The sequence below is a fragment of the Pirellulales bacterium genome (genome assembly GCA_036267355.1).
GTDB lineage: Bacteria > Planctomycetota > Planctomycetia > Pirellulales > DATAWG01 > DATAWG01.
The window spans coordinates 1-57,671 of record DATAWG010000125.1; the positions used below are offsets into that span (position 1 = coordinate 1).

Annotated in this window: 39 protein-coding genes (1 of these 39 running past the window's edge); 27 read left to right on the forward strand and 12 right to left on the reverse strand. The window is 61.2% G+C overall.

The genetic code is table 11. From position 1 onward, the window contains the following. Positions 1-188 (forward strand): hypothetical protein (locus tag VHX65_19525; protein ID HEX4000748.1); only part of this gene is annotated, 188 nt, incomplete at its 5' end. A 334-nt stretch (positions 189-522) separates the two neighbouring features. Here the strand turns inward: VHX65_19525 and VHX65_19530 are convergent. Further along, positions 523-906: a carbon storage regulator gene (locus VHX65_19530; protein HEX4000749.1), complete on the reverse strand. Its 384-nt coding sequence runs from the start codon at positions 904-906 to the stop codon at positions 523-525. A 357-nt stretch (positions 907-1,263) separates the two neighbouring features. After that, the gene (locus VHX65_19535) at positions 1,264-2,007 is read right to left on the reverse strand and encodes a UvrB/UvrC motif-containing protein (protein ID HEX4000750.1); all 744 of its coding nucleotides are present in this window, start codon (positions 2,005-2,007) and stop codon (positions 1,264-1,266) included. A 383-nt stretch (positions 2,008-2,390) separates the two neighbouring features. Between VHX65_19535 and rpsU the strand changes: the two genes are divergently transcribed. After that, positions 2,391-2,585 carry a 30S ribosomal protein S21 gene (gene rpsU / locus VHX65_19540; GenBank protein ID HEX4000751.1) on the forward strand — a complete coding sequence of 65 codons (195 nt, stop codon included), beginning with the start codon at positions 2,391-2,393 and terminating at the stop codon, positions 2,583-2,585. A gap of 234 nt (positions 2,586-2,819) precedes the next feature. Here rpsU and VHX65_19545 read toward each other — a convergent pair whose 3' ends face one another. Then, a complete protein-coding gene (locus VHX65_19545; GenBank protein ID HEX4000752.1) occupies positions 2,820-3,269 on the reverse strand; it encodes a response regulator in 450 nt (149 codons plus the stop codon). Positions 3,270-3,523: 254 nt separating this feature from the next. Between VHX65_19545 and VHX65_19550 the strand changes: the two genes are divergently transcribed. The 4 genes from VHX65_19550 (at position 3,524) to VHX65_19565 (ending at position 10,558) form a co-directional block, all read left to right on the forward strand. Further along, entirely contained in the window at positions 3,524-4,264 is a 741-nt protein-coding gene (locus VHX65_19550) for a Crp/Fnr family transcriptional regulator (GenBank protein ID HEX4000753.1), read from the forward strand. Positions 4,265-4,734: 470 nt separating this feature from the next. Further along, positions 4,735-6,282, forward strand: a complete 1,548-nt coding sequence (locus tag VHX65_19555; protein HEX4000754.1) for an AAA family ATPase — start codon at positions 4,735-4,737, stop codon at positions 6,280-6,282. Positions 6,283-6,483: 201 nt separating this feature from the next. Further along, positions 6,484-9,324, forward strand: coding sequence for a PVC-type heme-binding CxxCH protein (locus VHX65_19560; protein HEX4000755.1), 2,841 nt, complete (start codon positions 6,484-6,486; stop codon positions 9,322-9,324). 112 nt (positions 9,325-9,436) lie between these two features. Next, positions 9,437-10,558 (forward strand): hypothetical protein, encoded by a 1,122-nt coding sequence (locus tag VHX65_19565; protein ID HEX4000756.1) that lies wholly within the window; start codon positions 9,437-9,439, stop codon positions 10,556-10,558. A gap of 30 nt (positions 10,559-10,588) precedes the next feature. Here VHX65_19565 and VHX65_19570 read toward each other — a convergent pair whose 3' ends face one another. Together VHX65_19570 and VHX65_19575 are read right to left on the reverse strand one after the other, a co-directional pair. Next, positions 10,589-16,645 (reverse strand): hypothetical protein, encoded by a 6,057-nt coding sequence (locus tag VHX65_19570; protein ID HEX4000757.1) that lies wholly within the window; start codon positions 16,643-16,645, stop codon positions 10,589-10,591. A gap of 172 nt (positions 16,646-16,817) precedes the next feature. After that, positions 16,818-19,292: a phosphoketolase family protein gene (locus VHX65_19575; protein HEX4000758.1), complete on the reverse strand. Its 2,475-nt coding sequence runs from the start codon at positions 19,290-19,292 to the stop codon at positions 16,818-16,820. Between the two features lie 427 nt (positions 19,293-19,719). On the opposite strand from VHX65_19575, the gene VHX65_19580 reads away from it, so the two are divergent. After that, entirely contained in the window at positions 19,720-22,398 is a 2,679-nt protein-coding gene (locus VHX65_19580) for an oligopeptide transporter, OPT family (protein HEX4000759.1), read from the forward strand. A 218-nt stretch (positions 22,399-22,616) separates the two neighbouring features. On the opposite strand, the gene VHX65_19585 is transcribed toward VHX65_19580, so the two are convergent. Beyond that, positions 22,617-23,078 carry a hypothetical protein gene (locus VHX65_19585; protein ID HEX4000760.1) on the reverse strand — a complete coding sequence of 154 codons (462 nt, stop codon included), beginning with the start codon at positions 23,076-23,078 and terminating at the stop codon, positions 22,617-22,619. A gap of 45 nt (positions 23,079-23,123) precedes the next feature. On the opposite strand from VHX65_19585, the gene VHX65_19590 reads away from it, so the two are divergent. After that, positions 23,124-24,365 (forward strand): MFS transporter, encoded by a 1,242-nt coding sequence (locus VHX65_19590; protein ID HEX4000761.1) that lies wholly within the window; start codon positions 23,124-23,126, stop codon positions 24,363-24,365. A gap of 170 nt (positions 24,366-24,535) precedes the next feature. Here VHX65_19590 and VHX65_19595 read toward each other — a convergent pair whose 3' ends face one another. Further along, positions 24,536-25,660: an ABC transporter permease gene (locus VHX65_19595; GenBank protein ID HEX4000762.1), complete on the reverse strand. Its 1,125-nt coding sequence runs from the start codon at positions 25,658-25,660 to the stop codon at positions 24,536-24,538. Between the two features lie 148 nt (positions 25,661-25,808). After that, on the reverse strand, positions 25,809-27,095 hold the full coding sequence (gene purD / locus VHX65_19600; GenBank protein HEX4000763.1) for a phosphoribosylamine--glycine ligase: 1,287 nt from the start codon (positions 27,093-27,095) through the stop codon (positions 25,809-25,811). Positions 27,096-27,895: 800 nt separating this feature from the next. Here purD and VHX65_19605 point away from each other — a divergent pair. The 19 genes from VHX65_19605 to VHX65_19695 all read left to right on the forward strand — a co-directional run bounded on the left by VHX65_19605 (position 27,896) and on the right by VHX65_19695 (position 51,488). Continuing rightward, positions 27,896-28,900: a ubiquinol-cytochrome c reductase iron-sulfur subunit gene (locus VHX65_19605; GenBank protein HEX4000764.1), complete on the forward strand. Its 1,005-nt coding sequence runs from the start codon at positions 27,896-27,898 to the stop codon at positions 28,898-28,900. A gap of 164 nt (positions 28,901-29,064) precedes the next feature. Beyond that, the gene (locus tag VHX65_19610; GenBank protein HEX4000765.1) at positions 29,065-29,838 is read left to right on the forward strand and encodes a cytochrome b N-terminal domain-containing protein; all 774 of its coding nucleotides are present in this window, start codon (positions 29,065-29,067) and stop codon (positions 29,836-29,838) included. A gap of 139 nt (positions 29,839-29,977) precedes the next feature. Then, positions 29,978-31,324, forward strand: coding sequence for a hypothetical protein (locus VHX65_19615; protein HEX4000766.1), 1,347 nt, complete (start codon positions 29,978-29,980; stop codon positions 31,322-31,324). A gap of 101 nt (positions 31,325-31,425) precedes the next feature. Beyond that, a complete protein-coding gene (locus tag VHX65_19620; GenBank protein ID HEX4000767.1) occupies positions 31,426-36,387 on the forward strand; it encodes a hypothetical protein in 4,962 nt (1,653 codons plus the stop codon). Positions 36,388-36,583: 196 nt separating this feature from the next. After that, on the forward strand, positions 36,584-37,366 hold the full coding sequence (locus VHX65_19625; GenBank protein HEX4000768.1) for a hypothetical protein: 783 nt from the start codon (positions 36,584-36,586) through the stop codon (positions 37,364-37,366). A 50-nt stretch (positions 37,367-37,416) separates the two neighbouring features. Then, complete coding sequence (locus VHX65_19630) at positions 37,417-38,247, forward strand: hypothetical protein (GenBank protein HEX4000769.1); 831 nt, start codon at positions 37,417-37,419, stop codon at positions 38,245-38,247. 23 nt (positions 38,248-38,270) lie between these two features. Next, positions 38,271-39,179, forward strand: a complete 909-nt coding sequence (locus VHX65_19635) for a hypothetical protein (protein ID HEX4000770.1) — start codon at positions 38,271-38,273, stop codon at positions 39,177-39,179. Between the two features lie 115 nt (positions 39,180-39,294). Then, positions 39,295-40,782, forward strand: coding sequence for a cytochrome c (locus VHX65_19640; protein HEX4000771.1), 1,488 nt, complete (start codon positions 39,295-39,297; stop codon positions 40,780-40,782). 156 nt (positions 40,783-40,938) lie between these two features. Next, positions 40,939-41,742: a cytochrome c oxidase subunit II gene (gene coxB / locus VHX65_19645; protein ID HEX4000772.1), complete on the forward strand. Its 804-nt coding sequence runs from the start codon at positions 40,939-40,941 to the stop codon at positions 41,740-41,742. Next, positions 41,739-43,562, forward strand: a complete 1,824-nt coding sequence (locus VHX65_19650) for a cbb3-type cytochrome c oxidase subunit I (protein ID HEX4000773.1) — start codon at positions 41,739-41,741, stop codon at positions 43,560-43,562. The genes coxB and VHX65_19650 overlap by 4 nt, the downstream gene beginning before the upstream one ends. Positions 43,563-43,749: 187 nt before the next feature. Next, positions 43,750-44,787 carry a COX15/CtaA family protein gene (locus VHX65_19655; GenBank protein HEX4000774.1) on the forward strand — a complete coding sequence of 346 codons (1,038 nt, stop codon included), beginning with the start codon at positions 43,750-43,752 and terminating at the stop codon, positions 44,785-44,787. Next, positions 44,784-45,821 (forward strand): heme o synthase, encoded by a 1,038-nt coding sequence (cyoE, locus tag VHX65_19660; protein HEX4000775.1) that lies wholly within the window; start codon positions 44,784-44,786, stop codon positions 45,819-45,821. Before VHX65_19655 ends, cyoE begins: the two co-directional genes overlap by 4 nt. Before the next feature lie 220 nt (positions 45,822-46,041). After that, on the forward strand, positions 46,042-47,031 hold the full coding sequence (locus VHX65_19665) for a heme-copper oxidase subunit III (protein ID HEX4000776.1): 990 nt from the start codon (positions 46,042-46,044) through the stop codon (positions 47,029-47,031). A 113-nt stretch (positions 47,032-47,144) separates the two neighbouring features. Continuing rightward, positions 47,145-47,663: a cytochrome C oxidase subunit IV family protein gene (locus VHX65_19670; protein ID HEX4000777.1), complete on the forward strand. Its 519-nt coding sequence runs from the start codon at positions 47,145-47,147 to the stop codon at positions 47,661-47,663. Between the two features lie 233 nt (positions 47,664-47,896). Continuing rightward, positions 47,897-48,847 (forward strand): ATP-binding cassette domain-containing protein, encoded by a 951-nt coding sequence (locus VHX65_19675; GenBank protein HEX4000778.1) that lies wholly within the window; start codon positions 47,897-47,899, stop codon positions 48,845-48,847. Then, positions 48,840-49,724, forward strand: a complete 885-nt coding sequence (locus VHX65_19680; GenBank protein ID HEX4000779.1) for an ABC transporter permease — start codon at positions 48,840-48,842, stop codon at positions 49,722-49,724. Before VHX65_19675 ends, VHX65_19680 begins: the two co-directional genes overlap by 8 nt. Next, a complete protein-coding gene (locus VHX65_19685; protein HEX4000780.1) occupies positions 49,721-50,383 on the forward strand; it encodes an SCO family protein in 663 nt (220 codons plus the stop codon). The genes VHX65_19680 and VHX65_19685 overlap by 4 nt, the downstream gene beginning before the upstream one ends. A gap of 100 nt (positions 50,384-50,483) precedes the next feature. Further along, positions 50,484-50,918: a DUF420 domain-containing protein gene (locus VHX65_19690; GenBank protein ID HEX4000781.1), complete on the forward strand. Its 435-nt coding sequence runs from the start codon at positions 50,484-50,486 to the stop codon at positions 50,916-50,918. A 165-nt stretch (positions 50,919-51,083) separates the two neighbouring features. Then, positions 51,084-51,488, forward strand: a complete 405-nt coding sequence (locus VHX65_19695) for a hypothetical protein (protein HEX4000782.1) — start codon at positions 51,084-51,086, stop codon at positions 51,486-51,488. Between the two features lie 20 nt (positions 51,489-51,508). On the opposite strand, the gene VHX65_19700 is transcribed toward VHX65_19695, so the two are convergent. The 4 genes from VHX65_19700 to VHX65_19715 all read right to left on the reverse strand — a co-directional run. Next, on the reverse strand, positions 51,509-53,299 hold the full coding sequence (locus tag VHX65_19700; GenBank protein ID HEX4000783.1) for a hypothetical protein: 1,791 nt from the start codon (positions 53,297-53,299) through the stop codon (positions 51,509-51,511). A gap of 8 nt (positions 53,300-53,307) precedes the next feature. Next, positions 53,308-54,330 carry a 2-oxoacid:ferredoxin oxidoreductase subunit beta gene (locus VHX65_19705; GenBank protein ID HEX4000784.1) on the reverse strand — a complete coding sequence of 341 codons (1,023 nt, stop codon included), beginning with the start codon at positions 54,328-54,330 and terminating at the stop codon, positions 53,308-53,310. A gap of 272 nt (positions 54,331-54,602) precedes the next feature. After that, positions 54,603-56,522, reverse strand: a complete 1,920-nt coding sequence (locus VHX65_19710) for a 2-oxoacid:acceptor oxidoreductase subunit alpha (GenBank protein ID HEX4000785.1) — start codon at positions 56,520-56,522, stop codon at positions 54,603-54,605. Positions 56,523-57,562: 1,040 nt separating this feature from the next. Continuing rightward, positions 57,563-57,671 carry the end of a hypothetical protein gene (locus VHX65_19715; GenBank protein HEX4000786.1) on the reverse strand. The gene runs 197 nt beyond the window's last position, so 109 of the gene's 306 nt are visible here — the last part of the coding sequence; the start codon falls outside the window, past its right edge; the stop codon is at positions 57,563-57,565.

Consider the following 57,671-nt stretch of genomic DNA (forward strand, 5'->3'; position numbering starts at 1 on the left):
TAGGGCCTGAGGAACATGCCCCCATGTTAGCGGCCATTCGCCAGGACTTTTTCCACTACACGCCCTTGCGAACCAAATATCTCGACAGTTCTCGCCCCATCGCCACCGTGCAACGACTTACGGCGAAAAAACTTGGAAAACTTGCCGCCAACGGGAATTTTGTTCGACGGCTGGGGAAGTTGGACTAGCCCGAAGCGTTAGCGAGGAACGAACCGCAACGGCGGCATCGTCTCGCTACCTGGCTGCAACGCACATTGCATTAGCGACGGGCGAACCCGATATGGAGCGCGTCCTCGCTAACGCTTCGGGCTTGTGTTGCTGAAGCGTATGCCACTGGCTTTGCCAGCGTTTGCAGCGGAGATGGCGTCAACTCGCGGGGCATCCTCGCTAACGCTTCGGGTTTGTGTGCTGAACCGTGTGCACAGTGGCTTTGCCAGCGTTTGCAGCGGAGATGGCGTCAACTCGCGGGGCATCCTCGCTAACGCTTCGGGTTTGTGGTTTGAGACCGATCGTAACCACGGCTCAGGCCACCGCGACCGGCGATTCTCGCAGGGCACGGCGGGCGTGAAGCTTTTCGGCCAGCGGTTGGCGAGCCGAGGAAAAGGCCCGCTCGCCGGGATTCGCCGCGCCCGCCCGGCGAACCGTCCGGCGTTTTGCGGTCGCAGATTTTTTCGGGTGCGCGGCCTCGACGGCGGCCTCGACGGCGGCCTTTGCAAATAACCCGGCCACGGTGAGCGATCCGTCGATTTGCTCGTCTTCGTCGGGCAACTCGGCCCGTTTCACACGCACCTGTCGCGGCGCCTCGACGCCGACCCGCACTTGCTTGCCGCGCACATGAAGGATCGTGATGAAGATGTCTCGGCCGATTTGAATCCGTTGGTCAACCTTCCGTGTCAGTGCCAGCATGGCAGGCTCCTTTGCCGAATTTCTAGTGTCAAACGAATGTTTGCCGGGGATAAGATCAGTTGAACGAGACCGGGCCTAATGCAGCCCGCGTGCCAGAGCGAGGCAAAAATCGCGCAATTCATCCCAACCGGCAGGCGGTGTTCGTGTTAGAGAAATTCAGCGAATTATCTGACGCCCGCGTTCACCGATCCAAAGATTACAATTCGCCTGCTTGGAAATGTCGATGCCGAGTGCGGTTGGCTTCATCGCTGCTACGTGTGCCACTGGCTTTGCCAATGCCTTCGTGTGCCACAGCGCTTCGTGCAGCGGCGCCGAACGGCACTGCGCACTGACAGAGCCCGATCCGCATACTTCACCTCACCCCGCGGGGGCGTCGCGGCGGGCTAGTTGGTCGCGGAGTTTGGCGGCTAGCTCGTATTGCTCGGCGGCGACGGCGTCGGCCAGTTGCTCGTTGAGCGTTCGGCCGACTTGATAGTGGGCCCGAACCGATTCTTTCAGTTCCACCAGCCGGGCCACGAGTTCGTCCGACTCGAATTGTTCGAGCAATTCGTATTGGGCGAACAGCTCGCGAAATTTGGCCAGCCCGCGGTTGATCTCTTCGATCGCGGCCTCGGGGCCGTGCTCTTCCAATTCTGCCAGCGACCCGGATTGCACCCGGTGGAACAGCACGAACGGCCGGTATTGCTCGTGCGACATCGTCCATTCTTCGTCAGGTGAATAATGCTGGACGAAATCCATGAACGCCAGGCTATGATCGGCATCGGTCGCGGCCCGGCGAAATTCGCGCAGCGCCAGCCAGCAAATTCGCCGGTGATAGTATTGAAAGAATTCGCGATCCGCCTCGGCACATTGCTCGGCCGAGAGCTCGAATCCGTCCCCTTCCCGAATCGACTCGGCGACGAGAAAGTCGAAATAGGTTTCATTGCCGCCGGGGCGCTCCCCGTCGGGCCGGCCGTCGACCTCGAGCTGCAGCACTCCGAGATCGATCCGCATTTGGATCAATTGCCGGCCATCGCCCCCCTTCACCAAGCGCGCAAGCACCTCACCCGGCCGGAACGGCCAGCCTTGAAGAACGCGGTCGATATCGAACCGTCGAGGCATGGGTTGGGTAATCGGGAAACGATCAATCACGCCGGCATGCTGGCGGCGCTCTGCCACCCTGCGTCTGCCACCGTGCGGTTGTGGAATTATAACCAGAAGGCTATTCGGCGAACTACCTCCGCTCGATGCCAGACTTGCCGTTGGATCGCCAATTATCGGCTCGTGCAATCGTGGAGCATGTAGAGTTCCCACGCTACGTGGTTCGGGTACCGCGTCTGTTTGCATTCACGGACCAGCTTGGCTTGAAGTTCGCTGGCCGATTCTCCCGATTCGGATAGACAGCACCCCTAGGCGGGCGTAAACTATCGGGTTCCCAGTGCCCGTGGGTGTGGACTCGCGCCCGCTGGCTTGTATGGCAAGCAAACCCTTTCAAAGGAGGATCCGTGGTTAAGTTGAACGTACGGGATCGCGAGTCGATCCAAGAGGCAGTTCGCCGCTTTCGAAAGCTAGTCGAAAGGAGCGGAATCAAAAAGGAAATGCGGCGTCGAGAGTATTACGAAAAGCCGAGCGAGACACGCCGGCGAGCCCGATTGCGAGCCGAGCGCCGTGCCCGTCGGGCTCGACAGTTCGGGATCTGAGCAACATTTTCATGTTCGGCGCGGCGCGGCCGGACGTCGGTCGGCGCGTTGAGTATTGGGTAAGGTCGAGCGGACGATTATCTCGGCGCTTGTCTCATAATGGCTGCCATGCCCACGGCTTTGCCTGGGCATGTAAACCGAAAAAACATGCCCACGCCAAGCCGTGGGCATGGCACCCGACTGTCGAAGTTGTATTCTCGGCTATCCAAACCCGCAACGGCCGAGTTGGGCCACTTAGGGAGCGGTCGGCTCTGAATCGATCTCCGATTGAAAACCGCGCAGAATCGATTCGAGTTGCGTCGGGTTGACCGGCTTGAGTAGATGCAGGTCGATCCCCGCTTCTGCGCTGCGGCGGCGATCCGATTCCCGTCCAAAACCGGTTACGGCGATCAGCAGTGGGAGCGGCCTCTGGCGATCGCCGCTTTTCCGCCTGCTTTGGCTGATTTGCCGCGCAACCTCGTGGCCGTCCATGCCGGGCAGCCCAATGTCGAGCAGCAAGACATCAGGCTTTTCCTTCCGCGCCGCTTCGATTCCAGCCGGACCGTCGGTTGAGATGCTCACCTGATGGCCGTATAGGCGCAGCAGGATTGCCATGGTTTGCGCGCTGTCGGCGCCGTCTTCGATGATGAGAATCCGCAGCCCCCCGCGGCGATCGCCGGTTGGATTGTTGTTAGACGAGGACATTCAGCTCGGATCGCCTTCCTTGGTGCATCCGGTCCGGCGTGTTTTCCACCGCCCTGCGATGCAGGTTGTTCGCCTTTAATGTATGCCTGATCGTGCCATCGGATCAGTCCGGAAACGTACTCCTGGCGCCGGCAGTTGGGGCAGTCAAAGGCCGCGCCGGGCTCTCGCGGTCGAGCGCGGCGCCCGAATGACGAAAGCTTCGATTGAATGCATGACTCCGCCGACTTATGCTAGAAGGTTCAGGATTTTTCTAGGTGTTTTTTCCCGACAGCATCAAGCCGATGGTTAACGACCAGCCATTTTGTCCGCCGATTCGGAATCGATTGCTTGCCAGTTTGCAACCCCAAGAATTGCAACGCTTGTGGGGCCTGCTCGAACCACTGCACCTGGAAATACGCACGCCGATTTACCTGGCCGGCGAGCCAATCGAGTGCGTGTATTTCCCCTTGAATTGCGTCGTCTCCGCAATGACCGTCATGGAAAACGGCAGCGCCATTGAAGTGGCCACGATCGGCAATGAAGGCTTGGCCGGCTTGACATCGTTCTTTGGCGGCGAAATTTCTCCCTACGCGGCGATGGTGCAACTACCGGGCGATGCCCTGCGAATGCAAACCTCCCAGCTCCGCGAATTCGCAGCCGAACATCCTTCGTTGCGCAAGGCGCTGATTCACTACAACACGGCGTTTGCCACGCAGGTCGCCTACGCCGTGGCGTGCAATGGATTGCATACGATCGAAAAACGCTGTTGCCGCTGGCTGCTGATGACGCGCGACCGCATCGGCGCCGATTTGCTGCCGCTGACCCACGAATTCCTGGCGATCATGCTCGGCGTGCGGCGAGCGAGCGTCACCGAAGTTTTGCAGCCTCTGCAAGCCGGCGGCATGATTCGTTGCGGCCGGGGAGCAATTGAAATCGTCGACCGCACCGGCCTCGAGGCGATCGCGTGCGAATGCTATCGAAGCGTCAAAAAAGCATTTGCATACTTGATGGGCTGACTCGCTCGCCGCCCGGCATGGCGTCTTTTTATCGCCGCGTCGAACTCTGGCTCGGGCTCGGCCGAAAAATAACTTCAGTTTCTGAACCCCTCGCCCTGCCCTCTCCCGCAAGGGGAGAGAGGACGGTGGAGAAGCTATTTTTCGGCCGAGCCTCACTCGCTCCTCGTTGCTCGGCTGCCCTTCCGTCGCCAACGGAATATCCTGCAAAACCGTGCCGGATAAAATCCCTCCCGGCGACCCGGCGAGTTTGACGTTCCACCGCATCAGACCTAGGTTTGCTTTAGACCGGATGATGCGCGCGGGCGAGCGAAACGGCAGGCGGAGTTTCACTCGGCTCGGGCGAGCAAGGGGCGGATCGCGCGTCGACCGATGAGACAACCATGAGTTCTACTGCCGACCACTCCGTCCCTTGCTCCCCCGGGCCGGGTGTTCCGCCCATTGCCGACAGTTCCAGAGCTACGGCGGCGCCGATGACCGACGCCGCCGTCGAGAATCTGCTCGCTCGGCTGGCCGGCCGTGGAACGCCTTGCGATGGCTCGCCCGAGGCAGACCCGTATCGAGCCATCGCGGCAACACAGCCCGAGCCGGCCCTCGCAAAGCCGAACCAAGGCGATGCGCTCGAGAAACAACGCCGCGAAAAGCTCGACGAACTGCTCGGCCGGATCGCTCACCTCACCGCCGGAGCGACCAGCCCGGCCGCCGCAGCCGCGGGCGGGGCTGCGCCCACGGGCGTTCATTCCCACGGATCGCGGGCGAAAAACGAGTTCTTTCCCGAGGAGCCGACCTCGCTGCAGGCGGCCAAGCTCACCGAGAGCGAAGTCGAAGGCCTCGTGCTGAAGTATCTGCTCTCCTGCGGCAATGCCAGTGGCCGCGACACCGCCGAGCAGGTCAAGCTGCCGTTCGGCGTCCTGGAAGAAATGCTGCGGCAAATGAAGAACGACCAATGGGTCGTGTACCGCTCGGCCGCGGCGATGAACGACTATCAATATCAGTTGACCGACAAAGGCCGGGAGCGGGCCCGCCGTCTCTCCGAACATTGCACCTACTTCGGCTCGACGCCGGTGTCGTTGACAGAATACATCGCCAGCGTCGCGGCCCAATCGATGACCACGCAGCATCCCACGGCCGACGATCTGCGCCGCGCGTTTTCGGATTTGCTCATCAATTCGGCCATGCTCGCGCGGCTGGGGCCGGCGATCAATTCCGGCCGCGGGCTGTTTCTGTATGGCGCCGCCGGCAACGGAAAAACGAGCATCGCCGAGCGAGTCACGCGGGCCTTCGGCGAATTCATCTGGATCCCGCGGGCGATCGGCGTCGACGGCGAGATTATCCGCCTCTTCGATCCCAGCAACCACGACGAAGCGCCGATCGAAAGCACGGGCGGCTTGCTCGACAATCGCAAGATCGACAAACGGTGGGTGCGGATTCGGCGGCCCACGATCGTCGTCGGCGGCGAATTGACGATGGATAATCTCGAGGTGACACGCAACACGTCGACCGGTATCTGCGAAGCGCCGATGCAATTGAAAAGCAATTGTGGCACGCTCGTGATCGACGACTTCGGCCGGCAGCGAATGAGCACCGACGAACTGTTGAACCGCTGGATCGTGCCGCTGGAAAAACGCTTCGACTTCTTGAACTTGCCCAACGGCAAGAAAATCCAAGTTCCCTTCGATCAACTGATCATCTTCTCGACGAATTTGCAGCCGAGAGACTTGGTCGACGAAGCCTTCTTGCGGCGGATTCCTTACAAGATCGACGTTGTCGATCCGTCGGAAGAAGAATTCCGCGAGTTGCTGAAGCTCATGGCCCCGAAAGTCGGCTTCGAGTACCGGCAGGAACCGATCGACTATCTGATCGAGAAGCACTACAAGCAAGGCGGCCGGCCGTTTCGCAATTGCCAACCGCGCGATCTGCTGATGCAGGTGCGGAATTTCTGTTTCTTCCAAGGCCGCCCCCTCGAACTCACGTCCGAATACTTCGACCGCGCCGTGGAGAACTATTTCGCGGTCATTTAGGGCCCGCTGATGTAGGTCAAGTGAGCCGACGGGGCGGTGTTCACCTTGCTTCAGGTTGAATGCGGGAGGACATAATACTCTCACGCTCTGCCGCGTGCATCTTGCTGCGCCGCTCGGCCGCAGAATAGCATGGGTTCTTTAGATCGCTGCCCGGCGTCGCGGGGGATGCGTCGTTCGTTCGTTTCCAATCGGAGAATTCTTGTGCGCTACGCATTGCGCTTTGCCCTGTTGCCGCTGTTAATCACGGGAACAGGTTTCGCGGGGCGCGGGGCACGCGCCGCGCAACCGCGGGTCGCCGATCCGCGGTTGGCCATCGATCTGTTCGCCGAATCGCCGCAGATCGTGACGCCGATCGGACTGACCGTGGATGCAAAAGGCCGCGTGTTGGCGGTCGAAAGCAACACGCATTTTCGCCCGCCGAATTACAAGGGCCCGGCCACCGACCGCATCCGGATGTTCGAAGACACGAAATCGACCGGCCGGGCGGATCGCGTCAGTACATGGTTCGAGGGGACCAGTTCAACGATGAATCTGGCCGTCTACCGCGACGGCTCGGTGTATGTTGCCACGCGGAACGAAATCTTCCGGCTGCGCGACTCGAAGCAATCGGGCGTTGCCGACGAACGAACCCCGATCGCCCATTTGGAAACCAAGGGCAACTATCCGCACAACGGGCTGTCGGGTTTCGCGTTCGACTTTCATGGCGACGTGTATTTCGGCATTGGCGAGAATCTCGGCGCCGCCTACAAGCTGGTTGGCAGCGACGCCAGCAGCATCAGCGGCGGAGGCGAGGGGGGCAACATATTTCGCTGCCGCCCGGATGGCAGCCATCTCGAACGTGTCGCCACGGGGTTCTGGAACCCGTTTCATCTTTGCTTTACGGCATTCGGCCGCCTGATGGCTGTCGACAACGATCCGGATTCTCGGCCGCCATGCCGGCTGCTCGAGGTCGTGCCCGGCGGCGATTACGGCTTCCGCTTTCGCTACGGCCGATCGGGATTGCATCCGTTTGTCGCGTGGAACGGCGAATTGCCGGGAACATTGCCGATGGCGTCGGCCACCGGGGAAGCGCCGGCCGGCATCGTGGCCTATGAATCGGACGGTCTTCCGGCAGATTATCGCGGCGAATTGTTCGCGACTTCGTGGGGCGACCATCGGATCGATCGCTTTACGCTGACCGCGCATGGGGCGACCGTTTGGGCCAAGATGACGCCGCTTGTGACGGGCGGCGACGACTTTCGCCCCGTTTCAATCGCCGTCGCGCCGGATGGTTCGCTGTTTGTCAGCGATTGGGTCGATAAATCGTATTCCGTGCATGGAAAGGGGCGGATTTGGCATATCCACGCGGTGAATCCGCCAAGCCAGCCGGCACACGGCATTGATTCGGAACCGCGCGAAGTGCGCGAAGCCGCCGCCCGCCGGATGGCCGCCAATCTGACGCCGAGCAAGCAAACGCCGAGGCTCCTTTCCGTCCACGAACCCGACGATCGAGTGCGCGCCGCCGCCATCGAGGCTTTGGCCGATGCGAACGATGCAAATACCGATTACATGGCGGTTGCATTCGACGATCGTTCGACCGAGGTGCGAGCGTTGGCCGTGCGTTGCATGCCGATCACTGCGTTGAAGCCGCACTTGGCGGCGTTGATCAAGCCGTCGCAGCCAGCGGCCGTTCGCGCTGAGGCCTTGCGGCGCGACTCCGATCCGGCCACCCGCGATGCGGCGCTGGCCACTCTCGACGATCCCGATCCGTTCTTGCAACAAGCGGCGCGGCAAGCGCTCGGGCAAATGCCCGACGCGATCGAGGGCATCGATCCCGCGAAGCTGCCGACGGCCGCCCAGCGGCTCGGCTGGATGCTCGTGATGCGCCGCGTGGACGAGCCAGCCGGGCGGAAATTCTTGCCGCAATTCTTGGACGATCCGGACACCGCGATTCGCTTCGCCGCGATTGAATGGGCCGGCGAAGAACGGATCAAGGACGTAAGGCCGAAGATCGTCGAAATGCTCAGCGCTCGGGCCGATACTCGGGAGCTGTTCGAGGCCTGCGTCGCGGCGCTCGAATTGCTCGACGGCACGCAACGGCCCGACGAATTTCACGGCGAAGAATATGTCGTCCGTGTGCTGAACGACGCGCATGCCTCGAATACCATGCGGCAATTGGCGCTGCGGATGCTGCGGCCCGATCATCCCGCGCTAACGATGACGCTCATCAAAGGCTTTTTGGCATCGGCCGACGAGGGGCTGCGAGCCGAAGCGATCCGCAGCTTGCGCGATTCGCTTGTCGGCGGTCGAATCGATTTGTTGGCCGAGGAGGCGGGCGATGCGCACAGTCCGGCGTCGCTGCGGGCCGAGGCGATCGTCGGGCTATCGGACGCTCCGCAGCAGCGCGATTTTTTATTGTCGCTCGCCGCCGCCGATGAACCAGCGGTTCGTAACGAAGCGCTGCGTTCGCTGCGCGGCGCTCCGCTGAGTGCGACGCAGCGCGAGCGTTTGGTCGCGTTGAGCCACAAAGATTCCGCAGCCGCCGATTTGGTCACGATGATCCTCAACCCGCCGGCGGCTGCGAATCCGCCGCGGCACGATGTCGATGCGTGGCTCAAGCAGCTCGATGGCCCTGCCGATCCGCAGGCCGGCGAACGAATCTTCTTTCATCCGCGGGCTGCCGGCTGCTTTCGTTGTCATCAGATTCATGGCCGCGGCGGCCATGTCGGGCCGGACTTATCGACCGATGCCCGGCTGTTGGGGCGGCGAAAACTCGTGGAATCGATCGTCGACCCGAGCAAGGAGATCGCCCCGCGGTTCATACCCTGGCGGCTTGTGACCAAGGATGGCCGTTCGCTGACAGGGCTGTTGGTGACGGAAGGCCCCGGCGATCTGGAAACCTACAGCGATTCGGCCGGCAAGCTGTTTGTTCTCGATCCAGCCAAGATCGCCGAGCGTCATCCGCTCACAACGTCGATCATGCCCGAGGGCTTGGCCAACCTGCTGACCCGGCAGGAATTTCGCGACCTGCTGGCGTTCTTGTTGCAGGAAGAACATAAGTGATCGTCTTTCTCGCGTTCCGCCAAATCTCGACGGGGGTTTTCGCGGCGAGTAGCATTCAAGTTGGCGCCGGTACGCTGCCAAGCGCCGCTAGAGAATTTCGGGGAGCCCCACGATGCAATCGATACGTGACCGATCGGCCAACGGCGATTGCCGATCTGCGGGCTTTGGAATCGCATTGAGCGCGGTCTTTCTGCTTTGCCCGACATCGCATTCCGCCTCGGCCGCCGATGCTTCTCTGGCGAGCAACAAGCCCTCCGACGCGACGGAGCTTTACAAAGTGCAAATCGTGCGGCCGGCCAAGGTCGGCGAGCGATTCCACATGCATCGCGAGATCGAACGATCCCTCAGCGAATCGAGTGCGGCGAACGGCAAACCGCGGACAAACGAATCGGCCAGCATGGAGATCAACTTTTCCGGCACGCTCGAAGTGATGGCGGTCGACAAGAAGCACGAACCGGTGAAGTGGAAGATTTCCGCCGGCACGGCCACCATTCGGCAAGCCGGCAGCACTGGCCATGAGTCGCTGGTCAAGCCGGGCACGGAGTTCACGCTGTCGTTCGGCGCCGGCAAGGCGACCGTCGCCGATTACGAAACCCAGCATCCGTTGTCGGAAGCCGCCAAGAAATTCTTGCCGATCGTTTTCGAAGCGACCGGGGGAAAGGGGGATGCAAGCCTGGGCGACATGCTCGACAATCCCAACGCTTCGCGCACCGCGAGTTGGAATATCGACACCACGGCGGCTGTCGCTGCGTTGCACTCGTTCGACCCGAAGCTCAAGCCGTCGGAGGTTTCCGGAACCGCTCGGATCAAATCGGTCGCCGGCGACGGCCCGAAGAAAACGCTCATCGTGCAATACGAATTCAAGGCCGACAGCAAGAAACCGGCCAATCCGCCGTCGGGCATGACGCCGGTCAGCGCGACGCTGAACGAATCGGGCACGGTCTCGCTTCCCGCAGATGGTTCGACCGGCTACTTCAGCGCCAAAGCGCTGATCCACACCAGCGGCACCTTCAAAAAAACCGCCAACAAGAAAGAATCGTCGCGAGTGGGCAACCGGACGGTCACCAAGACCGTGAAAGTGAACGAACAAACGGTGATCGACGAAGACGAGAAAGTGAACACGCTGATCACCTACGAGGAATCCGGTTTCGGCGAGAAAAGCGAGCCCTCCACTTCACCCTCAAAGAGCCCGTCGCGATCGTCTTCCGCCGCGGACGCGGCAAGCGAAAAATAAACGTCAGCCAGCGGTTGGCGTCGGGCGAGTTTAGCGTTTCGGCAGATCGGCTTCGGTCCGACCGAGCACGATCTGGTCGAAGGCTGCTCCGCCACCCTTTGCGGCAAGACACAGGCTGCGCACTTGCCAGGGCTTTTTCGCCGATGCCCAAAGGTCGACGCGCACGGTTTGCCACTTTGCCGGCGGAGCGCCAGCTTGCTCGATCAGGGTCGCGCCATCCATTGCAGTCGCTTCGCCGACCGCGAACGAGATGCCGCCGTAATTGCTCGGGCTGAGGCGGAGCGTCATGCCTCGCGTTTGCGGCGAGAGCGATTTCCAGGCGAATTGCAGATAACGGTATTGCCCGGGCTCCGGATGTTGGGCGATCCGGAAATCCCAGTTGCGGATCGTTTCGCCAAATTGCTGGCGGAACGGCGGCGATGCTTGGAGCATTCCGCCGGAGGGTGGAATCACCGTCAAACATCGTCCGCCGCTATAGGCCCCTTCGAGTGCGAACGACACATTCGTCAGATCGTTCTTGATGTCTTCTTGTTCGTCGAACAAGACTGCCAGCGGCCGCCGAGCCACGACATCCGGATGCGAGCAACCGAGCACTTCACCGTGAAAGATGATCTGCGCAAGCCGCAAATTTCCGCAGGCGCCCCAAGGGAGCTTGAGGCGGAACCGAGCCGCCTCGATCGGGCGCGCGAAAAGGTGCGTGTGCACCGGGGCGTTCGACAGCAGCGGTTGAACCGGCACCCAGCGCTCGTCGGCGGCATTCCAGTATGCGATTGACGAATCGCGAAGCCAGCTTTCCGGATGGGCCGGATCCTCGATAAATGTCACGCCGGCAACTTTCATCCGCGTGCGAAATGCGTCCACGATGAGATAGTTGACGGGCGAGGTTTCGGCGAACGAGCCGACCGTTTCCCACGGAATCCAGGCTCGCCGCGGCGGCGACGGTTTGCCGTCGAAGAGCAGCGACGTTTTCTGGTCGACCGTTTCGACCAGCGGCATTTGGCCATTGCTGCCAACGAGCGAAACGAGCGGCGTGGTCTTGCTCAACAAATTAGCGGCGATATCGGCAGGCGTCGCGCGGGGGGGTTCCGCGGCATTGCCCCAGCCAGCGATTCGGGTTGTCGGAACACCGTCGTCGGCAAGCAGTTTGCCGCGCATGTCGGCGGGCTCGGGCTGGAGGTGCGTCCGCCATTTTTCGGAATAGGTTTTGTCCAATCGGCAAACACGTCCTTCCCAATTCGCCAGCACGAGGCTTCCATCGGCGAGCCATGCCGGAACCGCGAGCGCGCCGGCGTCTCGTTCCAGCAACGTTCGGCCGGTGAGGTCGGTCACATACAGCGTGCCCAGCCCGCTCGTGGCGGCCAATCGGCCGTCGGCGGAGAACCGCGGAAAGTGCATCAAGTCGTCGCCGTTGAAGATCCATTGCAATCCGTCGGCCACCGAATAGAGCTTGAGCGCATTCTCGCTGACGACGGCAATCCGCGAACCGTCGGGCGAAAACGAAAAATCTTCGACGGGCGTGGAAATCTCGCGAAGCAGTTTTCCATCGCGGATGATCGAAAGCCGGCCGCCGTCGGCCGTGTTGAACAGCCCGAGCGTTTTGCCGTCGGCAGTCGCGCGGGCGATGCGGATTTTGCCGCTCCGGCCGAGCGACAGGCGCCATTTTTCTGCGCCGTCTTTCGAGGCCATCGCCGTGGCAGTGGTCCCTTCGATGAGCAGCAGCGATTGGGCATCGATGGTGAGAAGCTTGCCGCTGTGCCGGTCGTGATTGAACCAATCGCGCCGCCAGAGAAGCTTGCCGTCGTTCGACCAAGCAGCCGCGCCCAAGTCGCCGGCGGTGGCGATCCAGCGGCCGTCGTCGCCCACCGCGAAACTGTTGATGTGGTCGCGCACGAGGCCGGGGACGAACCGATGCGGCAGGCGCGTGGGAAGGCCGTAGAGCGCGAATCGCCGCTTCAGTCTTCCATCGTCGCCGACCAGATAGAGATGATAGCCCTCGGCGCTTTTGAGATCGAAGCCTTGCACCGCGGCGCCATGCGCCAGCGCGATCGGCTCGAATGCGAAATAATGTCCGACGCGCCGCCGCCAGCGGACCTTGCCTGTATCGAGATCGATGGCGTAGAGATTGTTGTCCCAATTCATCGCGTTCATGATCGCCAGCTCGCCGTCGTCGGTGACGACAAGGTGGCGAATATGCGGGCCAAACGAATCGTCGGCCGGAGAGAAGTCGGGATCGCAACGATCGGCGACCGCGGTCATGTCCGCCGCCGTCGTGTCGCCGGTTCGCTGGCCCTTCGGATTCGCCGCGGGCTTAGGATCGGCCGAACCCCTCACCCTGCCCTCTCTCGCAAGAGGAGAGGGAGCTACGGCTCCCTCGGCGGTGAGTTGCAATGGGGCGATGGTGGCCGCCGGAGCGGCGACCTTCAATGTCGCGCTTTCGCCGGTCAACAGTTCGGTCGCTTCGACCGACATCGTCCCTGAAGGTGCATTGATGGGCACGATGAATCCACCGACTACTCCGCCCAACGACGAGGATACGTAGCGCTCCTCGAGCAAGCTGCCGTCGCCGGCCGTGAGGCGGATTCGCAGCGGAACCGCCGCGGCAATCGCTTTTCCCGATTTATTTTGCACCTCCGCGTGCCATTGCAGCGCGCCGTCGTCGCCCGGTTGCCGCGATGCGTTGAGTTGCACGCGGGCAATCGCATCGGGAAGAATCGCATAGATTCTCGCCGGCGAATTGCGACAGTCGGCGTGGATTGCGCCGTCGGCTTCCACGATCGCGCGGCGACCCGCGAACACGTCGTACACGGCTTCGCCCGGCTTCACGTCGATGCCGAGCGGCACGACTTGAGGAACGATGCTTGCCGTTGCAAGCGTCACGCGCCACAGATTGCCCGGGTCGAGCTCGCTCGGGATCGTGTCGTTCACGACGAACAGATAACGCCCCTGGTCGGATCGTCGCTCGGAGATGAACACTTCTGGATTCGACAGGCGAGCGGCTGGCTTAATGGCCGAGAGCGCTGCCGCGAGCCGCGTGGCGTCGGCCTGTGCATACGCGGCGAATCGCCAATAGGCATGGTCGTCGGATGCCGGGCTGGGGTCTTTTTCGAATTTGTCGAACGCGATCCCGAGCGGCGTGAATTCGGCCACCAGCTCGGGCCGGCACGTGCGGTCGGCAAAGATCGACACGCCCGCCCGCTTGGCTTCTTGCAAGGCCCCGGCGAGCGCCGGCTCCATTTCGATGGTTTGACCGACCACGAGCACGGCGCGATATTGCCGCAGCGTGTCGGGCCGCAGGTCTTCGGCAAACACGATGCTCGCCGGTCTGTGGGCATAGAGACACGCGGCGTAGGCTTCCATTACGCGGGCGAAATGCCGCCCCATGACATTCGTCCAGTCGTCGATCTTGAACATCCGGCCGCTCGCCACGATCGCCACCGAATCGGAATTGTGCATCGCCGCGAGCCACGGTCCGTAGCGCTTCAGCACGCCGTTGAGGCTTCGACAGACGCTCTCCAGACCGTTCCAAGAGAGCCGCGCGTCGTCGGTGTTTCCTTTGGTGGCGAAATACCATTGCGGCACGGAGCCGGAGCAACCGGCGCCGTCGGCCCCGCGCATGATCATCTGCCACAGCACGGGGAGAATTTGCTCGCCCGTGCCTGCGTCGTTCCACACCTCGGGATGCCCCCACGCGATCTTCCCAGGCCGTTTGTAAAAATCGACGTTCATGGGGCCATGCAGCGGCAGCGAGATTTGCTCCCATTGGGCCTGCAGATCCGTTTCATCGACATTGGCGAGCGTGGTCGGCGGATAGCTTTCGACATTGCGAAATGGGCATGCGGCGGCGGTCGCTTCATGGGGCGCCAATTCGCGCAACTTGTCGGCGAAGAGCTTTTCGGCATCGGCAGCGTAGGCGAGCCGGCGATCGGCGACGCGGTCCAGCACGGCATCCCAATGGCCGGTTGCCTGTGCTCGCTTGATCGCCTGGTCGTAGGCGATTCGTTCGTCGCTCGACGCGGCTGCCGCCGAGCCGCGTGTGTCGAACACCCACCAGTTCGACGCCCAACTCCAACCGCGGAATGCCGGAAAATCCTTCATTGCACGAGTGACCGTTGTCAGGTCGTCGAGCAATTGCGGAGCCTTTCGGCCGTCGAAGCCCGTGCCGAGCGGCAGGCCGGCATCGTTGTTCATCAAGATCGCCATCTGCTGCATGCCCGAGGCGCCGTAGGCCGCGACGGTTTGAACGGCCGCGGGGAGCGAAAGCAATTTGGCAGCGGGAACGCCATCCTTTTCCGCCGCGAGCGCCTGGGATTCGGCTTCAATTTTCGCGCGCTCGCCCTTGCCGACGACGGCATCCAACTGGCCTCCCAACCGATCGACCATCAGATTGAAGCCAAGCCGCCGGTTGCGTTCGACCGTCGCGGCGACGAGATTGGGGGCGTCCCACGGGTTGGCTTCGGGATACGTCGGGGCGTAGTCGCCGTATTGGATCGTAAAAAATTTGGCATCGTCGAGCGCGGGCCCGATCACGAGCGGTTGGTTCATGCAGGTCGCATCTTTTGCCGTGACGCGCAGCAGATATTTGCCGGGCCGCAATCGTCTGGTGAGTGAGTTGGGAACGACGAAGCTGCGCTCGGAGCGATTGGCGCCGGCCGAGGGGACGCTTGCTTCGGCGAAGATTTCGCGGCCTATCGTTTTGCCGTCTTCGGGAACAAGCGATACGGAAATTTCGCCGGGCCGACTCGCCGTCGCAGGATTGGTTAGAATCGAGAAGGGAATCGCCTCGCCGCGGCCAAACCAAAGTCGATTGCTCGGCGTCGCCACCGCGACGCTTGAGACGGCGCGGGCGGCCCGGACTTCGATCAATCGTTCGCCTTTGTATTCACTCGCCACGTTGCCGGTTTGCCGCGGCGTCGTTTCGGGCGTGACCTTGATTCGATACAGCCCGGCGAAATCCTCCGGCACGTGGATCGCGCCGCCGACGATCTTCAATTCGCGGTCGTCGAGCGATCCGACCGCTCGGGCCCACACGCGCCACGCCGGCCGAATGCGGCGGCCACTCGCGTCGAAGTCGATCCTGAAGTCGACCGTGCTGCCGGCAATCCACGGACCGCTGGGCATGGCGACCGTGAGCCGTTCGTGATCGGTTTCGACCGAACGCTTAAACTTTCCCGACGCGAGGTCGTACACCTCGAACAGTTCGCTTGGGCTGTGGAATCGCAACAGCAAGTCGCCCTGCCAAACGCGCATTCCGCGAATGGGAACGCCGGCTTCCCGCTGGGCCGGTTTTTGCAATTGAATCTCGCCGGCCGGCTTGCCGCCACTATCGAATTTGCGGATTCGCGCGTCGCCGGAACGGATGACGTAGATCGTGCCGTTTTCGTCGACATCGAAACCGCCGTCGTCGCCCCACGGAGTGCTGACTCCGGCATTGATCGCGCCGCTGCGCCAGCGCACCTTCGAATCGAAGCCGATGCACAGCATGTCGGGAGCGCTGCGCACGGCGACGAAAATCGCTTTCAGCTTTTCGCAAACGCGGAACCCGGCGGCCGGATATTTGCCGTCGGTCGGCAGCGGATACGATTGGATCAACTTCCCTTGACCGCTCATGCGCACGATGCGGTTGCGATGCTGATCGAGGGCGTAGAAATCGCCGCTCGGGCCGGCTTCGACGCCGGCGGGCGCGTCCCACCCAACCTGATCGCTGACCAAAAAGTCGGTCGCCGCGCCGGTCTTCTGAAACAGCTTATCGTAGAACGCCACTTGATGGGAAAAATGGCCGTTCGCGCTGGCAATCTGTCCGTCGTGGTCGGCCGTGGCGTTGTTGATGGCCGGCACCGCCTGGCCGCCGAGCTTGTCGTGCCCGTCGCGGCCGACGCGGAGAATGTAGCCGCTGTCGTGCCCTGCGGAGGTGAGATAGACCATCCCATCCTGCCCGATCGTCATATCGGCAACCGCGCAATTGAAGCTCGGGTCTTCGCGCGAAATGATTTGCTCGACCGTGGCAATCGCCGGTTTATCCGCGGCCATCGAGGTCGCCGCGAGCGAAGCCGAAAATACCAACCCCAGAACAGCAGCATGCCGTTTCATGCGCACCTCCCGCCGAGTCGATGGCAAGCCAGAAGCCGTTTAGCGTAAGCAAGACGGTGCCTCGACACAACGCGCTGCCGGACAAGGCAGCAGCGGCACCTAACGCGAATAGAATAAGCCGCCAGCAGAGCTTCGACGCGGGTTGTCAGGCTGAAAAGCCCGACCTACGTGTCTACCCGTTATCGCCTTCGGTCGATGTTCGGCGCGTGTCGCTCGATGCGCTGGCGGCATTCCATTTCCAGCCGCGGATCGAGGGGAGATCGTCGCCGTGCTTGGCGATGTAGGCTTTGTGGTCGATCAGCTTTTCGTGCATCGCCTGTTTGAAATAGGCGGCTCGCGCTCCTAATTGCGGCAAGCGATCGATTACGTCTTCGACCAAGTGAAAGCGATCGAGATCGTTGAGCACGACCATGTCGAACGGCGTCGTGGTCGTGCCTTCTTCCTTGTAGCCGCGGACGTGCATGTTCTTGTGATTCGTGCGGCGATAGGTGAGCCGATGGATCAGCCACGGATAACCATGGAAGGCAAAAATGATCGGCTTGTCTTTGGTGAACAGGGCGTCGAAATCGCGATCGGTCAGGCCGTTGGGATGCTCGCTGGCGGGCTGCAGCTTCATCAGGTTGACGACGTTGACCACCCGCACCCGCAACTCCGGCAAATGATGGCGGAGCAATTCGACGGCGGCCAAGGTTTCCAGCGTCGGCACGTCGCCGCAGCAGGCCATGACGACATCGGGCTCGGCGTCGTGATCGCTGCTCGCCCACGGCCAGATGCCCAATCCTTCGGTGCAATGCTTGACGGCCTGATCCATCGTCAGCCATTGCGGCGCGGGCTGCTTGCCCGCCACGACCACGTTGACATAGTTGCGGCTGCGCAAGCAATGGTCGGTCACGGAGAGGAGCGTATTGGCATCGGGCGGTAGAAAGACACGAATCACTTCCGCTTTCTTATTCACCACGTGGTCGATGAACCCGGGATCTTGGTGGCTGAACCCGTTGTGGTCTTGCCGCCAGACGTGTGAACTGAGCAGATAGTTGAACGAGGCGATCGGCCGGCGCCAGCGGATTTGGTTGCACACCTTGAGCCACTTGGCGTGCTGATTGAACATCGAATCGATGATGTGGATAAACGCTTCGTAGCAGGAAAGGAATCCATGCCGGCCGGTGAGCAAATATCCTTCGAGCCAGCCTTGGCATTGATGCTCGCTGAGCACCTCCATCACGCGGCCATCCGGCGAGAGGTGGTCGTCTTCGGGATAGATCTCGGCCATGTAGCAGCGGTTGGTCACATCCAACACGTCTTGCCAGCGGTTGGAATTGTTTTCGTCGGGGCTGAACAGGCGGAAATTCTCGCACTCCAGATTCAGCTTCATCACGTCGCGCAAAAACTTCCCCATCACCGCCGTCGCCTCGACATTCGTCGCCCCCGGGCTGGGCACATCGACAGCGTAGTCTTGGAAATCGGGCAGCTTCAGATCACGCAGCAGCAAGCCGCCATTGGCATGCGGATTGTCGCTCATGCGGCGCGTGCCGCACGGGGCGAGTTCGGCTAGCTCCGGATCAAAACGGCCAAGGGCGTCGAACAACTCTTCCGGCCCGTACGATTTCATCCATCGTTCGAGAATGGTGAGATGCTCGGGCTTGCTCATGTCGGACATGGGCACCTGGTGCGAACGCCAGTAGTCTTCGCACTTCTTGCCGTCGATTTCCGCAGGGCAGGTCCAACCCTTGGGCGTGCGGAGGACGATCATCGGCCACTGCGGTCGTTTGAGATTGCCGTTGTCGCGGGCATCGGCCCAAATGCTTTGGATCTCGGCGACGACCGAGTCCATCGCCGCGGCAAGCTGCTGATGCACAAGCTGCGGATCGTGGCCTTCGACGAAATAGGGTTTGTAGCCCATCCCTTCGAAGAATTTCTGCAATTCTTCGCGCGGGATTCGTGCCAGAAAACAGGGATTGGCGATCTTGTAGCCGTTGAGGTGCAAGATCGGCAGCACGGCGCCGTCGCGGGCCGGGTTGAGGAACTTGTTGCTGTGCCAGCCGGTGGCCAGGGCGCCGGTTTCGGCTTCGCCATCGCCGACCACGCAGGCCACGATCAGATTGGGATTGTCGAACGCGGCGCCGAAGGCATGGCTCAAGGCATAGCCCAACTCGCCTCCTTCGTGGATGCTGCCGGGCGTTTCCGGGGCAACGTGGCTTGGAATGCCGCCGGGAAAGCTGAACTGCTTGAACAGCCGTTGCATTCCGCCGAGGTCTTGGCTGATGTTCGGATAATATTCGCTATAGGTCCCTTCGAGGTAGGCATTCGCCACGATCGCCGGGCCGCCGTGGCCTGGCCCGATGATATAGATCATCTCCAGATCGTCGCGCTTGATGACTCGGTTGAGATGGACATAGAGCATATTCAGCCCCGGCGTGGTTCCCCAATGGCCAAGCAGCCGTGGCTTGATGTGCTCCAATCGCAATGGCTCGCGCAACAGCGGATTGTCGAGCAAATAGATTTGCCCGACGGAAAGATAATTGGCCGCCCGCCAGTAGCGATGCATCTTCAAGAGCACGTCAGCCGACAAGGGGGCGTTCGTAGCGCCGGCGGGGCTGGCGGTATTGCCTTTGGTTGCTTGTGTTGCCGGCTTGAGGAGGGTGGCCATTGCTCGATACTCCATTTCGGGATGGTGGGCAGCCGGCGCCAGCCGGGTGAGCGATTGAGACGACGCCAAGAGACGATGTTCCGTTCGGTCCAGATCACGCGCGTCTGCCGCGACGCACCAGAGGCCAGTTTACGCGTCCCGTGCCGGTCGGCAAAGGACCTTCCTGGCCGGTGAGTGTTTGGAATTCAGCAACGCGCGAAAACGGGTGATACACGGTGCGCCGGTTGCCAGTGCTGCCTGGTCCAGCAGTGGCAACCACTTCAGGGCGAGCGAGCAGGGATACCCAAGACAGGCGCGGCGAATTGTGCCGGTTCGCTGGTTGACATCGGTTCGACCATGCGATCATATTTTGGAGCCCGCTAAACTCGTCGCATTGCGCGGCATTTGCCCCTGCTGCCGCGGAATCGATCTTCGGGAACCGCTTGCAATGGAAGGACCACGAACGGTTGAATCGCAACAACCGGCCCCTCCGACCGCCGGTATAGTGGCGAACGCGGCGGCAAACGCCACGCCCAATTCCGCTGCCGACGAGCATCATCCCTATGTTCCCGACGAAGCGCGACTTCCCGAATTCACTTGGGGCGCGGTCGTCGCGGGGGCACTGCTGGGCATTGTCTTTGGAGCCTCGTCGCTATATTTGGTGCTCAAAGTCGGGCTGACTGTTTCGGCATCGATCCCCGTGGCGGTGCTCTCGATCACGCTCTTTCGCGTGCTCGCAAAAGTGTTCGGCCTGCGCAGCGCGACGATCTTGGAAAACAACATCGTGCAAACCGCCGGCTCGGCAGGCGAATCGATCGCTTTCGGCGTCGGCGTGACGATGCCGGCCCTGATGATCCTGGGCTTCGAAATGGATGTCGGACGGGTGATGGTCGTGGCGGTGCTTGGCGGACTGCTGGGAATCTTCATGATGATCCCGCTGCGGCGAACCTACATCGTTCGCCAGCATCGAACGCTCAAATATCCCGAAGGCACCGCCTGCGCCGACGTGCTGATCGTCGGAGAGCAAGGCGGGGCGACGGCAAAGACCGTGTTTGCCGGATTCGGCGTGGCGGCCGTTTACCAATTTCTTTTGCTGGGGATGAACCTTTGGAAAGAAACCCCGTCGCGGGCCATCGCGTGGTTTAAAGGGGCGGTGCCGTCGATCGAAGTGAATCCCGCACTGCTCGGCGTCGGCTATATCATCGGCACGCGGATTTCATGCGTGATGGCCGGCGGCGGCGTGTTGGCGTGGCTGGTGTTCGCCCCAGCGATTCATTTCTTCGGCGATTCGCTCGACAAGCCGCTCTATCCGGGCAAGACAAAAATCAGCCGGATGAGCGAAAACGAACTTCGCGACAAATACATGCTCTACATCGGCACGGGGGCGGTCGCCGCCGGCGGCGTGTTTAGCTTGATGCAAGCGATGCCGCTGATCATCGGCTCATTGATGGGAAGCGTGAAGGATTTCCGCAGCGCTCGGGGCCGGGCCGCCGCCGCATCGGCCACTAGCACACAACCAGCCGGCCAACCCGTCACCCAACTAACGCCGCGGCGCACCGATCAAGACTTGCCGCTGTGGCTCGTCGGCGCGGGGGGCATGTCGCTGGTGCTCGCGATTTGGGCCACGCAGCCGCTGCATGACTACGTCTTCTCGTGGGTTCCCGATCTGCACATGAATCTCGTCGGTGCGGCGCTGATCGTGCTGTTCGGATTTCTCTTCGTCACCGTCTCCTCGCGATTGACCGGCGAAATCGGCTCGTCGAGCAATCCGATCTCCGGCATGACCGTGGCCACTCTCTTGCTGACGTGCCTGATCTTCTACGCCCTCGGCTGGACCACGGCCGATTTCCGGCTCGCGGCTCTGAGCGTGGCGGCGATCGTGTGCGTGGCGGCCTCGAATGCCGGCACCACTTCGCAAGATCTCAAAACCGGTTATCTCGTTGGGGCAACGCCGCGCAAGCAACAATGGGCCATCATCATCGGCGCGATCACATCGGCATTGGTGATCGGAGCGATTCTGATCGTGTTGAACCGAGCCAGCACGGTCTACACCACCCGGCAACTCCCGCAACCCGCCAAGCCGATCGACCCCGCGAATCTGACCGAGCTCGAACGGGCCCCCGGCGATCCGACGCCCTATCACGTTTGGCGCGTGCGCGAGGGAGAAGTATCGGACGTGCCGGCGGGCAAGTATCTCGTCAACGACGCCGGCAAAATTAAATACCTCGTCGATCCCGGCATCAACGGCAAGGTGCGGCAGCGCGACAACGGCGAAGCGGTCCAGAAGTTCGACGCCCCCAAGGCCGTGCTGATGGCCCAGATTGTCGACGGCATCTTGAACCCAAAGGTGACGATGCCGTGGGTGCTTGTGATGCTCGGTGTGTTCATTGCCGTGGTGCTCGAGATGTGCGGCGTGTCGTCGCTGCCGTTTGCCGTCGGCGTCTATCTGCCGCTTTCGACGTCAACGCCGATCCTCGCCGGTGGATTGGTGCGGTGGGTCGTCGATCGCCGGCAGCGTTCGGTCGCCGGGCGGAAGGCGAGCGAAGCGGAGTCGGAATCCAGTCCCGGCGTGCTGCTCTCGACCGGTTACATCGCCGGCGGGACGATCGCGGGCGTGCTCGTCGCGCTGATGTCGTTCGATAGCCATCTCACCGATCGGCTTTCGCAATGGCAGTATCGGCAGATTGCCGTGTCGCAGGCCCCAACGCTCGACGAGCAGCTTCGCGACGCGGCGAGCGAAGATCTGCGGCTTTCGCCCGAGTCGGCCAAGACACATGCCGCGGAGATCGACGAGCAAGCGAAAGAGATTCGCGAACTGAATAAGGCCGCATTCCCGCGCTACGCCATCGTTCCGGCCGGCACGCGGATTGTCTTGCCCGACGACAGCCGCACGCTTGTTGCCGAGAAATCGCAATTGGGCGACGTGGCGAAAGACCTCTTGGGCAGCCCGGGCCAGGCGTCGCAGCTATTGGATTTGAATGACAAACAGCTTTCGTTCCCCAAGCGACTCCCCGCCGGAACGCTGCTGAAAGTGCCGCAGCGCAATTGGCCGGCGATGACCGCCTTCGCCATTCTCTGTGCATTGCTCCTGGCGGTTGGGCTGCGAAAGCCGCCGGCGGCAACGTAGCACCCGGCAACGCTTGCGCGCCATGCTCACGGGGCCGAGCCGTAGGCACGGCTCCCCGAATTCCAGATGCCGAAGTTGTTTTCTCCGGCAACTTAGGGTCGATCGAAAGATAGCTTCAAAGCACCCTATTCCCCTCGCGGGAAAGGAGAGGGTGAGGGGGGCAAAGAAGCGGAAGTTATTTTTCGGTCGATCCTTTGCGTTGCGGTTCGGCCTCAGCGTTAACGCTTCGCAGGCGTATCGGCCAAGTGCGATTGCATACGCCCGAGCGCGGCGATCAAATCCGCCATCTCGGTTTCCAACGTCTGCGCCGCCTCGGGCGATAAGCTGCCGTAGCCGCGCATCGATTTCGGCCCCAGTTCTTCCAGCGAAACGATCGCGGTCAACAGCGCGCTGCGTGCGGCCCATACCGAGCTCAAAGTTGGCTCGGCCAAGGGAATGCCGTGCCGTTGCATGAACGCCTGCATTGCCGCTCGATAACGCGCCGCGTCTTCGGCGAAACTGACGAACTGCTCGGGCGCGGCATCACTAATGTGCATCGAAAATGGCGACCGTGGCCCGGCCGGATCGAGCATGACCAGGGCTCGCGAAAGCATTTCGTCGATCGCCTCGAAGGTGACTCGGATCCGGGCCTTGTGATTTTCGTTGAACAATGTCATCGTTTTGCAGATTTGTACATTCATTCCATTGAGCCAGAAGATACGACCGACGATCGGTCGGATGATTCTATGGCAGATTCTCGGGAAGAAAAACCGCGCCGCGGACGTTGGCTCAACCGGACGATCCTGGCCATCGGCCTGGCCAGCCTGCTCTCCGACATGGGACACGAGATGGGCAGCGTCGCCATGCCGGCGCTGTTGACGGCTCTCGGGGTCGCCAACGCGTCGGCCCTGTTGGGCTTGATCGAAGGTCTCGCCGACGGTGCCGCCAGCTTTGCCAAGCTCTACTCGGGCCTTTATAGCGACCGGCTCCAACGCCGAAAACCCTTGGCCGTGGCCGGTTATTTTGTAACCGCGTTCGGGATGGCGAGCTTCGCGCTGGCGACGCAATGGTGGCATGTCCTCTTCGGACGGGTCGGGGCGTGGATCGGACGCGGAGCTCGTTCGCCGGTGCGCAAAGTTCTTTTGGCCGAGGCGAGCACGCCCGAATCGTACGGCCGCGCGTTTGGATTGGACCGATCGATGGACAGTGCCGGGGCCGTGGTTGGGCCGCTGCTGGCAGCGCTTTTCATGCGGAAGCTGGTCGCGCCCGGGCTCGCAGGCTTGCAGTGGCTATTCGCGTTCACCTTCATTCCCGGCTCGCTCGCCGCGTTGTCGATCGGCTTGTTGGTGCGCGAGGGCCCGCATCCGCCGAAGCCGCACGCTCGGCTGTGGAAAAATCTCGGCGCGCTACCACGTCCGTTCAAGGAATACCTGCTTGGGATCGGGATTGCCGGGCTGGGAGATTTTTCGAACACGCTGCTGATTCTGTGGGCTACCCAGGCATGGCAAAAACGCTACGGGCTCGACGCCGCGGCCGCGCAAGCGATCCTCTTCTACGTCGGCTACAACGTTGTTTACACGATTTCGTGCTACGCGGCTGGCTGGTTAGCCGACCGGTTTGCAAAGCATTGGGTCTTGGCCGTGGGATATGGTCTGGCCGCCGTTCCGGCCGTGGCCCTATTGCTGCCAGGCGATTCGCCGCTGAAATTCGCGATCGTGTTCGGATTCTCCGGGCTGTATATGGGCCTTTGGGAAACGGTCGAGAGTGCCACCGCCGCGACGCTGCTGCCCGGGGAAATACGCGGCACCGGTTTTGGCGCCCTGGAAACCGTCAGCGGCCTGGGGGACATTTTTTCGAGCGTGATGATCGGCTGGCTGTGGACGATCTCTCGCGGCGGCGCGATGGGCTTCGTCATTCTTACATCGCTCGCCGGCGCCGCGATCGTCGCCCATGTCGGAAGGCGGTCGCTGCGGCGCGAGGCGCGTTAAGCTCGGCCGAAAAATAACTTCCGCTTTTTGAACCCCTCACCCTACCCTCTCCCGCAAGGGGAGAGGGGTCTGCGGAGAAGTTATTTTTCGGCCAAGCCTTAGCCGTTTCAGGCGGACCGTAAGGGGGCAGTGGCACCAAGGGCCGACCTTAGAAATTCGTGGACCTATTACTAGCGGCGACGCATCGCGGCGGTCGGGGATAGGTTCGCGGCCCAGAAGGCGGGATACGCCGCTCCTGCCATGCCCACCAACAGCGCCATCGACAGGCCCTTGAGCATCACGATTGGCGCGATGCGCCCGGAAATTATGCCCGACGTGGCGGGAAACTGCGTGAGCCAATGATTCAGGCAAATCGCCGCGACAATTCCGGCCACCGCGCCGGCAGCGCTCAATGCAAGCGATTCGCTAAGCACCAGCCCCACCACCCGACGGCGCGACCAACCGACGGCCCGCAACGTGCCGATCTCGCGCACCCGTTCGGCCACCGACATCGCCATCGTGTTGAGCATTCCGATCGCGCCGATCACGATTGCGATCCAAGCGATGACCCATGCGACCCGCTGCGCCATGCCGATTTCGTCGAAGCTCTTGACATATTGCGCGGCGGGCAAAGCGACCAGCGTCGGATCGAGCCGGGCGATCCATCGCTCGACCTCGGCCGCGACCCACGGACTCGTCGCGCCGTGCACCGAAACACTGAAATCGGTCACTTGCCGCGTTTTCATCAGTTGCTGCATTTCGGCAAGCGGCAAGAACACGGCCCCCGCTTCATACACGTTGGCGCTGTCGACGACTCCGACCACCTGCAATTGCTGGCCGTAGAGCAGCAGCAGATCGCCAGGCCGAAGATGTGTGCTGGCTGCGAGCGATCGGCCGATCAGCGCTTGCTGCCGGTCGTATGGGCTCAATCGCCGGCCGTGCAACAGGGGCAAGCGGCCGAACAATCGGCAGCCGGGCTCCCAGCCGATCACGATTAAGCGGTCGAGGTCGTATTGCGGCAGCGACAGCACGTCGGCTTGCCCCGGCAATGCATCGCGAACGCCGGGCAGTTGTCGCAATTCGTCGCCGACCGCGTCGTCGAGCAGCCGATTCAGATTATGGGCATTGCCGCGGCGCTGCACGATCAGATCGACGCGACGGCTGTTGTACAGATCGATGTACGAACGCTCGAAGCCGTCGGTGATGCCGACGAACGACACCACAGTCGTCACCGCGACCGCCAGCCCACTTGCGGTGAGCAGCGATCGCGCCGGGCGGCGCAGCAGATTCCGCCAGATAATGGTCGCCAGCCGCATCCTGCGGCCTCCGTCTTTGCAGTTCGTCCGTGAACCGAGGGGGAATGCCGTCGCCCAGCTTTTCTCAGGCCGGCAGTCTCACCAAGGGGCGTTATCTTGCCCGGCACCCGGCGGCGGTGTCAATCTCGGTTGCCCGCCGGCCGGCCGTTCATGCTTGCATCTTGCCGACGGCTTTGTCGGAGATGTCTTTGCGGCACCAGGCGCCTTCCCAGCGGATCTGCTTGACGGCAGTGTAGGCGGAAAGCTTGGCCGCCGAAGTCGTGGCCCCAAGAGCCGTGACCGCCAGCACCCGGCCGCCGTTGGTGACAATTCGCCCATCCGCTTTCGCGGTGCCGGCATGAAACACTTTGACATCCGGCAACTTGGCGGCCTCCTCCAAGCCGCGAATCGGCAGCCCCCGTTCGTATTCGCCGGGATAGCCGCCGCTGGCCATGACGACGCACACCGCGGGCCGCGGGTCCCACTGGAGCGGATCGATCTGGTCGAGTCGGCCGTCGACGGTCGCTTCGAGCACGTCGAGCAAGTCGCTCTTGAGCCGCATCAACAGCGGCTCGCATTCGGGATCGCCGAACCGCACGTTGAATTCGAGCACCTTTGGCCCCTGATTCGTCATCATCAATCCGGCATAGAGAACGCCGCGGAAGGGGCGGCGTGCGCGTTTCATCGCATGCACCGTCGGCACCAACACCTGCTCTTCGATCCGCCGCAGATCGGCATCGCTGACCGCGGGCGTCGGGCAATACGCCCCCATTCCGCCGGTGTTCGGCCCCGTGTCGCCGTCGAATGCCGCCTTGTGGTCTTGCGCCGGGGGAAGCGTGACGATCGTGCGGCCGTCGGTGATCGCCAGTACGCTCGCCTCTTGGCCATCCAACCGCTCTTCCACGACGATCTGATTTCCGGCATCGCCGAACAGCCGGTCGCGAGCGATTTTTTGCACCGCGTCGATCGCTTCGCTACGGCCCTTGCAGACGAACACCCCCTTGCCCGCCGCCAATCCGTCTGCCTTCACCACGACCGGCACATCCTCGCGGTCGCGGACAAACGTGGTGGCGCGATTGGGATCGCGAAAGACTTGATAATCGGCCGTGGGCACGTCGGCACGGCGGAGCAAGTTCTTGCAAAAAACTTTGCTCCCCTCGAGTTCGGCCGCAGCGCGGCTCGGGCCGAAAATTTTCAGCCGCTCGGCCACGAACGCATCGACGATGCCGGCCGTCAGCGGCACTTCCGGGCCGACCACGGTCAGGCCGATTCCATTTTGCTTCGCGAATTTGATGAGCCGCGGGAAATCGGTCGGCGAGAGATCGACATTCTCCCCCTCGGCTTCGGTGCCCGCGTTGCCCGGGGCGATAAACAGGCGCTCGACGCGGCTGCTTTGCGCGATTTTCCAAGCGAGCGCGTGTTCGCGCCCGCCGCTGCCAACCACTAGAACTTTCATCGTCGGCTGGCTCCTCAAAGATGGCCCATCAAGGACAGAGTTGCCGACTGGACAGGGCAACCAACGGCAGTCCGAAAATCTGACGTTTCCGGTGGCGCTGTTCGAATCTGTCGCTCGACAAAACGTTTTGGCCCTGAAGCGATGTTATCCGTCGCTTCGGCGGCGGTCAATTCGGAGCGGAGTGGACCTTGAATGGCAAGGGTTCAAGCGGAGTTCGGCGACACGCTGGCACGAACACGCGCCGCAAACAGCGAAGTCGCAAGCGCGTTGCAACACCCCTAATTCGATTGTCTTGCGGGTGTGCGATCGAAGCGTCATAATAATTTTTGTTCGATAGCTCTCATGCCATCGCTGTGGTTCGGGCGTGTCGCAGAGAGCGTCTTTTGCCGGCGCTGCGTTCGTGTGGCGGGCGAACGAGTCGGTTGGCTGGCCCGCTGGTGGGGCCGCTAACCCGTTCTGGCAGTTGACAAAACATGAGCTTTGGCTACAACTGGGGCGCATTCGTGAAAAATGTCACAAGGTCCTAAGGCCCCACAACGCCTAGAGTTGTGCCCAGGTCTTTCGGTCGCGACATTTTTGGTGGACGACATTGCAACACGTGACTGACCTCCTTGCGAGGTCGCGGGGTTTGTTCTATGGCGGATGAGAAGAAACGATTATCGGTCGCCGAGATGCTCGCGGCCGCGCGAAAAGCAGATGCAGATCGTAAATCGGCTGAGGGTGCGGGTGAATCTGCAGCAGAATCCAAGCCTGCTGCGGAGGCCGGACCTTCAGAAGTAGCAGTTCCCGAAGCGGAAGTCGTGGCCGAATCTCCGCCGATTTCCAAGCCGGCCGCGGCGAAGCCCAAACCGGCCACTTCCGCAAAAAGCGGCGGCGGACGATTGAGTGTCGCCGAGATGATGGCCGCAGCGCGGGCCGATAAAGAACGTCTCGCCGCGGGTGAAGCCCCGGCTGCCGCTGCAAAACCTGCGACTGCTACGCCGGCTGCTAAACCGGCTGCGGCGAAGCCGGCCGCCGCCAAAGCTGCAGCGGCGACTCCGAAACCCGCGGCTGCCGAAAAGGCTGCCGAAAAAGTTGCTGCAAAGCCCGCATCCAAAGCTCTGGCGGAACCACTGCCGTCGGCAAGTATCCTTGCCGCTGCTCGCGGCGAAAAGCCCGGCCCGATGACGAAGGCGGAAGCTGCCGCACGACCGCCGGCGGCTCGCGCGCCGGCCACCGCTGCGAAAGCGAAGCTGGCGGTTCCGCCGATGCCGCCGAAGCCGGCGTATGCCGTGCCAAAGCCGAAGACGGCAGCCACCGAAGAGCGGCGCGGCGTGTTGGCATTGCTGGTCGGCTCGTTTCTCGGGCTCGGTTTCACCGCGCTCTCGGTGACCGGCGGCGTCTGGTCGCTGTTGACCGCGCGGTTCATGTTCCCGAATGTGCTGAACGAGCCGCCGAGCAAGTTCCCCGTCGGCCCGCCCGACAGCATCTCCGCTGGTCAAGTGGAAACGAAATACAAGTCGCAGCACGTTTGGATCGTGAACTACGAATACAAGGGGAAGAAAGAGATTTTCGCCCTGCGGACCGTATGCACGCACTTGGGCTGCACGCCGAACTGGCTCGAAGGGGAACAGAAATTCAAGTGCCCCTGCCATGGCAGCGGGTACTACAAAGACGGCGTCAATTTCGAAGGACCGGCCCCACGTCCGCTCGAGCGCTATGCAATCCACATCGGCGACGACGGACAGTTGGAAGTCGACACCAGCAAAACATTCCACGAAGAACTCGGCCAATGGACGGATCCCAATTCCTTCGTGCCGGTCTAATCCGGCACACTAGCCCGAAGCGTTAGCGAGGACGGCGCCACGAGCCGCGCTCCTCGCTTACGCTTCGGGCTGGTATGAGTGACGCGGACTTTTCGGGCTGCTTTGAACCATCTATTTCCGATCCCACCGATGGCAAGTTCGATCCTCTAGAATAAAAAAATCGCATGGCCCTGGGCGACACGATTCGCAATTCGCAGCTTTGGAAAAGCGTCTTTCGGCATCCGATGCCGGTCGACCGCCGCAACCGCATCGTGGTGATGTTGACCAACTTCTTTTTGCACCTTCATCCGGTGTCGGTCAAGAAACAAGGAATTGCGCTAAGCTACACGTGGTGCATGGGGGGCGTCACGTTTTTTCTGTTTCTGGTCGAAACCGTAACCGGCGTGCTGCTGATGTTTTACTACCGCCCGACGTTGGAATGGGCCTATCAAGACATGCAGGCATTGCGCGCCGTCACCAGCCTCGGCATTCTGCGCGAATTGCATCGTTGGGGCGCGCATGCGATGGTGATCACCGTCTGGCTGCACATGTATCGCGTGTTTCTCACCGGCAGCTACAAACCGCCGCGCGAATTCAATTGGGTGGTGGGCGTGATTCTGCTATTGCTGACGCTACTGTTGTCGTTCACCGGGTATTTGCTCCCCTGGGATCAATTGGCGATTTGGGCGATCACGGTCGGCTCGAACATGGCCCGGGCCACGCCAATTCTGGGCCACGAAGGGCCGCTGCACCAACTGCCGAAATTGGCGGGCATTGATATGATCACCAACGGTTCCGACGCCCGGTATGCGCTCTTGGGCGAGCGCAACGTGGGCGAGGTGACGCTGAATCGATTTTACGTGTTGCATTGCGTCGCGATTCCGCTGGCCGTGTCGCTCCTGTTGGCAATCCATTTCTGGCGGGTGCGCAAAGATGGCGGCATCAGCGCGCCGCTGTAGCTATGCGGCACGCGGCGTAAATGACGAATGACGAAGAAGGTTACAGACTTAAGGCTACAGACGACAGGACGCGCGGCGTCCGTCCTTGCTTCGTGCCTCAAGCCTATAGCCTCAAGCCTGTAGCCTCTTGGACCTTAGCATGCTGTTCGCCACCGTGGATCCCGATATCAACGTCACGTCGATCGCCGGCGGACTGGGGATTTTCTATCTCCTGCTGGCGACGATGAACGGGGTGATGGCCCTCTATCTGTGGCAGAAGGCCAAGCGGCCGCAGGCGGCGCTGGTGTGGACGATCATCGCCGTCGCGTTCGTGATCATGGCGCCGCTGGCGATGAGCGGCGATCCGTATTGGGTTCCGCAACGGCCCTATTGGTTCAAAGAATTGAGCATGCTGCTCAGCGGCAAGACCGGGGCCGTGGTCTATAGCCTCGGCACGACGCTGATGCTCGTCGTCCTGTATGTCTTCCGGCGATTTTTCGTTCAGCCGCTCGTGGCTTGGAGCCTGCTGAATGCGGCCCTTCTGCTGATGGGCCTGTGCGCGGTCGACAAGAATTTCCAGGCGATCGTCACCAAGCCCGACAATGTGCCGATCGTCGCGCTCGTGTTTCTTCTTGGATTTTTCACTTGGCTGGGTACGGCCAAGGCGGTGAAAAACGACGATCGCATCCGGCAGGGCTTGCCGCCGCTGGAAAAGCTCGACGACGAAAAGGTGTTGGTGTGGCCCGACCTGGTTTACACCGAATTGATCTGCATGATCGCGATCACGACGTTGCTCTTGGTGTGGGCGATTTTGCTCAAGGCGCCGCTCGAAGCGCCGTCGAATCCGTTCAAAACGCCGAACCCGTCGAAGGCCCCGTGGTACTTTTTGGGCCTGCAAGAAATGCTCGTCTATTTCGATCCGTGGTACGCCGGCGTGGTGCTGCCGAGCCTCGTGATCTTCGGGCTGATGGCAATTCCGTTCTTGGATTTCAACAAGCTTGGCAACGGCTACTACACGATCGAGCAGCGCAAGTTCAGCTATCTCGTGTTTCAGCTCGGCTTTTTGGAGCTGTGGGTGACGCTGATCATCTTGGGCACGTTTTTGCGCGGCCCGAATTGGAACTTTTTCTCGCCGCTGGAGCGCTGGGATCCGCACAAGGTCGAAGTGCTGAACAACGTCGATTTGTCGCAATATTTTTGGATCGGCCTGCTGGGCAAGGCCCTGCCTCACGCGCCTGCCGGCAGCAGCGCCCTGACGGAATTAAGCTTCATCCTGAAGCGCGAATGGCTGGGGATTGCCGGGCTGGCGGTGTATTTCGTCGCCTTGCCGCCGCTGATGGCCACGACCATCTTCCGCCGTATGTTCGTGAAGCTCGGCTTCCTGCGCTATATGTTGATGTCGAACCTGTTGCTCTTGATGCTCACGTTGCCGCTAAAGATGGTTCTGCGTTGGACGCTGAACATGAAATACATCGTGCATATCCCCGAATATTTTTTGAATTTCTGACCGCCGATCGCTCAATGTAGCAGGCACACGCCGTGTGCCGTCTGCCGTGGAGCCCGGCAAACGGCGCGCGGAGCGTGCCCGCTACGCAAACCAGATACCCCATGCCTGCAAACGAACAAACTTGGCGCGACTCCAAGCTGATGCACACCGTCTTCGCGGTCTCGGCCGTGCTGATGTTGTTGGCGACGGTTTGGATGATGGGCGACGACAACGATCGCCCGTGGAAAGACTATCAGCGCAAATTTAATAATCTCGATCTCTGGACGACCGACGCCCGAATCACCGAACAGCGCTCGTCGGAATATGAGGCGAAGCTCGAGCAACTGGAACAAGCGGTCAAGGACGCGCAGGCGATTTTTACCGTCAGCGATGAGGCCGCGGCCCGAGAGTTCGTTCGACTCGATCGCCAGTTCACCGACGAGATGGCTCAATTGGTGAAAGACGCCGACCGCAATTTCCCGGTGACTCGCGACCAGGCGACCGATGCGCAAATCGTCCGCGATGCGGCCAATTTGTTGAAGGTCAAGGACGCCGACGCGATCCGCCGCGACCGGGAAGAACTGCTCAAGCGAATGAACGATGTGGTTTCGCACTACACGTTTCGCGAAGATCATTTCACCCAAGAAACCAAAGACAACAAGGCCGAGTTGAGCGCTCGGCAGTCGGAATTCGACCAATCGGTCGGACAAATCCCGCCCGGCCAGACGGAATCGCAGCGGCACGAAGTGCTCGCCCGCCGGCAGGCCGCCGTCGACGCCGCGCAGCGCGAGGCCGACATCTCGACCGCCCTCAAGGACAAAGCCACCGCTCAACGCAAGGAAATGGAGCGCGTTCGCGGCCTTGTAACCGCCGCGGAGGACAATGCGAATGACGCCGTTGCCAAACACCGAACGAACGTGAAGCAATTGACGGGCACGGCCGAAGAGCACGCCATGAATTTCGGCAAGGAATTGGTCGAGCTACCGGTGCTCGACGCTTTCAACAGCCCGCTGAAAATCGACAATCGCTGGCTGCCGGATCTGCCCTGGAACAACAATTTCAAGGAAGTGGCGCGGTTCGACCGCTGCGGCACGTGCCACCTGGGCATGACGAAAACACAGCCGGGCTCGGCCATCGAGCCGGCGTATCCGAAAATGCCCGACGAGCCGCAAAAATTCGTGCTCGCCACGCCGGCAAAGGCCCCGCCGGCGGCCTCTGGAAAAGACCGGCCGACCTTGGAATCCGTCTACGGATTCACCTTGGCTCCCCGCGGCGCTCTGAATGCCGACGATGTGACGATCTACGCCGTCTATCCGCGCACGCTCGCCGCTGCGGCCGGCTTGATGGGGGGCGACGTGATCGCGGCAGTCGGCGATGGCCGGGTGATGCATCCGCAGCAGGTGGAGCATTATTTGCTCGAAACGGTAACCTGGGGGCAACCGCTGACGCTCTCGATCCGCCGCGGCGTGCCGCATCCTTATGCCAGCCATCCGCGATTGGATTTGTATCTCGGCAGCTTGAGCCCGCATCCGGTTGATAAGTTCGGCTGTTCGATCTGCCATCAAGGGCAAGGGAGCGAAACGTCGTTCAAATGGGCCACCCACACGCCGAACGATCTCATTCAAGCGGGAAAATGGACGCAAGCCTACGGTTGGTTTCGCAACGAGAATTGGACATGGCCGATGTTCCCGAAACGGTTCGTGGAAAGCGGCTGCCTGAAATGCCATCACGACGTGATCGATCTCGCTCCGAGCGCGAAATATCCTGATCCACCCGCCCCCAAGCTGATCGCCGGCTATGAAACGATTCGCCGCTACGGTTGCTTCGGCTGCCACGAGATCAATGGCTATGCCGGCGCCGAGAAGCGCATCGGCCCCGATCTGCGCTTGGAGCCGAATTTCTACGCCGCCGCCGAGCAATTGAGGAACGATCCCGGCTTGGCCAAGCTCGACAAGCATGCTCCCGAATGGGCCGACGACGTCGCCCAGCGCGACGACACCTACGCCCGGCATCGCTTGTATGAATTGGTCGCCGCCGACGCGCGAAAAGCGAAAGCCGCCCAAACCGATAAAAATGCCCCGAAGCCGGTATTGCGGGCCGATTCACATCGGCTCGAATCCGTGTTGAAAGATGTCGATCAGCCGGGCACGCAGCGCAAGGTCGGCCCCAGCCTGCGGCATGTGGCCAGCAAGTTGTCCTACGATTTTCTGGTGAGCTGGATTGCCAACCCGCAGAATTTCCGCCCTGGTACGCGCATGCCGCGGTTCTTCGGCCTGTGGGACCATTTGGATGGCGCGGGCCTGGCCGAGTCGAAGCGGCTCGAGCCAATCGAGATTCGCGCTGTGGCGGAGTATCTGCTCAAAGACAGCCAGCCGTTTGAATACGCCGAGCCGCCGAAGGGAGTGAAGCCCGTTGCCGATTTGGACAAAGCGGGCCGCGACGCCGCCATCGCTCGAGGCAAGCATGTTTTCGAAACACGCGGCTGCCTCGCCTGCCACAGACACGTCGATTTCCCGCAGGCCCATGAAGAGCAGGGCCCCGATCTATCGCGGATCGGCGCCAAGCTGGCGACCAGTCCGCACGGGCGAGAATGGCTTTATAGCTGGGTGCGGAATCCGAGCCGCTACCATCAGCACACCTTCATGCCCAACTTGTTCCTCGAACCGATCAAGGATTCCAGCGGCACGCAGACCGACCCGGCCGACGATGTGACGGAATTTTTGATGACGTCGCAGCAAGGCTGGAAACCCGAGATGCAACTGCCGGAAACAATGACGGCCGGCGACGAAAAATCGCTCAGCGATTTGGCACTCTTGTATCTCTCCGACAAATTCCCGGTCGAGACCGCCCGGCGATATTTGTGGGACGGCATCCCGGCCAGCCAGGGATACGGCGTGATCGGCGACGAAGCCGTGATCGTCAATCCCGAGCCGCCGCCGCCGGCGGGCGCGAGCGGCGCGGCGCACGGGAGCAACTTGTCGGGAGCCGAAACGGCAGCCGGCGAAAAGGCGGCGAACGAAAAGGTCGTCGGCGAATCGCCGGCCAACGAAAAAGCGGTCGAAAAAGCGCTCGAGCAATCCGAGGCCCAAAAGCAGGCTGGCCGCGTCGGCGCCGCGGAAGTGAAAGAAGAATCGCCCGACCACAAGCGCCGCCGCTTGGCCCGCACGATGGAATATGTCGGTCGCCGCACGATCGGCAAATACGGCTGCTTCGGCTGCCACGACATTCCCGGCTACGAAGACGCCAAGACGATCGGCACCGGCCTGGGCGATTGGGGCCGGAAAGATCCGGCCCGATTGGCCTTCGAAGAAATCATCGAATACGTGACCCATCATCCGAATGGCTTGCATTCGATGGGCGGCCCGGGAAGCGGCAAGCCTGCCGAGATCAAAGCCCCCAACGGACAGTTCGGCCAAACGGTGAATGCCGCCACGACCGCCTTGCCCGATCCCAACGCCGCCGCCCCCGGCACGATCGGCCGGCAGCCAATCTTGGCCGATGTGCCCCCCGCCGAGGAGCGCGACCTATCGCTCGAAGATCTGCCTAAGAACATCGGGTTTTTCATGAACGAGCTCCTGGAGGAGGATCGGACCGGCTTTCTCTGGCAAAAACTCCGTGCGCCGCGCAGCTTCGATTTCCGCAAGACCGGCGAACGGCCCTACAACGTCCGGCTCCGCATGCCGCAATTCACGTTTGCCGTGGATCCGAACGAGAATCAGACGAAGATCGAGCAGGTGATGACGTTCGTGCTCGGGCTGGTGTCGGAGCCGCCGCCGGCTGCCTACCTCGCCAAGCCGGATCCGCAAGAAGCGGCGATCGTGGCCGGCCGCAAGGTGATCGAGAAATACAATTGCACCGGTTGCCACACGCTTGAAATGGAGCGTTGGCTAATCCGCTATAAGCCCGACGATTTCGAGAAAGCGCCGAAGCTGGTCGATTACGACTTCGAGATTCCGCATTTCACGCCGAAGGAAATTGCCGATTCGAAGCTTACCGATCGCCGCGGCGACATGAAGACGCAGCTCGCCGGCATTCCGGTAGTGAGCGATCGGGATGGCCAGCCGGTGCGCTACAACGAAGACGACGACGTGATTCAACCGGGAGATGCCCCGTCGAAGGTTTATTATCGAATCGTGCTCTACGAAAATGCGCTCGTCGACGGGCAGCCGCGAGCCGTGAACACGCATCTGAAAGTGGCAGCGGATCAAATCGTCAGGAACTATCCCCCGCTGGGCGGTGATTTAGCGCGGATGCTGTTCCCGGTGGTGCTGGCCGACGAGGCCAAGACAAATCCGGCGGTGCGCAAGCAGGCCGATCAGGCCTGGGGTTGGCTGCCGCCGCCGCTGTTGGGCGAAGGGCGGAAGGTGCAAACCGATTGGCTGCACGATTTCCTGATGGATCCATTCCGGATCCGCCCGGCGGTCGTGCTACGGATGCCGAAGTTCAACATGTCGTCGGACGAAGCGAGCACGTTGGTGCATTATTTCGCCGCCCACGACAACGCCGAATATCCGTATGAATTCGATTTACGGAGCCGGGCCGACCATATCGAGCAGATGGAGGCCCAGCATCCGAATTATTTGGAAAGTGGTCTAAAGATCGTCACCGACAACAACTACTGCGTGAAGTGCCATTTGGTCGGCGATTATTCGCCGGGCGGCAGTCCGAAGCAGATGGGTCCGCGCTTGGACCGGGTTCATAGCCGGCTACGGCCCGACTACCTGCAGCGCTGGATCGGCGACCCGGCGCGGATTTTGCCGTACACGATCATGCCGGTGAATATTCCGCCCGACAAGCCGATCGATCAAAAACTGTTCGCCGGCTCGAGCGAAGACCAGTTGGACGGATTGGTGGACCTGCTGGCGAATTTCGATCGCCTGGCGGAATCGCAGCTTTCGATCAAGGCCCGCGTGAAACCGGCAACGCCGGCGCCCACGGCGCCTTCAGGAACATCGCCATCGGGAACATCGGCCGCGAAATCGGCGACGACGCCTCCGCCCGCCGGCAACGAATCGCCGGTGGTTCCCGGCAGTTCGACAACGCCGCCGGCGAAACCGCCTGGCACTGGTGACAAAGAGCCCTAGTCGCGGCGCGGGCTGCGGATTATGACATGGGGATTGCGTACAGAACCGAACAAGTTCATGGCCGAGGGTGGAAAGCCCTCGGCTTGAAAACCGCCCTGCGGTCGCTCGTTTCACCTGGGAACGAGGGCGACGCTTGGCATGTCCCGGCACCGAACTCGGACCGTTTCGGCCGCCGGATCCCTTGGAGATTGCAACCATGCCGCGAATTCTGCGAAATCTGACGTTATTGGCGATGCTCGGTGGTCTTTCGTTGGCGGCAAGCGCTGCTCGGGCCGCCGAATGGGGCTCGATCAAAGGCCGGTTCGTGTACGACGGCACTCCGCCGGTTCCCGCCAAGCTCGATATCAACAAGGATCAGGCGACTTGCGGCGGGCATAACCTGGTGGATCAGTCGCTCGAAGTTGGCCCGACCGGCAGCATCGCCAATGTCGTGGTGTGGTTGCGAGAGAAGAAGGTCGCGGTGAATCCCGAATACAAGAAATCGGACGCCGACAAGGTGACGCTCGACAATCTCAATTGCCATTTCATCCCGCATGTCATCGGGCTGCGGGTCGGACAGACGCTCGTGATCAAGAATTCCGACCCGATCGCCCACAACACGAAGATCGACGGCTTGAACACGCAGGTCAATCCGCTGGTTCCGTCCGGGCAATCGGTCGAGGTGCCGATCGACGCTCCGGAAAACGTGCCGGCCCCGGTGAGCTGCAGCATCCACGGCTGGATGCACGCCTACATGGTGGTGCGTCCGAATCCCTATTTCGCCATTTCCGACAAGAACGGCGATTTCGAAATCAAAAACCTGCCCGCCGGCGATTTGGAGTTCCAAGTGTGGCAGGAGAAATCGGGCTACGTCACCGATGCGATCATCGGCGGCCAAGCGACGAAATGGACCAAGGGCCGCGTGAAATGGACGATCGAGGCCGACAAGACGACCGATCTCGGCACGATGAAACTTGCGGCGGATCAGTTCAATAAATAGTTTTCGCGCCGCAGCGGTGTGACAACGAGTTTTGTGTGGTAGCGCACCTTATGACAACGAACGCAGCCAAGTTGTGCTTTCTCCGCAGCGCGCTGGGCGCGTTGGTGGCGCTCGCATGCTGCGGCGCGGTGACCGCGCAAGTTGCCAGGCTGGGCGACGGTCCCGGCGCCGTGAAGGACAAATGGGGCTCGATCAAAGGCCGGTTTGTTTACGATGGCAAGGTGCCGGCGCCGGTGAAGATCAAGGTGCCGGGGAATATCAACCAACTGGGCGGGGCGTTCTGCGGCAAGCTTCCCCTTGTGCAGGAAGACCTTGTCGTTTCCGCAAGCGGCGGCATTGCCAACGTGGTGGTTTGGGTTCGAAATAAACGGCTGAAAGTGCATCCTGACTATAAAAAAACCGCCGGCGATACGGTGGTGCTCGACAACAGCAACTGCCATTTCGTGCCCCATGTCGTCGGTGTGCGGGTCGGCCAGACGCTCGCGATCAAGAACTCCGATCCAATCGCCCACAACACGAAGATCGACGGTTTGAACACACAAGCCAATCCGCTCGTGCCCAGCGGCCAAACGGTTAACCTGCCGATTCTTGCTTCCGAAAATCTTCCCGCCCCGATGAGTTGCAGTATCCATCCTTGGATGAACGCGTGGCTGATTGCCAGACCGAACCCCTATTTCGCGATTTCGGATCAGGACGGCAATTTCGAGATCAAGAACATGCCGGCAGGCGATATCGAATTCCAGTTCTGGCACGAACGGGTCGGCTACCTCGGCGACGTGGTCGTCGGAGGGCAGCCGACGAAGTGGCCGAAGGGCCGCATGAAGCAGACCATCAAGCCGGATACGACGGCCGATCTGGGCACGATCAAAATCAAATTGTGAAATAGCGAACCTAGAGGGTTAGGATGTCGACGCGTCGTTTTTGTGATTGGCGAATCTGGGCACTGCTCGGCGCGCTGGCCATTGCCGGCTGTAGCCATGAAGTCGAAATCGGGCCGCTGGCCAATGCGTCGGAAGCGGGTGCGATTCGGCAAAAGTTGGTCAGCGCCAAACCGGCGAAGAATGCGAGCGCGGAAATCGGAGCCGAGAAGACCGCGGAGGCCAAGAAATTCGACGGCTGGGCCACGCTCAAAGGCCGGTTCGTCGTCGACGGCGCGGCCCCGCCCGAATTGCCGATCCGCCCCACCAAGGACCAGGAAGTGTGCGGGGCGCATCCGCTCTTCAATGAATCGATCGTGGTCGGCAAGGATAAAGGCCTCGCGAATGTCGTGCTCTATGTCCGCACGCCCAAGGTGCCGATCAACGACGAGTATAAAAAAACCGCTGCCGACAAAATCGAACTCAACAACCACAATTGCCGTTTCCAACCGCACGTGCTCGGCATCCGCGTCGGGCAGACGCTCGAGGTGAAGAATTCCGATCCCGTGGCGCACAACACGAAGATCAGCGGCGAATCGCTGCAGTTCAACCAATTGATTCCGGTCGGCACGTCGCTGACGTTGCCGATCGATAGCGCGGAGTCGCAGCCCGCGGGCGTGGCGTGCAGCATCCACGATTGGATGAGCGGCCGGCTGCTGATTCGTCCCGATCCGTATTTTGCGATCACGGATGATTCGGGCCGGTTCGAGATTCGCGATCTTCCAGCCGGCGAGTTGGAGTTTCAGGCGTGGCAAGAAGCGATCGGCGGCCTGGGGTTGAACCAACCCGATTTGAAGTGGGATTCCAAAGGCCGCTTCAGCGTGACGTTGCACAATGGCGAAGTGAAGGATTTGAAGGATATTCCCGTTCCGGCGGCGTTGTTTCAAGGTCGCTAAGTAACGTAGCAGGCACACTCCGTGTGCCGTCGGCGCACCGCGGCGCGCCACGCACGGAGCAGCACAGGCGGCACACGGAGTGTGTCTGCTACCTTTCGAGCAATCAGAAGTTCCGATGAATCGATCGTTACGGCGGATTTCGTTGGCGGCGGGTTTTTCGCTGCTTTGCTGCGCGATGCTGACCGGCTGCGGCCGGTCGGAAGCGGAGTTTCGTCTCGACCTGATCGAGGCCAAGAAGTGCAAGGTTTCTCCCCAGCAACAGCAGCAGATCGCCGATATTCTGCGGGCGATGTTCGGCACCCCCGACGATCCGTTCGTGCTGCCGCAAACGGGGCTCGATCTGCAAAAGATTCAAATCGCCTCCGGTCCCGTACACCGCGATGCCGAGAGCGGGCCGCGCGGCTTGTTCCGCGAACATTGCATGCATTGCCACGGAATCAACGGCGACGGGGCCGGGCCGACGGCCGCGTTCTTGAACCCCTATCCGCGCGATTATCGCCGCGGCTGGTTCAAATTCAAATCCACCCGCCGCGAAGACGAGCCGACCACCGAAAACCTATTGCGGATCGTCACCGGCGGCATTCAAGGGACCGCCATGCCGGCCTTCCGGCTCTATCCCGATGTCGATCGGCTAGCGCTTGTCGAATATGTAAAATATCTGAGCATGCGCGGGCAGATGGAATTGGCCCTCGATCGCTGGGTGGCGAACAATACGACGAAGCCGACCGACGCGGTTCCGAGCGATCCGAACTCTCTGCTGAACCTCTTGGGCCCGATCGCCGAGCAGTGGAAAGAGCCGGTGCAGGTCGCGGTGGATGATCGGCCGGAGGACATGAAGTTCGACAAGATCACGGACGTGATTGCGCGGCAGCGGGCCGAGGATCGCTCGATCGCCATCGGCCGGGCGATGTTTCTCAACGAAAAGCCGGGCGAAATGAAATACGGCAGCGAGACGATCAAATACATGGGCGCCGGCTGCTTTAAGTGCCATGGCCCGACGCAATTGGGCGACGGCCAAACCACCGACTACGACGATTGGACGAAGGAAGTGTGGGACAAGGTAACGTGGAAGTACGGAGTCTCGTTGACCGACAAACCGCCGGACCATCCGCTACCGTCGGGCCACACGCCACCCGTCCTCGAATCGGAACTGCCTTCCCTCGGGGCGCTGCCGGAGCGGCACATCATTCCGCGGAATTTGCGGTTGGGCGTGTACCACGGCGGCCGCCGCCCGCTCGACATCTATTATCGCGTTCATGAGGGGATCAAGGGCGCCCCGATGCCGGCCAACACCGATTCGCTTTTGACCGCGGAGGAAAAGACGCAGTTGCAGAAAGTCATGGCCGATGCGAACGCCAAGGCCAAAAAGATTCCCGAGTTGCAACCCGACGACGACGATACCGACGAGCAGGCGGCCATCAAGCGGCACAAAAAGGAAGCGTATATCGCCAAGATCGTGGATCCGGTGCGGGAAAAAATTCTCGCTCCGCGAATCTGGCACCTGGTGGATTTCGTGTTGTCGTTGCCCTATCAGCCGGGCGGCGAAATGGGTGTCGATTATTCGCTGCCCGACACCGCAGCAATCAATTTGCCGTCACGTTGAGCGTTTCGATCGCCACCGGCTTTGTCAGTGTGAAGCGCGTTCGGGCAATTTGACGAAACCGGCAGAGCCAGTGGCACGCGGTTTAGTCCAGCGGCAGAGCATTATCCGATACCGAATTTACGACTTGAATCCGCCTGAGGCGGTCGAGGGACGAACGTGGGGAAGTTCTGGAGTTTACTGTTTCTGATGGTGCTGCTCTTCGGCGTCGGCGTGTTCGTTTGGGGAGCCGCGGCGGGGATTTGGCTGCCGCCGCTGGCCTCCGAAGCCGGGATCGGCATCGATCGCCTGTTCATGTTCATCCTGTGGTTGACGGGTGTCGTCTTCATCGCCACCGAGGGAGCGATGTTCTGGTTCCTTTGGAAGTACAACAGCGAGTCGAATCCCAAGCCGGCAAGATTCGTCCACGGCAGCCACACGCTCGAAGTCGTTTGGACGATCCTTCCCGCCGCCACGCTCTTATTCATCGCCATCTATCAGATGAACGCCTGGGCCGAGTCGAAAATGCGGGTGCCGAAAGACGACGATCCGAATGTGGTCGTGCTGGAGATCCGAGCCCGGCAGTTCGAATGGCGCGTGCGGTATCCCGGCATTCATGGCGGCAAACTCGGCCAGCCGGGCGAGTTGTTTACGGTCAACGACATTCACGTTCCGGTCAATAAGATGGTGCTGGTGCATCTGAAGTCGGAAGACGTGTTGCATAGCTTCTTCCTGCCGAACATGCGTGTGAAACAAGATGCCGTGCCGGGGATGAATATCCCGGTCTGGTTTCGGCCGGTCGAGGAAGGGACCTACGATTTGGCCTGTTCTCAGCTTTGCGGCTGGGGACATTACAAGATGATGGGGCGCTTGACCGTCGAAAGCGAATCGGACTACCGGGCTTTCTTGGAAGATCTCGATCGCAAGCAAAACGCCACGATGCCACCCGCCGCCCCCAAAGTTGCCGAGGATAAGTCGGAATGAGCACGATCACTGTCGGTCCCCACGGCCCAGCCGCGCCGGATCATCCGCTTTCGCAGACGGCCCCCCATGCCCACAAGGGCAGCTTTCTGACGACGTATATCTTTTCGCGCGATCACAAGGTGATCGGCATCCAATTTCTATTTTCCACGCTGCTGTGGTTTCTGATCGGCGGCCTGTTGGCGCTGGCCGTGCGCTGGCAAGTGGCTTGGCCCTGGACGCAGATTCCGATCCTCGGGCATTTATTTCATCTGCAAGGCGGACAGATTTCGCCCGAGTTTTACACGATGCTCGTGACGATGCACGCCACGGTGATGATCTTTCTGGTGATCATCCCGATTCTGGCCGGCGCGTTCGGCAATTTCTTGATTCCGCTGATGATCGGGGCCGACGATATGGCCTTCCCGACGCTGAACATGCTGAGCTATTGGTTCATGTGGCCGGCTTTTATCTGCTTTCTATCGAGCTTTTTCGTCGCGGGCGGCGCGGCGGCGGCTGGCTGGACCAGTTATCCGCCGCTGTCCGACAATCCGGCCGCCGCTCCCGGCAGCGGCATGGGACAAACGCTGTGGCTGTTGGGCCTTGTATGCGTCGGCATCTCGTCGATGATGGGCTCGATCAACTACATGACGACGATCATCCAGATGCGCGCTCCCGGCATGACGATGTTCCGCCTGCCGCTGACGATCTGGGCGATGTTCATCACGGCCGTGTTGCAAGCCTTCGCCCTGCCGGTGCTCACGGCGGCGGCTTTCATGCAGTTGATGGATCGGTTGCTTGGAGCCGGCTTTTTCATGCCCGATGGCAGCGTCGTAAATAACACGATCAACACGGCCGGCGGCGGACAGCCGCTCTTGTGGCAGCATTTGTTCTGGTTCTATTCTCATCCCGCCGTCTACATCATGATCTTGCCGGCGATGGGCATGGTGTCGGATATGATTAGCTGCTTTGCCCGCAAGCCGATTTACGGCTACAAGCCGATGGTCTATTCGATCGCCGGAATTGCCGGGCTGGGGTTCATCGTGTGGGGGCACCACATGTTCGTCTCCGGCATGAATCCCGCGCTGGGGATGACGTTCATGGTGTCGACGATGATGATCGCCCTGCCGAGCGCCATCAAAACGTTTAATTGGCTGGGCACGATCTGGGGGGGCAAGATTCAATTCACCACTCCGATGTTGTTTGCCTTGGCGTTTGTGTCGATGTTTATCATCGGCGGCCTCTCGGGCATTTTCATGGCCGCGACGCCGGTGGACATCTTCATCCACGACACGTATTTCATCGTGGCCCATTTCCACTACGTGCTGTTTGCCGGCACGGCGATGGGTGTTTTCGGGGCGATTTATTTCTGGTTTCCCAAGATGTTCGGCCGGATGATGAACGAATTGTGGGGCAAAGTGCATTTCTTCTTCACGTTCATTTTCCTGAACGGCGTGTTCTATACGATGCACATTCTGGGCGCGAACGGCTTCCCGCGGCGCTATGCCGATCATTATCGCTTCGCCACCTTCGCCCACTTGCAGCCGCTCAACGCCTTCATGACCTATTGCGCGATGGGGCTGGTTGGCGTGCAGGTGATTTTCATCATCAACTTTTTCTACAGCATGTTTCTCGGGCCCAAGGCCGGCCGCAATCCATGGCACGCCAACGGGCTGGAATGGAGCGCTCCAAGCCCGCCGGGCCACGGAAATTTCGATTTCCAACCGCATGTGCATCGCGGGCCGTATGAATACGGCTCGCCTGAATCGACCGAAGACTACTATCCGCAAATCCAGCCGCCGGCCGAGGGTCTGCCACCGATCGCCGACGGCCACGGCCATTAAGGCTCGGCCGAAAAACAACTTCCGCTTTTCGAACCCACACCTGCCCTCGCCCGCAAGGGGAGAGGCGTCTGTGGAGAAGTTGTTTTTCGGCTGAGCCTGAGCGATGGCGAGCGCCGCCCGCCGATCGTGTGATTTCATTTGTACGTTGATCTGTTGATCCATTATCCAGTCGCTTGCGGTTTCGCGCGTGACCCGTTTCTCCGCCACTTCCGTCGTCGCCCGTAGCCCCTGGCCGCATCGCGCCGCGGTGCTGCTGGTGTGCATGACGCTTGTGCTATTGTGGGTCGGCGCTTTGGTAACTTCGACAAATTCCGGGATGGCGGTGCCCGACTGGCCGACGACCTACGGTTACAATCCGTTTTTCTATCCGTTGCAAACATGGTTCAATGGCCCGCGCCAGGTTTTCTATGAGCACAGCCATCGCTTGCTTGGCTCGCTGATCGGGACACTGGCGATCGGGCTGGTTGCAACGAGTTGGTTCGCGGAGCGCCGGCGATGGGCGTTCCGGTTGACGGTTGTCGCGCTGGGAATGGTGATCGTTCAAGGCTTACTGGGCGGGCTGCGTGTAACGCATCGCGATCGAACGCTCGCCCAAGTGCATGGTTGCTTCGGCCCGTTGTTCTTTGCGGTGACCGTGGCGATCGCCACGGTTACGTCCGGCTGGTGGTCGAAGGCGGCTTTGCGGCTCGATCGGCGCGCCGGCCGGTTGCAACGGTTGGCGATTGCCACTGCAGCGATCGCGTATTTGCAACTTGTGCTGGGGACTTTCGTGCGGCATGTGTCGACGCAAACATCGATCGGGGAGTTTCGATTTTTCGCGATGTTTCACCTGCTCACTGCCCTGGTGCTGACGGCGCATGTGGTTCTGGTGGGATTTCGCGTGCTGCGGAATTTCGCCGATGAGCGGCTATTGGTGCGGCCGGCTTTGGCGCTATTCGGCCTGATTGCCGTGCAGCTTTGCCTGGGCGTGGGCACATGGCTGACGCACTACGGCCCTCCGGCGTGGCTGAGCGATAACGGTTGGTTTGCGAACAACGAATGGCTCGCCCACTACACCGTCGAAGCCGGCAGCGCATGGCAAACACAAATCACGACCGCTCACGTCGCCGTCGGCTCGCTGATTTTTGGAACATCGGTCGCGCTCGCCTTGCGATCGTGGCGATTGCTGCAAGGCATGCCGGCGCCGCGCTCTGCCGAGCGGCCGCTCGCGGGGGTGACCGCATGAGCACATTTGCATGGCGCGGAGCGGTTGAAGTTGCCGAGATCGCGGTCGAGTCGCCCGCGGTGACCGGCCGCGAGCGTGTGGTGATCGACGCGGTTGTGGAGGGCGCGGCGGCGACGAGCACGGTCGGCATGGCGCCGCGCGTCGCGCATGGGAAGGCGCGACAGATCGCGCGCGATTATCTCGAACTGACCAAGCCGCGGATTTCGGCGTTGGTGTTGGTGACCGTGGCGGTTTCGGCGTTCATGGCCCATTGGGGCCCGCCCGACCCGCTGTTGCTGCTGAACACCCTGGTAGGCACGGCCTTGGTCGCCGCCAGCGCCAGCGCTTTGAACCAACATCTCGAACGGAAGTCGGATTCGGTGATGGAGCGCACGGCCGATCGGCCGCTTCCGTCGGGCCGGCTGAGCGACGCCCAGGTGCTTTGGTTCGGCGGCCTGACGATTGCCTCCGGGCTGTTGTACCTCGCGATTGCCGTGAATTGTTTGACGGCCGTCTTGGGCGCGGCGACATGGATTTTGTATGTCGTCGTTTACACACCGCTCAAATCGCGAACGCCGCTGAATACGGTCGTCGGGGCCGTGGCCGGCGCATTGCCGACCTTGATGGGCTGGACGGCGGTCGGCGGGTCGTTGAGCTTCAGTCTCGGTGGCGGCGGCGTGAAAGCAGCCACGCTGTTCTTGATTGTCTATCTGTGGCAGTTTCCGCATTTCATGGCCATTGCCTGGATGTATCGGCATGAGTATGCCGAAGCCGGATTGAAAATGCTGACGGTGGTTGATCCAAGCGGCTGGCGGGCCGGCATGCAGGCCGTCGCATCGGCCCTGGCGCTCGTTCCGGTCAGCTTGGCGCCGATCCTGCAGCACGCGGGACCGGTTTACTTTTGTGCGGCATCGGTGCTGGGACTGATTTATCTGGCGGCGGCGGCGGCATTCTGCTATCGGCGCGACGAGCGCTCGGCGCGCAGCCTGTTGCGCGTCAGCCTGGTGTATCTGCCGGCGCTGTTGGCGTTGTTTATGTTCGTGCCGCTTGTCTAGGGATTCGGGTGAGGGACTAGGGATTGGGACGGAGGAGTTCTGGGCGATGTGTGCCGCTGGCAAGCGCAGTCTGCTGTTGGCGGCGCCACGCGCGAGTTCTGCACTGGCAGACTGCGCTTGCCAGCGGCACACCGCGCCCAATTGCTGTCGCGTGCGGAAAACGTTTGAAACAGGTTCGGAATCGTTTTTTACGCGGCGTTTGCCGTGAATTAGAAAGATCATGACGGAACAATACCTCGAACATACATCGGGTGGAGTTGCGGTCGCGCACGAAGCGGGGCACGGGCCGGAGCATGCTGATGCCGGGCATGGTGGGCATCTGACGTTGCACTACGAGCCCGGGCTGCCGCTGCCGAACAGCAAGCTGATTGTCTGGCTGTTCCTCTCCACGGAAATCATGTTTTTCGCTGCATTAATCGGCGTCTTTATCGTGATTCGATTCGGCGCGCCGGCCTGGCCTATGGCCCACGAAGTGTTTTTGAGCGAGCCGATCGGCGCGTTCAACACGTTCGTGCTCATTTGCTCGAGCGTGACGATCGTGTTGGCTTTGGAAGCGGCGCGGGCGAACAAGGCGGGGCTGGCGAAAGGGCTTGTCGCGCTGACGCTCGTTTTGGGATCGGTGTTTCTCGGCGTCAAAGCGTTCGAATATCATCATAAATTCGAACACGGCATCTACCCGATGGCCCCACGAAGCCGAATCTATGAACGGGCCGATCTGTATTACGGATCGGCGGTGCGCGAGCGATTGAGCGACGCCGCCGTCCAGAAAGAAATCACCAAGCTCAAAGGCGCTCCTTCCAGCCAATTGAGTGAGTCGGTTCGCGAGGGTCTGGCGCAGCTGGACCAGCTAACGACCGTCGTGCAAGATCCGAATGCAACGCCAAAGATGCTGCAGGAAAAGGTTGCCGATTTGGCGCTTCCGCCTCCCGCGCCGGGCCAAATGGCGCCGGAAGGGGGCCTGAACGAATTGTTTCCCTGGCTCAAACTACCGATCGTAATTCCCGGCGGCAATATGTGGGCCAGCACCTATTTCCTGCTCACCGGGTTCCACGCCCTTCACGTGTTCATCGGCTTGGTGATTTTCCTGCTGATGGTGCTGTTCATGCGGCTGGATCGCGACCGGGCTTATGTGATCGAGAATATTGGGTTGTACTGGCATTTCGTCGACTTGGTGTGGATTTTCCTGTTTCCGCTGATTTACTTGTTTTGACGGGGGTCTGGCTGGTTGTTCGGCCATGCGCGAGTCACGTGCCGCCATGAATTGTCGTAGCCGAAAATATGTTTGACCCTTTGCCCCTATTGGTCGACTAGGAGCCGAATTCGATGACCGAGCACGCCTTGGAAGACGCGACGCACGAAGACACGGCGGGCCACGCGCCCTTCGGGATCGCGAAATACGTCTACGTGTTTCTCGCCCTCTGCCTGCTGACGACGATGTCGTTTTGGACGTCGGGCTATCTGGACTTTCTCATTCGCTGGCCGTTCCCGGGCGACGTGGGTGTGAGCCGGGCGTTCATGATGGCCGTCTCCTGCACGAAGGCGATGCTGGTGATCCTGTTTTTCATGCACGTGAAATACGAAGCGAATTGGAAATATGTGTTGACGATTCCGGCCGGAATCATGTCGATCTTCCTGATGCTGATGCTGGTGCCCGACGTCGGGCTTCGTCTGCACCACGCGTCGGAAGAGCGGCTGCTGCACATGGCGGTGCCCACGAAGATCACCGCCGCCGACACGTCCGACGTGGAGCCGGCCAACCCGCCGCCGGACCGGGCGCCGCCGACGACAACGCCGACGACAGCGCCGACGACACCGCCGACGGCAACGCCGACGGCACAATAGGATAGTTCACGCGGAGCCGCGGAGCTACGCAGAGGAAGCAACGAAGAGAACGACGGGAGAGCGAAAAATTTCTCGCCGGCGCATGCGTCGGCGGCGTTTCCGCGTATAATAGGCGCTGGCCCGCCGAACACATCCTTCCTGCCTTTCCTCGCTTCCTCGCTTCCTCCGCATTCTCCGCGCCTCCGCGTGATCGTTCTTTTTCGTCGCCCCGGAGTCGTTTCCGAAAATTGACCATGATTTCAACCGCCGCCATCGAGATTGCCGAGCTTGAGCATTTCTACGGCGAGCGCCGCGCGCTGGCCGGGTTGAGCTTGCGGATCGAGCCGGGCGAAATCTTCGTGTTTCTCGGCCCCAACGGCGGCGGCAAGACGACGCTGTTTCGCCTCCTATCCACGCTGCTGCCGATTCAGCGCGGGCGGGTGTCGGTGCTGGGCTTCGATCTGCAAACACAAATGCAAGCGGTGCGGCAGCGGCTGGGCGTCGTGTTCCAGGCCCCGAGCCTCGACAAAAAGCTGAGCGTGGCCGAAAACCTCATGCATCAAGGGCATCTCTACGGTCTCTCGGGGCGCCGGCTGCGCGAGCGGCAAGACGAAATGCTCGGCCGATTGGCGCTCACCGATCGGCGCAACGAAATGGTCGAAAAGCTTTCGGGCGGATTGCGGCGGCGCGTCGAATTGGCCAAAGGAATGCTCCACCATCCGCGGCTCTTGTTGTTGGACGAGCCAAGCACGGGGCTCGATCCCGGCGCTCGCAGCGACCTGTGGGATTATCTCGAACAGATTCGCCGCGAAGACGGCGTGACCGTCGTGCTCACCACGCATCTGCTGGAAGAGGCCGACAAGGCCGATCGCATCGCGATTCTCAACGAGGGTTCGCTTGTGGCGCTCGACACGCCCGAGGCGCTGCGCGCCACGGTCGGCGGCGATTCGATCACGATCCAAACCGAAGACCCCGAGGCGATGGTTCGCGGCATCGAATCGCGATTCGGCTGCGTGGCAGGCGTCGTTTCCGGCTCGGTGCGGCTGGAGCAGGCCGACGGACACCAGTGGATCGCTCGGCTGGTGGAAGCGTTTCCAGGACAGATTCAAGCGATCACGCTGGGCAAGCCCACGCTCGAAGACGTGTTCATCGAGCGGACTGGGCATCGATTCTGGCGCGAGCGGGAGGAGGTGAGCGTTGGCTGAAATATTGGAAACATCGTTGGCCCCGCCGGTTGGCGTGCGGGCCGAGATTGAATCGGTCGCCGCGCCGTGCCCTTGGCAAGCGGCGGCGACGCTTTGCCGCCGCGAATGGGTGCGGTTCGTGCGGCAGCGGAATCGTGTGTTCGGGGCGATCGGGCAACCGCTCTTTTTTTGGCTGCTGTTCGGCATCGGGTTCGGCTCGTCGTTTCGCATGGGCTCGAGCGATACCGGCGGGCTGACGTATTTCGAATATTTCTTCCCCGGCACGCTGGTGCTGATCCTGCTGTTCACGGCCATCTTCGCCACGATCTCGGTGATCGAGGATCGCCGCGAAGGATTTTTGCAATCGGTTCTCGTGGCCCCGATTCCGCGCTGGTCGATGGTGCTCGGCAAATTGCTGGGGGGCACGCTGATCGCCGTTGCCCAAGGTTCGATCTTCGTGCTGTTGGGCTACACGCTGCATTTGCACCTCGGGCCGGTGGCGCTGCTGGCGGTGATGGCGTGGATGTTTGTCATTGCGCTGGCGCTGACGGCGCTTGGTTTCGTGTTGGCGTGGCGAATGGATTCGACGCAAGGTTTCCACGCGGTAATGAGCGTGTTGCTGTTGCCGATGTGGCTTTTGTCGGGCGCGTTTTTCCCTGCAGAACATGGCTTTCTGCACTGGATCGTGATGTGCAATCCGCTGACGTATGGCGTCGCCGGATTGCGGCGGCTGCTCTATTGGGACGCCTCGGCCGATGTGCGGGCGAAGGCGGCGGAATCGCTGGCGATCTTGCCGCCGGCGTGGGCGTGCGGGCTGGTGATGCTCGTTTTTTGTGTTGCAATGTTCGCCCTGGCCTGGAGGATTTCGGCCGGGCGAACCACGGGAGACTTGTTATGAAACACGTGGCGCTGTTCTTTTGGCTCGGGGTGCTTCTGGTCGGCTCGGTGTCGTATGGCTCGTGGCTCGTGTGGCGAGAATACGGCCATGACCCATCGGCCGATGCGCAGGCGCTCCTCGGTTCCAATTCGGAAAGCCAGGCGAATTGGTCGCGCACCAATCTTCCCGCCGGCAGCAGCAAGCCGCTCCCCGATTTTACGCTCACCGATCAGAACGGCCACGATTTTCACGGCAGTTCGCTTCGCGGGCAGGTGACCGTGCTCAGCTTTTTCTTCGCCAGTTGCCCCGGCCCGTGCTATCGGTTGAATCAGGCATTGTCGGGCCTGCAGGGGGATCCGGATTTCAAGGATGTGAAGTTCGTCAGCATCACGTGCGATCCGCAAGACGACACGCCCGAGGTTTTGAAAGACTACGCGGCCCGATTCGCGGCGAATCCGAAGCAATGGATCTTTCTCACCGGCGATTTGAAGAAGATTCTCGATCTCGGCGAGAAGCGGCTGATGCTGCCGATCGCGGAGCGTTCGCATTCGGAATTGGCGGTGGCGCTCGACAAGGAATCGACGGTTCGCGGCTATTTCCATCTGACCGACGACGATGACGTAACGCAAATTCGCATTCGGCTGCGCGCTCTTTTGAAGGAGCGGGCAACCGTCAAGTAACGAGGCAACGCGCGAAACCGCAAACCAGCTTCATAATCCGGCGGCGTGAAGCTCGCTCGCGGTTTCGCTCGCCCCTCGCCCCTCGCCCTTGCCCTTGCCCTTGCCTCCTTCCATCCATCCGCTGGCGACGATCGATGCCGTGCTCAATGCTACGGCGTGTTTATTGCTGGTTCTGGGGCTCGTGGAAATCAAGCGCGGGCGGGAGCAATCGCACAAGCAATTGATGCTTGCGGCATTCGCGGTGTCGGTCGTGTTCTTGGGCTGCTATCTGACCTACCATCTCACGAATCCGCCGGCTTTGTTTCACGGTCACGGATTTGCACGGCCAGTCTATTTCGCGATTTTGATTTCGCACGTGGTGCTGGCGGCAACGGTGCCGTTTCTGGCGGGTGCGACGATCTATTTGGGTCTGAAAGACCGGCGGATCGCCCATCGCAAGCTGGCGAAGCTGACCTGGCCGATTTGGTTTTACGTGTCGGTGACCGGCGTGGTGGTCTATTTGATGCTCTATATTCTCTACCCACTGGCAGGTTAGCGCGGTAGAATCGGCCGACGTAAGAACGAGGGAAAACCACGGATCACACTGATGACACGGATATACAGAAGGGACCGTGGCAGTCGGTTCCTGTGATTCTTCATCCGTTTGACCGGTGTAATCCGTGGCTGATTGTGCTTTGCGGTTTTTTGCCCGAGGTGTGTCATGCGGCGAGTTATCAGCAGGCCGGTTGCGATCATGGCGCTCGCGGTGTTGCTGGTCGCCGTGGTTCAGTCGCTGGCGGTCGCTTGCCCGACGTGCGGCGAGGCGTTGGGGCATCAGGATGCAGCACACAATGGTGTGGCCAAGGGATTTTTCTACAGCATTCTGTTCATGATGGGGATGCCGTATCTGCTGCTCGGCACATTCTGCGGCTGCATGTATTGGAAGGTTCGCCGGGCCCGCGCCGCCAACGCCAAGGCCTTGATGGCAAACGTGCCGGCGGCCGGGAGCCAACGGCTGGCCGCCGCTTCGAAAGTGGCTGTGACATCAGCAGCCATGCCGTCCACTGCCGAGGCGTCAAGCTCCGCTGCTTCCACGCGCGAAAAGCGCGAGCCGGTCGAAGTGTAGCGGATTCAGTTCCGCCCGCACTATGGCGACGGCTTGCTATCTGCGGCGGTCTTCCATTTTCCGTCCGCGTCGAGGTGGGCATCCTGAATTGCCCGAAGACCGGCAACGCGGCGAAAATCGGAGACGGGCAACAACGGCGTGATGTGTTGCCGGAAGAAAAACTCATCGACCGGCTCGAAGCTGTCGGGAATCCGGCCTTGCACCTGATACAGCCGCGCAGCGAGTTGGGCGCCGGGGACGAGCCATTGATAGATCCGCCATCTGTCCGCGCCGGACCAAACGCGGTATTCCGGTCCGGCGGGCGCGGCAGCGTCGAACGTGGCTTCCGAATAGCCGCCCGAGAAGGGAAGCATCGCGTCGCATTGATGTTCGGTGAAGGTTAGGATCTTTCGGCCTATCCGCTGCCGCAGGTAGCGCATCAGCCTTACGTGCTCGAGATCGTCGCCGAAGCTGTCGAGGTAGAAAAGCGTGCAGCCGCGGTCGATCATGCGTTGAAATCGCCGCCAGAGCATTTCGCGATGGGCCGGATCGTCGGCATTGATGGGAATGATCTGGTCTTGTTGCCAATCGAGGCGGAGCGCGAGATCGGCCGGCCGGGTGGCGACGCCCAACTTGAGGTGCGCATCGCGAAACCGCTCGGCGAGCACAGGCCAGTTGCGCTCGACTTCCGGCGGCAGAATATCGAAATCGGGCCGGTACATCGCTCCCCGCGGGTCTTCTCCCCCCTGGCCCCAAAGGATCACTCCCTGTCCGCCGGCCGACTTCAGCGCCGAAATCACGGTCTTGCAGAATGCATCGACGCCTTCGCGAAGATCGAGCCGCCGCGCTCCGCCCTGGAATCCATACGGATTCGTGGGTGAGATGGCCTGCCGGCTATGGTTCAGGTAGTCGGTGGCAATCCAGCGATAATCGGCGTCGTAGCCGACCGTGCCGAAAGTGGCTAAGAAATGCTCGCGATAGGGGGCGAGCAGATGACGCCAATCGCGGTCGGAGCTGACGCGCAGCCGCAAGTCGAATGTTCGGGCGCCGCGAGCGGGCACCGGCAAACCGACGAAATAGATCAACCGCCGCTTAGGCAGTTTTTCCCGCGCATTGGGCTCCCAGCTAAAATAGTCCCAAAGAATCAGCGTCCGCGCCAAGCCCGTCTTCCACGGCGACAGGCCGACTCCGATCGAGCTGTCGACCGCATAGCTGCCGCCGATCGGCGACCAATAGCTGGGATGGCACAATGCCAGCCCGTGGGCTTGAAAGTAGCTGATATGCTGTACCTGCATCAGCCCTTCCGGCGGCCGATCGAAGTCGAAGGTCAGCCCGGAAAAACCGACGACATTGAGCGGCTGGTCGGCGCTCTGGTTTTCGACGCGTGCGGAAATCGTGACGTCTTCGCCGTCGAAGGTGTAGTCGGTCGTCGTGCGGACCTGATCGCCGACGTGGACGACTCGTGCCTGCCGCGGGCCGAGCCTTTCCAGCGACTTTGTTCTGACCGGCTCGGTTTTGACGGCGCCACTTCCGCTGTTCTTGAACCAGTTCTCGGCGTTGAAGAGGCTCCAGCCGCCGGAGGCCAAGGTGCGGCCGGCCACGCGGATCGCCGAGAGTCCTGCGGCGGTCACTTCGAACTCGAGGCCCTGCGGCGAGCGATAAAGAAAATTTGTCGCGCTAACCGCGGCGGGCTTTGCATCTTCGGGCGGCTTGGCAGAATTCGCGGCTTGGGCCGCAAGCCGCGCGGCGGATAATGCGCTGCCGATTGCGAGCAGAATCGCTAGCGATCGCAGCGCCGCCGTACCCCTTCGTGTTAATCTTGCGGCTTTCACGGGCGGCACTATTCCACGACCCACGTGTCGCCCGTGTTGAATAGTGCATCGAGGCTGCCGTCGCCCCGTTTGGCTTGTGCCTCGGCGATCTGCGCGTTCACTTGCTGGTCGTAAATCGTGCGTTCGACGTCGCGGAAAATGCCGATCGGCTCGGGGAATTGCGGATAATGCATTCGGCTGAGCAGATAGGCCAGGCCCGATTGCTGGAGCCGTTCGTCGTGGAATAGCAGATCGTCGTCGCTGATCCCTTTGCCGAGCTGCACGACCTCGAGTTCCACGCCATTGAGCCGGATTCCCTTGTCGCGATTCTTGCCGAAGACGAGCGGCTTCCCGTGCTCCAATTCGAGCGTGTGGTCGGCTTTGGTTTGGCGATCGGTGGCCCATTCGAACGCACCGTCGTTGAACACGTTGCAATTCTGATACACCTCTACCAGTGCCGTGCCGCGATGCTCGGCGGCCCGCTTCAGCACCATCGCCAAGTGCTTGATATTGACGTCAATCGAGCGGGCGACAAAGGTCGCCTCGCAGCCGAGGGCCAGCGACAGTGGATGGATCGGATTGTCGACCGAGCCGAGCGGCGTGCTCTTGGTCACCTGCCCCAGCGGCGATGTGGGAGAATACTGGCCCTTGGTAAGCCCATAAATGCGATTGTTGAAGAGCACGATTTTCAAATCGACGTTGCGGCGGATGGCGTGCATCAGATGATTGCCGCCGATCGAGAGAGCGTCGCCGTCGCCGGTGATCACCCAAACCATCAGATCGGGACGGCAGACTTTGAGGCCAGTTGCCACGGCCGGGGCCCGGCCGTGGATCGAGTGGATGCCGTAGGTGTTCATGTAGTACGGAAACCGGCTAGAACAGCCGATGCCGGAGATGAACACCATCTTTTCCGGCGGCACACCAAGCGACGGCAGCACCTTTTTCATTTGGGCCAGGATCGAATAGTCGCCGCAACCGGGACACCAACGAATATCCTGATCACTGGCGAAATCCTGCGGACTCAACACCGGCAACGACGTTTCAGCGCTCATGGCATTTGTTCTTTTCGTTGCGAATAGATGAATGATCAAATTACGCTGGCCCAAAGTGTCAGCATACTAGCCCGAAGCGTTAGCCAGGGAGAACTGCTCGATGGCGCTCCATTTTAAGGGGCTTCTATGACGCACTTCTCTTCGGGAATAACGCTTGCAGTGGGGCTCCCTCGCTTCCGCTTCGGGCTTGTAGGGGTGACGGGCTGCGGCGCAGTGCATCGACCGTGCCGGCCATAAACTAACCTCCTCGTCCTGGCCCTCGACGCTCGTTCTTAATTCAGCATCGATTCGATTTTCGACAACACTTCTGCCACCGTGAATGGTTTGCCTTGCACTTTGTTGAGCCCCTGCGCGTCGATCAAAAACATGCCGCGAATCAAAAGCCGCAGTTGCCCGAGATTTAGTTCCGGAATCAGCACTTTTTCATACCGCTTGAGCATATCACCGAGGTTCAGCGGAAATGGACTGAGATACCGCAGATGGGCATGGGCGACCGAGCCGCCGCGAGCGGCCGCCTCGTGAACGGCTGTCGCGCACGCGCCGTAGGTGCCCCCCCAGCTCAAAACCAACAGCCGCCCTTGCTCTGGCCCGTCGACCTTTTGCGGCGGCAGCTCGTGGGCAATGCCCGCGACTTTCGCCGCCCGCAGATTGACCATGTGCTGATGATTTTCCGGCTCATAGTTCACGTTGCCGGTGATGTCTTGCTTTTCCAAGCCGCCGATGCGGTGCATGAGGCCGGGTGTGCCGGGCAATGCCCAGGGGCGCGCCAGGCGCTGGTCGCGAGCATACGGCATGAAGCGGTCGCCATTGTTGCTTCCAACACCGTCGCCATTCGTTTCGCCGCCGACGTGGCCGTTCAAACCGTCCGGATGCCGCACTTCAATTGGCAGCCGCGCCTTGAGATCCGGAATCGGCCATGGTTCCGAGCCGTTGGCGATATAGCCGTCGCTGAGCACCATCACGGGCGTCATGTAGCGCACGGCAATCTGCCACGCTTCTTGCGCGATTTCAAAGCAATCGCCCGGCCCTTGCGCTGCCAAGACCGGCAGCGGGCACTCGCCGTTCCGCCCGCAAATCGCTTGCAGCAAGTCGGCTTGCTCGGTTTTGGTGGGCAAACCGGTGCTCGGTCCGCCGCGCTGCACGTTGACAATAATCAAGGGCAATTCGGTCATGACCGCGAGACCGATTCCCTCTTGCTTGAGGGCGATGCCCGGTCCGCTCGAGGTGGTGACCGCCATTGATCCGCCGAACGCGGCGCCGATGGCCGAAGTCATCGCGGCGATTTCGTCTTCGGCTTGAAAGGTGCGCACGCCGAAATTCTTGTAACGCGTCAGCTCGTGCAAAATATCGCTGGCAGGCGTGATCGGATACGAGCCGAGAAACAGCGGGCAGCCGCTTCGCTTTGAGGCCGCGATCAATCCCCACGCCAAGGCCTGGTTGCCGGTGATATTGCGATACCGGCCCGGCGGCAGCTTGGCCTTAGCGACGGCGAAATGGGCACTAAACGCTTCTGTCGTTTCGCCGTAGTTGTAGCCCGCCCGCAGAGCACGACGATTGGCCTCCGCCACCTGGGCGACCTTGGCGAACTTTTCGTCGATATAACGCAGCGTCGGATCGAGCGGCCGATCGTAGAGCCAGAAGACGAGCCCCATCGCGAAGAAATTGCGGCAGCGGTCGGCCTCTTTCAACCCCAGCCCGAGATCTTCGACGGCCAGTCGGTTCAGCTTTGTCATTTCCACCGGAAACAGCCGATAGCCTTCTAGGCTGCCGTCTTCCAAAGGATTTCGCTTATAGCCGGCCTGCTTCAGATCTTTTTCGTCGAATGTGTCCTGATTGACGATCAGGATGCCACCTTTCACCAAGTCGGCCAGATTGGTGGCCAGCGCGGCCGGATTCATCGCCACCAGGGCATCGACCGAGTCGCCGGGGGTGAAAATCTCTTTGCTGGCGAAATGGATTTGAAACCCGCTGACGCCGGCCTTGGTGCCGCGCGGAGCGCGGATTTCGGCCGGAAAATCTGGGAACGTGGCCACATCGTTCCCCATCAGCGCCGAGGTGTTGGTCAACTGCGTGCCGGCCAATTGCATTCCGTCGCCGGAGTCGCCGCAGAATCGGACCGTGGCATCGTCAAGCTGCAAGCTGGGCTTCGTCGAACTGGTGGGAAGCTCGACCGCCGTAGATTGCTGAATCATGGATTCCCTTCGAGATGGTTCGGCGTGTTGGTCATGTTCAAGGTGCGGCGATCCGCCCGTGTGCCACTGGCTCTGCCAGTGCGTGCGGACCAATCGGCTTTCGGGATGAACACTGGCAAAGCCAGTGGCACACGGATGCAGGGCGGGGAAACGGCTGCCCTGCGGAGAGGGTCTGCGGCCGGGCGCGAACCGGCAAGCCGTTTCGCACCTCGGCTCGGACCGTGCGGCTCTGGCAGCAAATCTGCCGGACCGGTCTGGGCTGGCCGATCCGTCAATCGCTGTTCGGAAATAATCACCGTAGCTCCAAAAGAGGCACGGCCTGACGGAGAGGACTGCCAAACTTGGTTCGGACATCATCCCCCAAATCCGGATACACGCCGGACCGCCATCCGACCTGGATGCATTATATCCAATCCGTGCAACCGATTGCCAGCAAATTGGCGGCGCCTCGGCGACGGCACCGGGCCCGTCGGGAATTAGGCTTGTCCCGTGCGAATTTATCCGGGTTTATCATCACGTTCGATGGCGCGCGAAATTTCGTTGGCTACGCTATCGAGGTACGCAGTGTCGAAACCGCCTCTTCCGCAAATGCCTTTATACGGCGGTCATAAAATGTCGCCAACAATCTCCCCGATGGCCAAGGGCGATCTCGAAGCAGTCGGTGCTCTATGGTCGGAGACCGAAGGCGTCGGCCTGAACGAATCGGATACGCCCGAGCAATTGCAAGCGTATCTCAAGCGGAATCCCGGCCCCAGCCTTGTCGTTCGGGATGGCCCGCAAATTGTTGGAGCGGTTCTTTGCGGCCACGATGGCCGCCGAGGCTATTTGAATCATTTAGCCGTGAGGCTCCGTTTCATCCGATTCCGCGGGCGAAAGCGATGTGGAAACATGCGACGAAGACGGCAGCGAAGCGAGAACGCGGCTCTGCAAAAGAGATTCGTCGAGCCGGATCGGTTGCCGCTAGCCGTTCGATGGCCTCGATGCGGGTTTCCAACATTTGCCCCGCGGCAACGCGAACCGCTCCGGAAGCGATCGCCGCCTCATGGCTGAAAACGGATCGCCGGCCGGATCGACAAGGTTGCCGGCGCCTGAAGTGGCGATCGAACTCGCGTCGGCGGCCGGCGCGGCGGTTGCAGTGTTTCGGAATTG

What these genes read in the sequence shown, in the direction of transcription:
- VHX65_19580 (HEX4000759.1), top strand. Translation starts at nt 19,720, where the DNA reads ATGGAAGGACCACGAACGGTTGAATCGCAACAACCGGCCCCTCCGACC.
- VHX65_19620 (HEX4000767.1), top strand. Translation starts at nt 31,426, where the DNA reads ATGCCTGCAAACGAACAAACTTGGCGCGACTCCAAGCTGATGCACACC.
- VHX65_19565 (HEX4000756.1), top strand. Translation starts at nt 9,437, where the DNA reads ATGCAATCGATACGTGACCGATCGGCCAACGGCGATTGCCGATCTGCG.
- VHX65_19615 (HEX4000766.1), top strand. Translation starts at nt 29,978, where the DNA reads ATGCTGTTCGCCACCGTGGATCCCGATATCAACGTCACGTCGATCGCC.
- VHX65_19705 (HEX4000784.1), bottom strand. Translation starts at nt 54,330, where the DNA reads ATGAGCGCTGAAACGTCGTTGCCGGTGTTGAGTCCGCAGGATTTCGCC.
- VHX65_19585 (HEX4000760.1), bottom strand. Translation starts at nt 23,078, where the DNA reads ATGAATGTACAAATCTGCAAAACGATGACATTGTTCAACGAAAATCAC.
- VHX65_19635 (HEX4000770.1), top strand. Translation starts at nt 38,271, where the DNA reads ATGTCGACGCGTCGTTTTTGTGATTGGCGAATCTGGGCACTGCTCGGC.
- VHX65_19625 (HEX4000768.1), top strand. Translation starts at nt 36,584, where the DNA reads ATGCCGCGAATTCTGCGAAATCTGACGTTATTGGCGATGCTCGGTGGT.
- VHX65_19535 (HEX4000750.1), bottom strand. Translation starts at nt 2,007, where the DNA reads ATGCCTCGACGGTTCGATATCGACCGCGTTCTTCAAGGCTGGCCGTTC.
- VHX65_19555 (HEX4000754.1), top strand. Translation starts at nt 4,735, where the DNA reads ATGACCGACGCCGCCGTCGAGAATCTGCTCGCTCGGCTGGCCGGCCGT.
- purD (HEX4000763.1), bottom strand. Translation starts at nt 27,095, where the DNA reads ATGAAAGTTCTAGTGGTTGGCAGCGGCGGGCGCGAACACGCGCTCGCT.
- cyoE (HEX4000775.1), top strand. Translation starts at nt 44,784, where the DNA reads ATGAGCACATTTGCATGGCGCGGAGCGGTTGAAGTTGCCGAGATCGCG.
- VHX65_19695 (HEX4000782.1), top strand. Translation starts at nt 51,084, where the DNA reads ATGCGGCGAGTTATCAGCAGGCCGGTTGCGATCATGGCGCTCGCGGTG.
- VHX65_19595 (HEX4000762.1), bottom strand. Translation starts at nt 25,660, where the DNA reads ATGCGGCTGGCGACCATTATCTGGCGGAATCTGCTGCGCCGCCCGGCG.
- VHX65_19610 (HEX4000765.1), top strand. Translation starts at nt 29,065, where the DNA reads ATGGCCCTGGGCGACACGATTCGCAATTCGCAGCTTTGGAAAAGCGTC.
- VHX65_19630 (HEX4000769.1), top strand. Translation starts at nt 37,417, where the DNA reads ATGACAACGAACGCAGCCAAGTTGTGCTTTCTCCGCAGCGCGCTGGGC.
- VHX65_19575 (HEX4000758.1), bottom strand. Translation starts at nt 19,292, where the DNA reads ATGGCCACCCTCCTCAAGCCGGCAACACAAGCAACCAAAGGCAATACC.
- VHX65_19685 (HEX4000780.1), top strand. Translation starts at nt 49,721, where the DNA reads ATGAAACACGTGGCGCTGTTCTTTTGGCTCGGGGTGCTTCTGGTCGGC.
- VHX65_19545 (HEX4000752.1), bottom strand. Translation starts at nt 3,269, where the DNA reads ATGTCCTCGTCTAACAACAATCCAACCGGCGATCGCCGCGGGGGGCTG.
- VHX65_19640 (HEX4000771.1), top strand. Translation starts at nt 39,295, where the DNA reads ATGAATCGATCGTTACGGCGGATTTCGTTGGCGGCGGGTTTTTCGCTG.
- VHX65_19665 (HEX4000776.1), top strand. Translation starts at nt 46,042, where the DNA reads ATGACGGAACAATACCTCGAACATACATCGGGTGGAGTTGCGGTCGCG.
- VHX65_19675 (HEX4000778.1), top strand. Translation starts at nt 47,897, where the DNA reads ATGATTTCAACCGCCGCCATCGAGATTGCCGAGCTTGAGCATTTCTAC.
- VHX65_19650 (HEX4000773.1), top strand. Translation starts at nt 41,739, where the DNA reads ATGAGCACGATCACTGTCGGTCCCCACGGCCCAGCCGCGCCGGATCAT.
- VHX65_19710 (HEX4000785.1), bottom strand. Translation starts at nt 56,522, where the DNA reads ATGATTCAGCAATCTACGGCGGTCGAGCTTCCCACCAGTTCGACGAAG.
- VHX65_19590 (HEX4000761.1), top strand. Translation starts at nt 23,124, where the DNA reads ATGGCAGATTCTCGGGAAGAAAAACCGCGCCGCGGACGTTGGCTCAAC.
- VHX65_19530 (HEX4000749.1), bottom strand. Translation starts at nt 906, where the DNA reads ATGCTGGCACTGACACGGAAGGTTGACCAACGGATTCAAATCGGCCGA.
- VHX65_19670 (HEX4000777.1), top strand. Translation starts at nt 47,145, where the DNA reads ATGACCGAGCACGCCTTGGAAGACGCGACGCACGAAGACACGGCGGGC.
- VHX65_19570 (HEX4000757.1), bottom strand. Translation starts at nt 16,645, where the DNA reads ATGAAACGGCATGCTGCTGTTCTGGGGTTGGTATTTTCGGCTTCGCTC.